55 protein-coding genes (2 of these 55 only partly in view) are annotated in these 56,847 nt (G+C 69.2%); 40 read left to right on the top strand and 15 right to left on the bottom strand.

Annotated elements, in window-relative coordinates; translation table 11 throughout:
- The 15 genes from FFS52_RS07680 to FFS52_RS07750 all read left to right on the top strand — a co-directional run.
- A protein-coding gene (locus FFS52_RS07680) for a [protein-PII] uridylyltransferase (protein ID WP_068972341.1) crosses the window boundary here: on the top strand, positions 1 to 1,874 show its 3' portion. The gene continues 667 nt to the left of window position 1, outside the view; only the last 1,874 of its 2,541 coding nucleotides appear in the window; its start codon lies beyond the left edge, outside the window; it ends in the stop codon at positions 1,872 to 1,874.
- A gap of 38 nt (positions 1,875 to 1,912) precedes the next feature.
- Positions 1,913 to 3,478, top strand: a complete 1,566-nt coding sequence (gene ffh, locus FFS52_RS07685) for a signal recognition particle protein (protein ID WP_068972354.1) — start codon at positions 1,913 to 1,915, stop codon at positions 3,476 to 3,478.
- Positions 3,479 to 3,504: 26 nt separating this feature from the next.
- Positions 3,505 to 4,575 carry an amidohydrolase family protein gene (locus FFS52_RS07690; RefSeq protein WP_137809371.1) on the top strand — a complete coding sequence of 357 codons (1,071 nt, stop codon included), beginning with the start codon at positions 3,505 to 3,507 and terminating at the stop codon, positions 4,573 to 4,575.
- Between the two features lie 457 nt (positions 4,576 to 5,032).
- Positions 5,033 to 5,470: a 30S ribosomal protein S16 gene (rpsP, locus tag FFS52_RS07695; RefSeq protein ID WP_058250078.1), complete on the top strand. Its 438-nt coding sequence runs from the start codon at positions 5,033 to 5,035 to the stop codon at positions 5,468 to 5,470.
- Positions 5,467 to 5,709 carry an RNA-binding protein gene (locus FFS52_RS07700; protein ID WP_004572301.1) on the top strand — a complete coding sequence of 81 codons (243 nt, stop codon included), beginning with the start codon at positions 5,467 to 5,469 and terminating at the stop codon, positions 5,707 to 5,709. The genes rpsP and FFS52_RS07700 overlap by 4 nt, the downstream gene beginning before the upstream one ends.
- Before the next feature lie 26 nt (positions 5,710 to 5,735).
- A complete protein-coding gene (gene rimM / locus FFS52_RS07705; RefSeq protein WP_137809338.1) occupies positions 5,736 to 6,269 on the top strand; it encodes a ribosome maturation factor RimM in 534 nt (177 codons plus the stop codon).
- The gene (gene trmD / locus FFS52_RS07710; RefSeq protein WP_137809339.1) at positions 6,269 to 6,988 is read left to right on the top strand and encodes a tRNA (guanosine(37)-N1)-methyltransferase TrmD; all 720 of its coding nucleotides are present in this window, start codon (positions 6,269 to 6,271) and stop codon (positions 6,986 to 6,988) included. The genes rimM and trmD overlap by 1 nt, the downstream gene beginning before the upstream one ends.
- A 41-nt stretch (positions 6,989 to 7,029) precedes the next feature.
- A complete protein-coding gene (locus FFS52_RS07715) occupies positions 7,030 to 7,374 on the top strand; it encodes a YbaB/EbfC family nucleoid-associated protein (RefSeq protein ID WP_065628989.1) in 345 nt (114 codons plus the stop codon).
- A complete protein-coding gene (locus FFS52_RS07720; protein WP_137809340.1) occupies positions 7,361 to 7,711 on the top strand; it encodes a hypothetical protein in 351 nt (116 codons plus the stop codon). The genes FFS52_RS07715 and FFS52_RS07720 overlap by 14 nt, the downstream gene beginning before the upstream one ends.
- The gene (locus FFS52_RS07725) at positions 7,708 to 8,682 is read left to right on the top strand and encodes a hypothetical protein (RefSeq protein ID WP_137809341.1); all 975 of its coding nucleotides are present in this window, start codon (positions 7,708 to 7,710) and stop codon (positions 8,680 to 8,682) included. Before FFS52_RS07720 ends, FFS52_RS07725 begins: the two co-directional genes overlap by 4 nt.
- Before the next feature lie 195 nt (positions 8,683 to 8,877).
- Positions 8,878 to 9,219, top strand: coding sequence for a 50S ribosomal protein L19 (gene rplS, locus FFS52_RS07730; RefSeq protein WP_004572295.1), 342 nt, complete (start codon positions 8,878 to 8,880; stop codon positions 9,217 to 9,219).
- 18 nt (positions 9,220 to 9,237) lie between these two features.
- Complete coding sequence (gene lepB, locus FFS52_RS07735) at positions 9,238 to 10,098, top strand: signal peptidase I (RefSeq protein WP_137809342.1); 861 nt, start codon at positions 9,238 to 9,240, stop codon at positions 10,096 to 10,098.
- 7 nt (positions 10,099 to 10,105) lie between these two features.
- Positions 10,106 to 10,795 carry a ribonuclease HII gene (locus FFS52_RS07740; protein WP_137809343.1) on the top strand — a complete coding sequence of 230 codons (690 nt, stop codon included), beginning with the start codon at positions 10,106 to 10,108 and terminating at the stop codon, positions 10,793 to 10,795.
- On the top strand, positions 10,792 to 11,103 hold the full coding sequence (locus FFS52_RS07745; protein ID WP_004572292.1) for a DUF2469 domain-containing protein: 312 nt from the start codon (positions 10,792 to 10,794) through the stop codon (positions 11,101 to 11,103). The genes FFS52_RS07740 and FFS52_RS07745 overlap by 4 nt, the downstream gene beginning before the upstream one ends.
- Positions 11,104 to 11,203: 100 nt before the next feature.
- Positions 11,204 to 11,608, top strand: coding sequence for a YraN family protein (locus FFS52_RS07750; RefSeq protein WP_068972338.1), 405 nt, complete (start codon positions 11,204 to 11,206; stop codon positions 11,606 to 11,608).
- A gap of 9 nt (positions 11,609 to 11,617) precedes the next feature.
- On the opposite strand, the gene FFS52_RS07755 is transcribed toward FFS52_RS07750, so the two are convergent.
- Both FFS52_RS07755 and bluB read right to left on the bottom strand, forming a co-directional pair.
- Positions 11,618 to 12,967, bottom strand: coding sequence for a DUF4185 domain-containing protein (locus FFS52_RS07755; RefSeq protein WP_137809344.1), 1,350 nt, complete (start codon positions 12,965 to 12,967; stop codon positions 11,618 to 11,620).
- Positions 12,968 to 13,066: 99 nt separating this feature from the next.
- Positions 13,067 to 13,705, bottom strand: coding sequence for a 5,6-dimethylbenzimidazole synthase (gene bluB / locus FFS52_RS07760; RefSeq protein WP_137809345.1), 639 nt, complete (start codon positions 13,703 to 13,705; stop codon positions 13,067 to 13,069).
- A gap of 122 nt (positions 13,706 to 13,827) precedes the next feature.
- On the opposite strand from bluB, the gene FFS52_RS07765 reads away from it, so the two are divergent.
- Together FFS52_RS07765 and dprA are read left to right on the top strand one after the other, a co-directional pair.
- The gene (locus FFS52_RS07765) at positions 13,828 to 15,336 is read left to right on the top strand and encodes a YifB family Mg chelatase-like AAA ATPase (protein ID WP_137809346.1); all 1,509 of its coding nucleotides are present in this window, start codon (positions 13,828 to 13,830) and stop codon (positions 15,334 to 15,336) included.
- A complete protein-coding gene (gene dprA / locus FFS52_RS07770; RefSeq protein ID WP_137809372.1) occupies positions 15,336 to 16,478 on the top strand; it encodes a DNA-processing protein DprA in 1,143 nt (380 codons plus the stop codon). The genes FFS52_RS07765 and dprA overlap by 1 nt, the downstream gene beginning before the upstream one ends.
- 2 nt (positions 16,479 to 16,480) lie before the next feature.
- Here the strand turns inward: dprA and FFS52_RS07775 are convergent, their stop codons facing one another.
- On the bottom strand, positions 16,481 to 17,059 hold the full coding sequence (locus FFS52_RS07775; protein WP_065628982.1) for a TetR/AcrR family transcriptional regulator: 579 nt from the start codon (positions 17,057 to 17,059) through the stop codon (positions 16,481 to 16,483).
- A 172-nt stretch (positions 17,060 to 17,231) separates the two neighbouring features.
- Here FFS52_RS07775 and FFS52_RS07780 point away from each other — a divergent pair, with 172 nt between their 5' ends.
- Complete coding sequence (locus tag FFS52_RS07780) at positions 17,232 to 18,098, top strand: siderophore-interacting protein (protein ID WP_137809347.1); 867 nt, start codon at positions 17,232 to 17,234, stop codon at positions 18,096 to 18,098.
- 86 nt (positions 18,099 to 18,184) lie between these two features.
- A complete protein-coding gene (locus tag FFS52_RS07785; protein WP_058250297.1) occupies positions 18,185 to 19,069 on the top strand; it encodes a tyrosine recombinase XerC in 885 nt (294 codons plus the stop codon).
- Positions 19,070 to 19,075: 6 nt separating this feature from the next.
- Here the strand turns inward: FFS52_RS07785 and FFS52_RS07790 are convergent, their stop codons facing one another.
- On the bottom strand, positions 19,076 to 19,543 hold the full coding sequence (locus FFS52_RS07790) for a M23 family metallopeptidase (protein WP_249356200.1): 468 nt from the start codon (positions 19,541 to 19,543) through the stop codon (positions 19,076 to 19,078).
- Between the two features lie 379 nt (positions 19,544 to 19,922).
- On the opposite strand from FFS52_RS07790, the gene rpsB reads away from it, so the two are divergent.
- Entirely contained in the window at positions 19,923 to 20,744 is an 822-nt protein-coding gene (gene rpsB / locus FFS52_RS07795) for a 30S ribosomal protein S2 (protein WP_058250093.1), read from the top strand.
- A gap of 55 nt (positions 20,745 to 20,799) precedes the next feature.
- Positions 20,800 to 21,624, top strand: coding sequence for a translation elongation factor Ts (gene tsf / locus FFS52_RS07800; protein ID WP_058250094.1), 825 nt, complete (start codon positions 20,800 to 20,802; stop codon positions 21,622 to 21,624).
- Positions 21,625 to 21,678: 54 nt separating this feature from the next.
- On the opposite strand, the gene FFS52_RS07805 is transcribed toward tsf, so the two are convergent.
- Complete coding sequence (locus FFS52_RS07805) at positions 21,679 to 23,256, bottom strand: MFS transporter (protein ID WP_137809374.1); 1,578 nt, start codon at positions 23,254 to 23,256, stop codon at positions 21,679 to 21,681.
- 95 nt (positions 23,257 to 23,351) lie between these two features.
- Positions 23,352 to 24,773, bottom strand: coding sequence for a condensation domain-containing protein (locus FFS52_RS07810; protein ID WP_065628979.1), 1,422 nt, complete (start codon positions 24,771 to 24,773; stop codon positions 23,352 to 23,354).
- A gap of 302 nt (positions 24,774 to 25,075) precedes the next feature.
- Here FFS52_RS07810 and FFS52_RS07815 point away from each other — a divergent pair, with 302 nt between their 5' ends.
- The 4 genes from FFS52_RS07815 (at position 25,076) to FFS52_RS07830 (ending at position 28,403) form a co-directional block, all read left to right on the top strand.
- Positions 25,076 to 26,107, top strand: a complete 1,032-nt coding sequence (locus FFS52_RS07815) for an alpha/beta hydrolase family protein (RefSeq protein WP_137809348.1) — start codon at positions 25,076 to 25,078, stop codon at positions 26,105 to 26,107.
- A gap of 99 nt (positions 26,108 to 26,206) precedes the next feature.
- Positions 26,207 to 26,941, top strand: a complete 735-nt coding sequence (pyrH, locus tag FFS52_RS07820; RefSeq protein ID WP_058250098.1) for a UMP kinase — start codon at positions 26,207 to 26,209, stop codon at positions 26,939 to 26,941.
- Positions 26,942 to 26,997: 56 nt separating this feature from the next.
- Positions 26,998 to 27,555 (top strand): ribosome recycling factor, encoded by a 558-nt coding sequence (gene frr / locus FFS52_RS07825; protein WP_058250099.1) that lies wholly within the window; start codon positions 26,998 to 27,000, stop codon positions 27,553 to 27,555.
- Positions 27,552 to 28,403 carry a phosphatidate cytidylyltransferase gene (locus tag FFS52_RS07830; RefSeq protein WP_137809349.1) on the top strand — a complete coding sequence of 284 codons (852 nt, stop codon included), beginning with the start codon at positions 27,552 to 27,554 and terminating at the stop codon, positions 28,401 to 28,403. The genes frr and FFS52_RS07830 overlap by 4 nt, the downstream gene beginning before the upstream one ends.
- A gap of 25 nt (positions 28,404 to 28,428) precedes the next feature.
- On the opposite strand, the gene FFS52_RS07835 is transcribed toward FFS52_RS07830, so the two are convergent.
- The gene (locus tag FFS52_RS07835) at positions 28,429 to 28,836 is read right to left on the bottom strand and encodes a lipopolysaccharide assembly protein LapA domain-containing protein (protein WP_058250101.1); all 408 of its coding nucleotides are present in this window, start codon (positions 28,834 to 28,836) and stop codon (positions 28,429 to 28,431) included.
- Between the two features lie 30 nt (positions 28,837 to 28,866).
- Between FFS52_RS07835 and rlmN the strand changes: the two genes are divergently transcribed.
- Positions 28,867 to 29,973: a 23S rRNA (adenine(2503)-C(2))-methyltransferase RlmN gene (gene rlmN, locus FFS52_RS07840; RefSeq protein WP_065628976.1), complete on the top strand. Its 1,107-nt coding sequence runs from the start codon at positions 28,867 to 28,869 to the stop codon at positions 29,971 to 29,973.
- Positions 29,974 to 30,074: 101 nt separating this feature from the next.
- Here the strand turns inward: rlmN and FFS52_RS07845 are convergent, their stop codons facing one another.
- A complete protein-coding gene (locus FFS52_RS07845) occupies positions 30,075 to 30,377 on the bottom strand; it encodes a DUF2631 domain-containing protein (protein WP_065628975.1) in 303 nt (100 codons plus the stop codon).
- Between the two features lie 140 nt (positions 30,378 to 30,517).
- Here FFS52_RS07845 and dxr point away from each other — a divergent pair, with 140 nt between their 5' ends.
- The 5 genes from dxr (at position 30,518) to FFS52_RS07870 (ending at position 37,001) form a co-directional block, all read left to right on the top strand.
- On the top strand, positions 30,518 to 31,693 hold the full coding sequence (dxr, locus tag FFS52_RS07850) for a 1-deoxy-D-xylulose-5-phosphate reductoisomerase (protein WP_137809350.1): 1,176 nt from the start codon (positions 30,518 to 30,520) through the stop codon (positions 31,691 to 31,693).
- Positions 31,694 to 31,744: 51 nt separating this feature from the next.
- Positions 31,745 to 32,974: a M50 family metallopeptidase gene (locus FFS52_RS07855; RefSeq protein ID WP_065628973.1), complete on the top strand. Its 1,230-nt coding sequence runs from the start codon at positions 31,745 to 31,747 to the stop codon at positions 32,972 to 32,974.
- Positions 32,975 to 33,044: 70 nt separating this feature from the next.
- A complete protein-coding gene (gene ispG / locus FFS52_RS07860; RefSeq protein ID WP_065629080.1) occupies positions 33,045 to 34,232 on the top strand; it encodes a flavodoxin-dependent (E)-4-hydroxy-3-methylbut-2-enyl-diphosphate synthase in 1,188 nt (395 codons plus the stop codon).
- A 32-nt stretch (positions 34,233 to 34,264) separates the two neighbouring features.
- Positions 34,265 to 35,101, top strand: coding sequence for a GNAT family N-acetyltransferase (locus FFS52_RS07865; RefSeq protein ID WP_065628972.1), 837 nt, complete (start codon positions 34,265 to 34,267; stop codon positions 35,099 to 35,101).
- Between the two features lie 58 nt (positions 35,102 to 35,159).
- A complete protein-coding gene (locus FFS52_RS07870; RefSeq protein WP_137809351.1) occupies positions 35,160 to 37,001 on the top strand; it encodes a penicillin-binding transpeptidase domain-containing protein in 1,842 nt (613 codons plus the stop codon).
- A 27-nt stretch (positions 37,002 to 37,028) separates the two neighbouring features.
- Here the strand turns inward: FFS52_RS07870 and FFS52_RS07875 are convergent, their stop codons facing one another.
- From FFS52_RS07875 to FFS52_RS07885, 3 genes are read right to left on the bottom strand one after another with little or no spacing between them, the layout of a single operon-like run.
- On the bottom strand, positions 37,029 to 37,832 hold the full coding sequence (locus tag FFS52_RS07875) for a heme ABC transporter ATP-binding protein (protein ID WP_137809352.1): 804 nt from the start codon (positions 37,830 to 37,832) through the stop codon (positions 37,029 to 37,031).
- Entirely contained in the window at positions 37,826 to 38,962 is a 1,137-nt protein-coding gene (locus FFS52_RS07880; RefSeq protein ID WP_058250109.1) for an iron ABC transporter permease, read from the bottom strand. The genes FFS52_RS07875 and FFS52_RS07880 overlap by 7 nt, the downstream gene beginning before the upstream one ends.
- A complete protein-coding gene (locus tag FFS52_RS07885) occupies positions 38,959 to 39,981 on the bottom strand; it encodes an ABC transporter substrate-binding protein (protein WP_137809353.1) in 1,023 nt (340 codons plus the stop codon). Before FFS52_RS07885 ends, FFS52_RS07880 begins: the two co-directional genes overlap by 4 nt.
- Before the next feature lie 120 nt (positions 39,982 to 40,101).
- On the opposite strand from FFS52_RS07885, the gene map reads away from it, so the two are divergent.
- Complete coding sequence (map, locus tag FFS52_RS07890) at positions 40,102 to 40,965, top strand: type I methionyl aminopeptidase (RefSeq protein WP_137809354.1); 864 nt, start codon at positions 40,102 to 40,104, stop codon at positions 40,963 to 40,965.
- Between the two features lie 42 nt (positions 40,966 to 41,007).
- Here map and FFS52_RS07895 read toward each other — a convergent pair whose 3' ends face one another.
- A complete protein-coding gene (locus FFS52_RS07895; protein WP_249356190.1) occupies positions 41,008 to 43,224 on the bottom strand; it encodes a protein kinase in 2,217 nt (738 codons plus the stop codon).
- A gap of 162 nt (positions 43,225 to 43,386) precedes the next feature.
- Here FFS52_RS07895 and FFS52_RS07900 point away from each other — a divergent pair, with 162 nt between their 5' ends.
- Positions 43,387 to 44,946 carry a cobyric acid synthase gene (locus FFS52_RS07900; RefSeq protein WP_137809375.1) on the top strand — a complete coding sequence of 520 codons (1,560 nt, stop codon included), beginning with the start codon at positions 43,387 to 43,389 and terminating at the stop codon, positions 44,944 to 44,946.
- A gap of 54 nt (positions 44,947 to 45,000) precedes the next feature.
- Positions 45,001 to 45,825, top strand: a complete 825-nt coding sequence (locus FFS52_RS07905; RefSeq protein WP_058250113.1) for an alpha/beta hydrolase — start codon at positions 45,001 to 45,003, stop codon at positions 45,823 to 45,825.
- A 22-nt stretch (positions 45,826 to 45,847) separates the two neighbouring features.
- On the opposite strand, the gene mtr is transcribed toward FFS52_RS07905, so the two are convergent.
- Positions 45,848 to 47,245 carry a mycothione reductase gene (gene mtr / locus FFS52_RS07910; RefSeq protein WP_137809356.1) on the bottom strand — a complete coding sequence of 466 codons (1,398 nt, stop codon included), beginning with the start codon at positions 47,243 to 47,245 and terminating at the stop codon, positions 45,848 to 45,850.
- Positions 47,242 to 48,270, bottom strand: coding sequence for an alpha/beta hydrolase (locus FFS52_RS07915; RefSeq protein ID WP_137809357.1), 1,029 nt, complete (start codon positions 48,268 to 48,270; stop codon positions 47,242 to 47,244). The genes mtr and FFS52_RS07915 overlap by 4 nt, the downstream gene beginning before the upstream one ends.
- 196 nt (positions 48,271 to 48,466) lie before the next feature.
- Between FFS52_RS07915 and mqo the strand changes: the two genes are divergently transcribed.
- From mqo to FFS52_RS07945, 6 genes are read left to right on the top strand one after another with little or no spacing between them, the layout of a single operon-like run.
- Entirely contained in the window at positions 48,467 to 49,993 is a 1,527-nt protein-coding gene (gene mqo, locus FFS52_RS07920) for a malate dehydrogenase (quinone) (RefSeq protein WP_137809358.1), read from the top strand.
- 46 nt (positions 49,994 to 50,039) lie between these two features.
- A complete protein-coding gene (locus tag FFS52_RS07925) occupies positions 50,040 to 50,543 on the top strand; it encodes a GNAT family N-acetyltransferase (protein WP_137809359.1) in 504 nt (167 codons plus the stop codon).
- Entirely contained in the window at positions 50,540 to 52,519 is a 1,980-nt protein-coding gene (locus FFS52_RS07930; protein WP_137809360.1) for a VWA domain-containing protein, read from the top strand. Before FFS52_RS07925 ends, FFS52_RS07930 begins: the two co-directional genes overlap by 4 nt.
- Positions 52,520 to 52,560: 41 nt before the next feature.
- Positions 52,561 to 53,178 carry a cob(I)yrinic acid a,c-diamide adenosyltransferase gene (cobO, locus tag FFS52_RS07935; RefSeq protein ID WP_065628962.1) on the top strand — a complete coding sequence of 206 codons (618 nt, stop codon included), beginning with the start codon at positions 52,561 to 52,563 and terminating at the stop codon, positions 53,176 to 53,178.
- Positions 53,172 to 54,653 (top strand): cobyrinate a,c-diamide synthase, encoded by a 1,482-nt coding sequence (locus tag FFS52_RS07940; RefSeq protein ID WP_137809361.1) that lies wholly within the window; start codon positions 53,172 to 53,174, stop codon positions 54,651 to 54,653. Before cobO ends, FFS52_RS07940 begins: the two co-directional genes overlap by 7 nt.
- Positions 54,653 to 56,311, top strand: coding sequence for a GAF domain-containing protein (locus tag FFS52_RS07945; RefSeq protein ID WP_137809362.1), 1,659 nt, complete (start codon positions 54,653 to 54,655; stop codon positions 56,309 to 56,311). Before FFS52_RS07940 ends, FFS52_RS07945 begins: the two co-directional genes overlap by 1 nt.
- A 1-nt stretch (position 56,312) precedes the next feature.
- Here FFS52_RS07945 and FFS52_RS07950 read toward each other — a convergent pair whose 3' ends face one another.
- Positions 56,313 to 56,847, bottom strand: the 3' portion of a protein-coding gene (locus FFS52_RS07950; protein ID WP_137809363.1) for a response regulator transcription factor. Its footprint extends 161 nt past the window's final position; only the last 535 of its 696 coding nucleotides appear in the window; the start codon falls outside the window, past its right edge; it ends in the stop codon at positions 56,313 to 56,315.

Here is a 56,847-nt window from a genome sequence, read left to right on the forward strand (position 1 = left end):
CCGGTGCCGGACCGCAGGTCGCCTACACGCGGCTCCTCGACATCCGTACCGAACTGCACCGCATCGCCGGGCGTCCCCGCGAGCACGTGCAGGCCCAGGACGCCGACGAGATCGGGGCGGCCCTCCGGATCGGGGACCGGTTCGATCTCGCCCGCGTCATCAGCGACTCGGCCCGCACCATCAGCTACTCCATCGACGTCGGCCTGCGGACCGCGGGCAACGCCCTGCCGCGTCGCGGACTGGCCAAGCTGCGGCGCTCGCCGCTGCGCCGTCCGCTCGACGAAGGCGTCGTCGAGCACAGCGGAGAGATCGTGTTGGCGCGCAACGCGATTCCGAGCAAAGACCCGGGACTCATCCTGCGGGTCGCCGCCGCGTCGGCCCGAACCGGCCTCCCGATCAGCGCGTCGACGCTGAGCCGGCTGGCCGACTACGCGCCGGAACTGCGTGAGCCGTGGCCGGCCGAAGCACTCAGCGACCTGCTGGTCCTGCTCAGTTCGGGACATCACATGGTCGACCCGATCGAGGCACTCGACCGCACCGGCCTGTGGGGCCGGCTCCTGCCGGAATGGGGTGCGGTGCGCGACCTCCCGCCGCGCGATGCCATCCACACCTGGACCGTCGACCGGCATCTCGTGGAAACCGCGGCGTACGCGAGTGCGATGACCACCCGGGTGTCCCGGCCCGACCTGCTCGTCCTCGGTGCGTTGATCCACGACCTCGGCAAGGGTCGGGGTGCCGACCACAGCATCGTCGGCGCTGATCTGGCGGTTCAGGTCGGCAACCGGTTCGGTCTCTGGCCGCAGGATGTGGCGATCCTCGCCGACATGGTGCGACACCACCTGCTGCTGCCGCAGGTCGCCACCCGCCGGGACCTCGACGACCCGGCCACCGCCGAGTCGGTCGCCGACACCCTGGGACACAACCGGGTGCTGTTGGAACTGCTTGCCGCACTTGCCGAAGCGGATTCGCTGGCCACCGGCCCGGGGGTGTGGGGGGAGTGGAAGGCCTCGCTCATCCACGACCTCGTCCGCCGGTCGATGCGACTCATCGACGGCGAAGAGCCGAGCGCGCCCGAGCCGCTGACGGCCGAGGACCTGGCCACGGCGGCGGAAGGGGACTACGCGGTCCGGCTCGTCCGGGCCGACGGGCAACACACGTACCGCGTCACCATGGTGGCGCCTGATCAACCCGGCCTGCTGTCGAAGATGGCCGGGGTCCTCGCCCTGGGCGGGTTGCGGTCCCACTCGGCGTGTGCCCAGAGCGCCGACGGGAAGGCGATCAACTCGTTCCTGGTCGTCCCGATGTTCGGCAGTCCGCCCGATGCCGGCCTGTTGCGCCAGCAGCTGATAGCGGCCGTCGACGGCAAGATCGACGTCCTCGCGCGGCTCGACGCGCGCGAGCGGGACTCGCCGATCCCGACGATCGGCACCGTCACCACGATTCCCGGCACCGTGGTGACCATCGGCGCCAGCGCCGGGAGCACCGATCCCGAGGTCGACGGGGCCGGGCATCCGAAGAACGCGGTACCCGCGCTCTTCGCCGTGGCGCCACCGCGGGTGACGTGGCTGGACGCCCCGGAGGGGGAAGCGGTGCTGGAGGTCCGTTCCGACGACCGGATCGGCCTGCTCAGCCGGGTCAGTGCCATCCTGGAACGCCACGGCGCCGACATCCGGTGGGCCAAGGTGGCGACCCTGGGCGCCACCGGGGTCGACATCTTCGGCCTGCGGCTGGCGACCGACACCGAGGACGCACGGGCAAAGCTGGCCGAGGCCGTCGTCGCGGTCTGCCCGCCGCCGCAGCCGGCGCGCGAGGAGGACGGCGACGGACCGCAGTCCTACGGCGGGACGGGACGGTCCGGAGTGCCGATCTCCTAGATGTTTCGTCTCGGGACCCGCATGGAAGGATGGGACCCATGTTCGATTCCCTCTCCGACCGGTTGACCGGTGCCCTGAAGGATCTGCGTGGCAAGGGGCGGCTGTCCGACGCCGACATCGACCGCACCTGCCGCGAGATCCGGCTCGCCCTGCTCGAGGCGGACGTCTCGCTCGCGGTGGTCCGGTCCTTCATCGCCCGGATCAAGGAGCGCGCCAAGGGTGCCGAGGTCTCCGCGGCACTCAACCCGGCGCAGACGGTCGTCAAGATCGTCAACGAGGAACTCATCGGAATCCTCGGCGGGGAGACGCGGCGGGTGCGGTTCGCCAAGAACCCCCCGACCGTCATCATGTTGGCCGGTCTCCAGGGTGCCGGTAAGACGACACTCGCCGGAAAGCTGGGCAACTGGCTCAAGCAGCAGGGTCACACCCCGCTGCTCGTCGCCTGTGACCTGCAGCGTCCGGGCGCGGTCTCACAGCTGCAGATCGTCGGCGAGCGCGCCGGCGTACCGGTCTTCGCGCCGCATCCGGGCACGAGCGTCGGCGGCGAGGGTGTGCTCGGTGTGACCTCGGGCGATCCGGTCTCGGTCGCGCAGGCCGGTGTCGACGAGGCGCGGAGCAAGCACTACGACGTGGTGGTCATCGACACCGCCGGCCGGCTCGGCATCGACGCCGAACTGATGAAGCAGGCCTCCGACATCCGCGACGCCACCTCGCCCGACGAGGTGCTGTTCGTCGTCGACGCGATGATCGGTCAGGACGCCGTCACCACCGCCGAGGCCTTCCAGGAGGGTGTGGGCTTCACCGGCGTCGTGCTGACCAAGCTCGACGGCGATGCGCGCGGCGGTGCGGCGTTGTCGGTACGCGAGGTGACCGGCCAACCGATCATGTTCGCGTCCTCGGGCGAGAAGCTCGAGGACTTCGACGTCTTCCATCCCGACCGCATGGCCAGCCGCATCCTCGGCATGGGCGACGTGTTGTCGCTCATCGAGCAGGCCGAACAGCACTGGGATGCGCAGCAAGCCGAGGCCGCGGCCGCCAAGATCACCCAGGGCGAGCTGACCCTCGAGGACTTCCTCGAGCAGATGCTGATGATCCGCAAGATGGGCCCCATCGGCAACATCCTGGGGATGTTGCCCGGCGCCGGCCAGATGAAGGACGTGCTGTCGCAGGTCGACGACAAGCAGCTCGACCGCGTGCAGGCGATCATCCGCGGCATGACCCCCGCCGAGCGCGACAACCCGAAGATCATCAACGCCTCACGCCGGATCCGGATCGCCAACGGGTCGGGTGTGACCGTCAGCGAGGTCAACCAGCTCGTCGACCGGTTCTTCGAGGCCCGCAAGATGATGGCGCAGATGTCGGGTCGCATGGGCATGGGCGCGATGAACCGCAAGTCCAACCGCAAGGGCAAGAAGGGCAAGAAGGGCAAGAGCCGCGGCCCCACCCCGCCGAAGGCGGCGCGCGGCGGCTTCCCTGGTATGCCCGGAGGCATGCCGGCCGGGTTCCCGGACCTGTCGAACATGCCGGCCGGTCTCGATCAGCTGCCCCCGGGTCTCGAGGGCATCGACGTGTCGCAGTTCCAGCAGCCCAAGAAGAAGAAATGACGGTGGGTGGCCCGGAACAGGGTGCAATGGCCCGCCACTACCGGGGCACCGATCCGCTCACGTCCGAACCGGTCGAGTTCTGGGTGTCCGACGACACCATCAGCCTCACCGCGGTTCCCGACGCCGAGACGGCAGTCGACGGTGGCTGGATTCTGCCGGGCCTCGTCGACGCCCACAATCATGTGGGGATCGCGCCGGGCCTCGGGGTCGACATCGAGCAGGCCCGTGGGTACGCCTACGCCGATGCGCGCGCAGGCACCCTGCTGATCCGCGAGGTCGGGTCGCCGCTCGACACGCACCCACTCGACGACGACCCCGCTTGCCCGCGCTTCATCCGCTCGGGCAAGCACATCGCCCGGCCCAAGCGGTATCTGCGCGACTACGGCGTCGACCTCGACGATCCGGACGAACTCGCGGCCGAGGTGGCCCGGCAGGCGCAGGCCGGCGACGGCTGGGTGAAGATCGTGGGCGACTGGATCGACCGCGAGGTCGGCGACCTGGCCCCGTTGTGGACCCGTGCACAGATAGAGGCGGCGGTGGCGGTGGCGCACGAGCACGGCGCCCGGATCACCGCCCATGTCTTCGGAACCGATGCTCTCGTCGACCTGATCGGGGCCGGTGTCGATTGCATCGAGCATGGCACCGGGCTGACTCCCGATCTCGTCGACCAGCTCGTCGACCGCTCGATCGCGTTGGTGCCCACCATGATCCAGGTCGAGAACTTTCCCGGGATCGCCGACGGAGCCGAACGCTTCCCGACCTACGCCGCGCACATGCGCGCCCTGCATGCGGGCGCCCCGGCGGTGTTCGCCGCCGCGCGTGAGGCCGGTGTCCAGATCTTCGCCGGGACCGACGCGGGCGGATTCGTCGAGCACGGACGCATCGTCGACGAGATCGAGGCGCTCTCGGACGTGGGCCTGGGCCCGGCGGGTGCGATCGCGGCGGCGTCGACGAATGCGCGCGCCTGGCTGGGCGCCGACCTCCTGGAGGACGGGCACCGCGCCGACTTCGTCGTGTACGCGGACAACCCGTGCGACGACCTGGGCACGTTGCGACACCCGGTAGCAGTGGTCTCGTCTGGTCGCCACCTCGTGTGAGCAAAGCCACACGGTAGTGGCTGGTTGCCTTCCTTACCGCCGCGTAACGTAGCAACGGCGTTGCAACGGTTCGGCCAGGACGAACCGGATCAGTCCACCTCGGATCCGCGGCCCGGATCCGAGAGCGCGGGCCCGTCGGAGCCGGGGGTCGAGGGAGGCTCCGGCGGTGTCGCGCATCAGGACACGGATGAGCCGACACCGACAGAGTGACGGAAGTGACGTTCGGCATGTGGTCGTCCTCGCGGGGTGGGTGACCACATGCCGGTCCATCGGCTGTTCCTTCTGCAGGCCGATCACCGGATTCGGTACTCACCGCCCGGTCTGGCACAATGATTCGCTGGTTCGTCGGATCCGGTCACGGCCGCCCGACGGTCACACCACTACAGACGCAAAACCGGGTCCGCCACTCCGGGCGGATTGCTGAATTGCGCAGTGACCACACGAAAGAGATGTAGACATGGCTGTCAAGATCAAGCTCACGCGGCTCGGCAAGATCCGCAACCCGCAGTACCGCATCGTCGTCGCCGACGCCCGCACCCGCCGCAACGGCCGGGTCATCGAGACCATCGGCAAGTACCACCCCAAGGAAGAGCCCTCGCTGATCGAGGTCGACTCCGAGCGCGCGCAGTACTGGCTGGGCGTCGGTGCGCAGCCGACCGAGCCCGTGGCCGCGATCCTCAAGGTGACCGGTGACTGGCAGAAGTTCAAGGGCCTGCCGGGCGCCGAGGGCACCCTGAAGACCGCCGAGCCCAAGCCGTCGAAGCTCGACCTGTTCAACGCCGCGCTCGCCGCCGCCGACAACGAGCCGGTCGCCGCCGCGACCACCCCCAAGAAGAAGGCCGCCAAGAAGGACGACGAGGCTGCCGAGGCTCCCGCCGCCGAGGGTGACGCGTGAGCGCAGTCGTCGCCGACGCGGTCGAGCACCTGGTCCGCGGAATCGTCTCCAACCCCGATGACGTCCGGGTCGACCTCGTCACCGGCCGTCGCGGCCGGCTCGTCGAGGTTCACGTGAACCCCGACGACCTCGGCAAGGTGATCGGTCGCAACGGTCGTACCGCCACCGCGCTGCGCACCCTGGTCTCCGGGATCGGCGGCCGCGGGATGCGCGTCGACATCGTCGACACCGACCGCTGACCGCGAACCCGAACACCGAGCGCATCGTGGATCTCGTCGTAGGCCGTGTGGTCAAGTCACACGGAATCCGTGGTGAGGTCGTCGTGGACGTCCGCACCGACGAGCCCGAGATGCGTTTCGCCCCGAACTCGGTGCTGCGTGGCCGTCTGCCGCGCGGTGCCGGGGAACGGGATTTCACCGTCACAGCCGCCCGGGATCATTCCGGGCGGCTGTTGGTGTCCCTGGCCGGCGTCGCGGACCGGGATTCCGCAGACGCCCTGCGCGGCACCCTGTTCCTCATCGACAGTTCGCAGGTGGAGCCCTCCGACGACCCGGACGAGTTCTACGACCACGAACTCGAGGGCGTGCCCGTTCAACTCACCGACGGCTCCGCGGTCGGCGTCGTCGAATCGGTCCTGCATCTGCCCGGCGGCGAGTTGCTGTCGGTACGCACCACCGACGACCGTGAGGTGCTGGTGCCGTTCGTGCGCGAGATCGTGCCGAGCGTCGGTCGCGAGCTGATCGTGATCGACCCCCCGGAGGGGCTGCTGGATCCGGATTCGCTCGACGAGGCGCCGTGATGCGTCTCGACGTCGTGTCGATCTTCCCCGAGTACCTCGATCCGCTCCGAGTTGCTTTGCTGGGCAAGGCGATCGACGCCGGACGGATCACCGTGGCGGTCCACGACCTACGCAACTGGACGCACGACGTCCATCGCAGCGTGGACGACTCGCCGTACGGCGGCGGGCCCGGCATGGTGATGAAACCCGACGTCTGGGGGCCGTGCCTGGACGAGGTGTGCCCCGACGACGCGCTGCTGATCGTGCCGACCCCTGCCGGTGTGCCGTTCACCCAGGAGACCGCGCGTCGCTGGAGCACCGAGCCGCATCTGGTGTTCGCCTGCGGCCGGTATGAGGGTATCGACCAGCGTGTCTTCGACGACGCGGCCCGACGGGTGCGCGTCGAAGAGGTCTCCCTCGGCGACTTCGTCCTCATCGGGGGAGAGGTCGCGGTCATGGCCATGATCGAGGCGACCGTCCGGCTGCTCGACGGCGTACTCGGCAATCCCCGCTCGCATCAGGAGGATTCGTTCTCCGACGGGCTGCTCGAAGGTCCGAGTTACACGCGGCCGGTGTCCTGGCGCGGTCTGGACGTCCCGCCCGTACTGCTCAGTGGCGACCATGCGAAGGTGGCACGCTGGCGTACCGAACAGGCCCTCGAGCGGACGCGCGCGCGCCGGCCTGATCTCCTCCCGGACCCTGTGGACTCCTCCGCGGACCATCCGGGCGATACCGACTAGGATTCGGCAGAGGTTCGACTCGGACGGGGGTCCAGCAGACGATGCAGGGGTATTCGGCCATGGTCGAGGAACTCGACCGGCAGCGCACCGAACTCGAACGGGTCCGGAAGTCGTTGTCGCAGCTGACCTCCCGGGCGACCAGTCACGACCGGCTCGTCGCGGTGACGGTCGACGCGCGCGGCCGTGCGGTGGACATCACGATCGAACCCTCCGCAATGCGTCGATACCGCGCGGATCAACTGTCCGCCCTGCTGACCACGCTGATCGCCGAGGCGGACACCGCGCTGCGCACCAGATCCGCCGACATCCTCTCCGGCGCACCGGATCTGCCGATCGACTACGCCGACGCCCGCCTCGACAGTGTGGTCGCCGATGACCGACCCTGACCTCTCGCCGGCGGCCGACGCCGGTCCCCGGGTCGCCGCCGACCCCGGTGCCGCCGCCGTCGTGGCGACGCGACTGCAGGCAGCGGCGGCGGAACTCACGGCGATACAGACCGAGCTCGCCGCCCTGCTCATCGACGTCGACATGGCAGTAGGCACCGGGAAATCGGCGGGTGCGTTCCGGGCGGGGTTCTCGCCGGCGGCCGCGGCGTCGACGGATCGTCTGCACGACGTCGAGAACCGTCTCGGACAACGCCGCCGCGCCCTCGTCGCCGGCATCGACGACCTCCTCAACCGAGATGCCGAGGCGTCGGCGCGTATCGGCCGGGCCGACGCATGACGGCGCGTGGCGAGGCCGAGCGGATCGCCGAGGAACTGGCCCCGGGGGTGTGGCCGACCGCCGACGCGGCGGCACTGAGCGACTCGGCCCAGCGCGTGCGGGCACTCGCCGAGAGGGTGGCCGGCCTCGCCGAGGCGGTGGCGTCGGTGACCGACTCGTACGCGACGGGGGACTCGACCGCGGGCGGGTTCCACGATGCCGTCGTCGACGGGCTCGGGCAGATCGCCCGTGCCGATCTGCCCGGAGCGGCGGAACGGCTGCGCGCGCTCGGGACGTCGCTGGACGCGTATGCCCGGACGGTGATCGATACGCAGCAGCAGATGTCGGTGGTCGCACTGATCGCCGACCGCGATATCCGGCGTGCCGAGGTGAACGCCGCGATCGGTGACGACACGTGGCGGGTCGAGGCCGCGAGCACCGGCCGGCTGGCCCTCACCGCGGCGGGGGACGACCACACCGAACGGTCGGGTGAGGCCGGGCAGAGCGCCGCTGCACCCGCGGCGACGAGCGGGATGATGCCGATGATGCCGCTCGGGGCACTGGGTGCGGCGGGTGCGGTGGCCGCCGGTCTCGGGGGTCTGGCCGGCGCGCGGGCTCGCGTCGACCGCGACGGGATCGGCGCGAACGACCTGACCTGGTTGCGGGGGCGAGCCGAGCGACTGCAGACCACGGTTCCGGCATCGATCGCCGGCTGGTTCCGGACGGCAGTGGGCGTCGGGATCGGCCCGCGGGGAGCCCGGGTGGTCGTCGTCGGGACCAACGACCCGCAGCCCTATCAGCGAGCGGGGGTGGAACTCGCCGACGACGAGGCACTCACCGCCAACGGCCGGGCGCCCGAACTCGCGATCCTCGACCACATGGTGCATGCCGGTGTGACGCCGAGAGCGATCGCCGCGGCGACGCCGATGGAGCCCGCCACCATCTCGGCATTGCAGGCCGACGACGTCGTGATCGTGGCGCCACGGACGTAGTGGCTCGGCGATTTCGTCGGCCCGGGGTGTCTCTGGCACAATAGTCGGGTTGCCTGCCGACGATGCCCCGTGTCCGGGGCTGTCTCTCCGAGACCGCCGGTTGCGACGCCAACGACTCGGAGCACGAACCGGTCGAGCCCACGGGCCGCCAGGTTCCTCTGCTCAACGTTCTCCGCCAGACAAGGACCACGACACATGAACACGCTCGACTTCCTCGACAAGCAGTCCCTCCGCGACGACGTGCCGGACTTCGGCCCCGGTGACACCCTCGACGTCCACGTCAAGGTCATCGAGGGCAGCAAGGAGCGCGTGCAGGTGTTCAAGGGCGTCGTCATCCGTCGTCAGGGCGGCGGCGTGCGCGAGACCTTCACCGTCCGCAAGGTGTCCTTCGGCGTCGGCGTCGAGCGCACCTTCCCGGTGCACAGCCCGAACATCGCCAAGATCGACGTCCTCACCCGCGGTGACGTCCGTCGCGCCAAGCTCTACTACCTGCGCGATCTGCGCGGCAAGGCAGCCAAGATCAAGGAAAAGCGCTGACGCGTCTAACCTGACGAGGTGGCCGACACACAGCGACCCCACGATGCCCCCGACGACGACCGCGCCGACGACGCCAAGCGTCCGTGGAGGTTGAAGACCGACCCGGCCGAATCCGATGCCGACGATCGCGGCAAGCGCAAGTCCGGCTCGGGTTCTCTCCTGCGCGAAGTCGTCATCATCGTGGGGTGCGTCCTTCTCCTCACCTGGATGCTGCAGACCTTCATCGGTCGGCAGTACGTCATCCCGTCGGAGTCGATGGAGTCCACCCTCATCGGGTGCGACGGCTGCACCAACGACCGCATCGTGATCGACAAGCTCACGTACCGGTTCGGTGATCCGCAACCCGGCGACGTCGTCGTCTTCAAGGGCCCGTCGGAGTCGTGGAACGGCGCCTGGGTGTCGCCCCGATCGACGAACCCGATGATGCACAAGGCGCAGGATGCGCTGTCGTGGTTCGGGTTCGCGCCGCCGGACGAGAACAACCTCGTGAAGCGGGTCATCGCGACCGGCGGTCAGACGGTCGAATGTCGCAACGACGAGGGCGTCGGTGTGAAGGTCAACGGTCGCCCGTTGCGCGAGCCCTACATCGACATGAAGCTCCAGGAGGAGACGGTCGCGTCGTTCGGGCCCGGTGTCGCCGGGCCGGGCGACCAGGTGCCTCCGTGTCTCGGGCCGGATTTCGGTCCGATCACCGTGCCCGAGGGCAACGTGTGGGTCATGGGTGACAATCGACTGAACTCGCAGGACTCGCGCTACCACGTCGAGGACCAGTACCAGGGCACCGTCCCGGTCAGCGACATCCGCGGCAAGGTCCGGTTCATCATCTACCCCTTCTCGCGGATCGGTGGTGTCGGTTCGTTCAATCCGCAGCAGGGGTGAGACAGCTGTGACGACTCGATGGCCACCCCGCTCACCCGTCCGCCGTGCCGCGGGCCTGCGGACGTTCGAATTCGCCTTGCACCGGCAGGGTCTGGGGCCCGTGGCGGGGGTCGACGAAGCCGGCCGCGGAGCGTGCGCGGGCCCGCTGGTCGTGGCGGCCTGCGTCTTGAAGCCGACGCAGCTCGTCTCCCTCGCCGACCTCGACGACTCGAAACGTTTGACCGAGCGCACCCGCGAGGAGCTGTACTGCTCGGTGACGCGCTACGCGCAGAGCTGGAGTGCGGTGATCATCGAAGCCGCCGAGATCGATCGCATCGGCATCCACGTCGCGAACATCGAGGGCATGCGCCGGGCGGTGGCCGCCCTCGACGTGAAACCGGGGTACGTGCTGTCCGACGGTTTCGCGGTGCCGGGACTGACGGCCCCGTCTCTGCCGGTGATCGGGGGAGACGGGGCGGCCGCGTGCATCGCCGCCGCCAGCATCATCGCCAAGGTCACCCGAGATCGCATCATGGTCGCCATGGACGACGTCCTGCCCGGGTACGACTTCGCCATCCACAAGGGGTACAGCACGGCGTTGCACATGTCGCGCATCGACGCCGCCGGCCCCTCACCACAACACCGCATGTCGTACCGTAATGTCGCGGCACGTGTGTTCACCAGCGCAAACGACAACAGGGATAGGCTGACAGGATGAGTGCTGAGGATCTCGAGAAGTACGAAACCGAGATGGAACTCTCTCTGTACCGCGAGTACAAGGACATCGTCGGGCAGTTCACCTACGTGGTGGAGACGGAGCGGCGCTTCTACCTCGCCAACGCGGTCGAGATGATCCCGCGCAACACCGACGGCGAGGTCTACTTCGAACTCCGCATGAGCGATGCCTGGGTGTGGGACATGTACCGCCCGGCGCGGTTCGTCAAGCAGGTCCGCGTGATCACGTTCAAGGACGTCAACATCGAGGAACTCGAGAAGTCGGAACTCCGCCTGCCCGACGAGCCCTGACCACGCGCAACCTGTTGACAACGCCCTGATCGTTCACAGATCAGGGCGTTGCTCGCTTTCGGAAGGTCGACAAAATCGATTCTGCGCGAATCTGATCGGCATGAGTGCACAAGCGCGCGACCATCCTCGCCCCGATCGCCGCGGTCATATCGGCAGGCTCGGTGAAGACGTGGCCGCAGACTACGCGATATCCCTCGGCTGGACTGTCCTGGAGCGCAATTGGCGTACCCGCTATGGCGAACTGGATCTGGTGGCCGCGGATGGGTCGGTCCTGGTGATCGTCGAGGTCAAGACCCGCGCGAGCCGCACGTACGACGATCCGGTCATGGCGGTCACGCCGACGAAGCTCGCCCGGATGCGCCGACTCGCGGGGATGTGGCTGGCGGCGCAGGATCGGCGATGGACGCAGATCCGGTTCGACGTCCTCAGCGTGCGCCTCGACCAGGCCGCTCCCGACGATCTGGCTCGTGCGCAGGTGCGGCATCACCAGGGTGTGCACGTGTGAACCCGGGTGTCAGAGCTTGCTCAGATCGGTCCGGATCAGCATCACGTTGTAGTCGCTCCACCGCGATGCGTTGAAGTAGAGCTCCTTCGAATCTCCCTGCAGCGCGGGGGAGTTGGGGAGCATCATCGGTCCGTAGACGACGAGCGCACCACGGGGCACGATGGTCTTCGGTGCACTCCATGGGCCTTCGGGATGATCGGCGGTGCGCAGCGTGATGTCGTTGTCGCCATCGAGCATGACGTATTTCTCGAGGTACGGGCTCCAGGCGACCGAGAGTTCGGTGACCGGTTGTCTGACGACGACCGCCGAGCCGTCGTCGGGGATCGCGGCGATGTCGTCCACCCAACCGCGACTCTTGCCGGCCCAGTACTCGTACGCGTCGAGGTCGAGGATGTCCGTGGGTTTGAACCGCGCGAGAAAGGCGGCGCCGAATCGTCCGTTCGGGGTGCCGTATTGGTAGACGTACTCGGCTTCGGGTGTCCCGGGCCGGCCGCGGACGTACGCGTTCTGCTGGAACTTGCCGTTGTTGAACTCGATCGGACGGAACTCGCCGGGCAGTCGGAGCGAGACCGGAGCATTGATGAGGATGGTGTCCTGATCGGTGACCCAGGTCTGGCCGTTGTCGTCGGAATGGGCGATCGCCGAGAAATTGGTGACCCAGTTGCCCGGCGAACCCCAGGAGCGCACCGACATGTAGTTGATGTACTGGCGGAAGCCGTCGCCGTGCGGGAGGGAGATGGCCGCCGTCGGGATGGTGGTGACCTCGACATTGGAGATGCCCAGCGTCGGGATCAGTTCCTGCGCGTAGTTCGGTTGGCCGGGCGCGATCACCGAACCCGACGTCACGTCGCCGGCGCGGCCGGCCGGGACGGAGAGTCCGTTGGCGAGGTTGTCGTCGTCGGTGCGGAGCAGCACGTTGTGCCGCCACTGCTGTCCCGGCGCGTTGCAATTGCCGAAGGTGTCTCCGAAGGCCATCAGCGTCTGGCCGCGGCCGTTGTCCCAGGAGACGCCGAGATCGGTGCCGCCGATACCGAACCGGCTGAATGTGCGGTTGGCGCTGAGCGGTCCCGTCACCCACCCGACGGTGCGGGATTTGGAACCGACATAGGGGATCAACGGCCGCTGCGGTCCCGGGTTCGGGATGCTCGAGCTGCCCGACGAGCCCTCCGACCCGCTGGAGCCACTCGAGCCGCTGGAACCGCTGGACCCGAAGCCCAGGAAGCTCGAGCCCGTGCTCGCGTTGCCGCATGGCGCGGCGTGCGCGACACCGGCACCGGTCGTCAGCGCGACCGCGGTGCCGCTGAATGCGATGACCCCGGCGAGGGCCAGTCGGACACTCGTGGTGAGACGGCTCGACACGCGCGTCCTCCAGTTACTCTTGCGATAGAAGTGATTGACGTGACTATTGTTACTGGAGTTACATGCGGATCGCGCGGTCCGCGGGGTCACGATCTGGTGTCAGCGCACGAAGAAGCGTTCCCCGGCGGACGTCCGTGACTGCCAGCCGACACGTTCGAGTTCCGGTGTCTCCGAGTCGTGCGCGGGGTAGCCGATACACAGGTAGGCGACCAGCTTCCAGGACGACGGTACGTCGAGTGCCGCGGTCACCCGATCGGGTTCGATGATGGACACCCACCCCACCCCGACGCCTCGGGCCCGCGCCGCCAGCCAGAGTGTGGAGATCGCGGTGACGACCGAATACTCCAGCGTCTCGGGCACTGTCTGTCGGCCGAGTCCCCGGCCCTGCTCGACACCGGGCTCGCAGAATACGGCGAGGTGGACGGGAGCGTCGTCGAGACCGGCGAGCTTGAGCGACGAATACAGCTGTGCGCGTTCGCCCGTATAACCGTCCAGTGCGTCGGCGTTGCAGCGAGTGAAGCTGTCGCGCACTGTTTGCCGGGCTTCGGTGGACCGGACCTCGACCCAGCGCCACGGTTGGCTGTTGCCCACGGACGGAGCCAGTTCGGCTGCGTCGAGGATGTCGGGGAGCACGTGGGGTTCGAGTGGTTCGCGGCGGAAGCAACGGACGTCGCGTCGCCATCGGAGTAGTCGGTCGAGATCGCCGACGAACGCATCGTCGAATGTTCCGTCGTCCATCGGTTGTCGAGCCTAGTCGGGCTGCTGTGAACGGTGGTGCACAACCGCGAGGTCATCCACAGATCGGCTGTGTGAGTGGTTCGGCGCCGCGCGCCACGCGTGTTCCCGGCGAGACTGTGCCCATGTTGGGGCAAACACAGGCGGTGGGGCTCAATGCCTTTGTCGCGCAGGTCGTCGACGTGCAGGCGAGTGTGAGTTCGGGTCTGCCGGGGTTCGCGGTGACGGGTAATCCGGATTCGTCGGTTCGGGAGGCGCGGGATCGGGTGCGGGCTGCGATCAAGAACTCCGGGTTCAGTTTTCCCGAGTTGAAGGTGACGGTGGCGTTGTCGCCGGCGGACATGCCGAAGATCGGTCCGGGGTTCGATCTGTCGATGGCCGTGTCCATTCTGGCTGCCACGCAACAGGTGTCGGCGGAGAAGTTGTCGTCGACGGTTTTTCTGGGCGAGCTCGGTCTGGATGGCACCGTGCGGCCGATCCGCGGGGTGTTGCCGGCGGTGATCGCGGCGCGGCAGGAGGGGTATCGACGGGCGGTGGTGCCGATCGAGACCGTCGCCGAGGCGGCGCTCGTCGAGGGGATGGACGTCGGTGGAGCGAGCAGTCTGAAAGAGGTGACGCAGTGGCTGGCGGGTGACCACGTGCTCGACACGGTGCATGCGGCGGCGACGACGCACGCGCCGCCGGTTCCCGACATGGCCGACGTGGTCGGGCAGCACGAGGCCCGGCACGCGCTGGAGATCGCCGCCGCGGGAGCTCATCACGTCCTGATGACCGGATCGCCGGGGATCGGCAAGACGATGCTCGCGCGGCGGCTGCCGGGCATTCTGCCGTCGCTGGGTCTGGAGGACTCGTTGGAGGTGACGGCGATCCATTCCCTGGTGGGGGAGTTGTCGCCCGGACGTCCGCTGATCACCGAACCGCCGTTCGTCGCCCCGCACCACAGCTCATCGATCACAGCCCTGCTCGGTGGCGGTACCGGTTTCGCCCGGCCGGGCGCGGCGTCCAAGGCGCATCGAGGAGTGCTGTTCCTCGACGAGTGCGCCGAGATGAGTGTCAAGTCGCTCGAATCCCTGCGGGAACCCCTCGAGGACGGCGAGGTCCGGGTGCCCCGGCGTGACGGCATGGCGGTCTATCCCGCGCGCTTTCAGCTGATCCTCGCGGCGAACCCGTGTCCGTGCGCGCCCGCCCACGACGTCGACTGCGTCTGCACGGCCGTCGTGCGGCGGCGCTATCTGGGCAAGCTGTCCGGACCGCTGCTGGACCGCGTGGACATCCGCGTGCGGATGGACCCACCGGGCAACACCGCGCTGATGAGCGGTGCCGGGGAGTCGAGTGCCGACGTCCGCGCCCGCGTCACCGCCGCACGCGCCACCGCGATCGAGCGGTGGTCGGAATTCGGGTGGCGCACCAATGCCGAGGTTCCCGGGTCCGCGCTGCGGCAGCGGTTCCGGCTGCCGCCCGACGTGCTGCGGCCCATCGAACTGTTCCTCCGAGACGGCCGCGTGACCGCCCGCGGTGCCGATCGCGCTCTGCGGCTGGCATGGACCCTCAGCGATCTGAGCGGGTCCGGGCGTCCCGTCGAAGACGATGTCGCACAAGCACTTCTGTACCGAGACCGAGGAGCGACCTGGTGATCTCCGCCCATCCGTCGGAACCCCGGTCGCCGGAATCCATCGCCTGGGCCTATCTGGCGCGGGTCGCCGAACCGCCGTGCGCCGCGGTCATCGCGCTCGTCGACGACATCGGTCCGGTCGAGGCGGCCGCGGCGATCCGCCGACGCACCGTGCCCGGCGGCCACGAGGCGGTGCTCGCCGCCACTGATGCCCGGAGCGAATCCGACTGTGCGATCGATGATCTGGACACCGCCGAGCGGATCGGTGCGCGCCTGGTGACCCGTGCCGATCCGGAGTGGCCGGCCTGGTCGCTGCTGGCGCTGGGGCAGGCCGACACGGCCGCTCGTGGAGGTGAACCGCTCGCCCTGTGGGTGCGCGGTCCGGCCCGGCTCGACGACCTCGCCGCTGCGTCGGTCGCGTTGATCGGGTCCCGTGCCGCGTCGTCGTACGGCGAACACGTCACGCAGACGCTCGCGTCGGGGTTGTCGGCCCAGGGTTTCGCGGTGCTGTCCGGCGGGGCGTTCGGCATCGACGGCGCCGCTCACCGCGCGGTCGTCGCGGCGGGCGGGGTGACCGCGGCGGTGATGGCGTGTGGGATCGACCGCGACTATCCGGCGTCACACTCGTCGCTGCTGACCGCGATCGCGCGTACGGGCGCGGTGATCAGCGAGTACCCGCCCGGGACGACAGCGGCGAAACATCGATTTCTCACCCGGAACCGACTGGTCGCCGCGATGAGCGGCGCGACCGTGGTCATCGAGGCCGGGCGACGGTCCGGCGCGGCGAACACTGCGGCATGGGCGCGCAAGCTCGGCCGGCCGCTGGGAGCCGTTCCCGGTCCCGTCACCTCGGCGACCTCGGTGGGATGCCACCGGATGATCGCCGACGAGCTCGCCGTGCTGGTGTCCGACGTCGCGTCGGTGGTCAACCTGGTACGACCCGACGGTGGGGGCGACATCGGCCGCGGCCGCGCGAAACCGACCGACGCGCTCGACGCCGAGCAACTACGGGTCCACGACGCCATTCCCGGCCGGGGTGGAGTGGGGATCGACGAGATCGCGTTCGCCGCCGGCCTCGACATCGGAACCGTCCGCGCGGCGCTCGCGCACCTCGACATCAAGGGGTATGTGGAGAACGTGGACGGACGATGGCGGCTGGCGTGACCTCAGCGGCGGGTGAGGACGTCGATGATGACATGCAGATCCTCGACCGTCGCCTCGTTCAGACGGCCATGAGCATGGACGTAACCGATTCCCGCGTACAGAAGCGTCGTCGCGCGAGCGTGTGCCTCGGCCTCCGAGAACCCGAGTTCGCGCATGGCCGAGATCGCGATCGAGAAGATCCGGCAGTCGAGTGCATCGACCGAGTTCGCGATCGACTCGTCCGTCTGGGCCCAGCGGCGCAGGGCGGACTCCATCGCCCAGCGGCGAGGATCCGACAGCAGGCGCGCCATCCCTTCGACCCGTTCGACCGGTGGTAGGGCTTCCAGTGCCTCGATCCGGTCGGCCGCCGCCGACTGTGCCCGTCGGCAGTGTTCGGCGAGCGCGGTCTTCAGCGCCCCGATGTCGGTGAAGTGCCAGTAGAAGCTGCCCTTGGTCACACCGAGGCGCGCACTGAGGCGCGAGATCTTGAGGGTGTCGATCCCGTCGTCGACCAGGATCTGGGTCGCGGCCTCCAGCCAGTCGTCCACACTGAGCCGCGAGCCGCGGCGCGGGGTGGACTGGTCCACGGGCTGATCCGGCATGGAGTCACCTCTGGTCGGGTCTCGCGACGTCTGACTTTAGGAATGGCAAAGTCTCGAATTCACATCGCTTGATCGATAGAAAACCTTACAACCGCGGATGGGTGGTTCGCCGCTCTAAAGCTAAGGGTGGCCTAATCTCGTAGGCGTAGGGTTGACCCGAAAGGGAGGTTCGATGGCGAAACGCGTGAACACGATGACGGTGCTACGGAGAGAGCGGATCAGCCCGCATTTCGTACGCCTGTACCTGGGCGGGGAGGGGTTCGACGACTTCCTACCGGCGCTGGGCAAGTCCGGGGAACCCGACACCGACATGTATGTGAAGTTCGTCTTCGCCCCGCCGGGTGTCAGCTATCCCGAACCGTTCGATCTCCAGGAGATCCGTACGAACGAGGCGCCCGAGCGGCAACCCGTGTTGCGTACCTACACGGTGCGCCGGATCGACGCGGAGGCCCGCGAGCTCGTCGTCGACTTCGTCGTGCACGGCACCGAGGGCATCGCCGGCCCCTGGGCGGCCTCGGTGGAGCCGGGCGAGACGATCCGCTTCATCGGGCCGGGCAGTGGCTACCGTCCGCGATCCGATGCCCCCTGGCATCTCATGGCGTGCGACGAGGCGGGTCTCCCCGCGGTGGCCGCCGCACTCGAAGCCCTTCCCGCCGACGCCGTCGCCAAGGTCTTCATCGAGGTCGCCGGCCCCGACGACGAACTCGACCTCGACGCACCCGCCGGGGCGCAGGTCTCCTGGGTGCACCGCGGCGGACCCGCGGCGGACGTCGACGATTCGCTCGCCGGTGACAACGGCCCGCTGATCGCGGCCGTGCGCGCGACGGAATGGCTCGACGGCGAACCGCACGTGTTCATCCACGGAGAGGCGCAGGCGGTCATGCACAACCTGCGTGCCTACATCCGCAAGGAACGCGGCGTGAGTGCGGCCAACGCCTCGATCTCCGGGTACTGGCGGCGCGGCCGGACCGAGGAGGGGTTCCGGCAATGGAAGGCCGACCTGCGGGCCGAGGAGGAGGCCGTCGGCGCCCAGGGCTGAGGCCCACAGGCCGGACAGGCACCGATTCGGCCACGACGCCGCGTGTGCGGTTGCACTCGGGTGCCCGACGGGGTGAGGTCGTGACCATGCTCGACGACTTCGCCGATCACCTGCGCCTGGAGAAAGGGCGCAGCGAGCACACGATCCGCGCCTATGTCGGTGGGGCTCGCGCCCTCGTCTCGTTCGCCGGTGCCCGCGGAATCGCGGTGGCCGACATCGATCTCCCGCTGCTGCGGGCCTGGCTCGCGGAACTGACCCGGCGCGGCGCCGCGCGCACGACCGTGGCCCGGCAGGTCTCCGCGGCGAAGACGTTCTGCGCGTGGGCGGTCCGCGAGGGCTACCTGGCGGCCGACCCGTCACAGCGGTTGAAGGCTCCCAAGGCGCACCGGACCCTGCCCGCCGTACTGGCCCCCGCCCAGGCAGAAGCCGCGATCGCGGCCACCGGAGTGGATCGTGCCCCCGACGACCCGATCGCCCTGCGGGACCGGGTCATCCTGGAGTTGTTGTACGCCAGCGGAGTTCGAGTGGGGGAGTTGTGCGGGCTGGACGTCGGCGACGTCGACGCCGGGCGACGGGTGGTGCGGGTGATCGGCAAAGGCGACAAGGAACGGTCGGTCCCCTACGGAGAGCCCGCCGCACGCGCGATCGACGCCTGGCTGCGTTCCGGACGCCCGGCCCTGGTGACCGACGCGTCCGGACCAGCCTTGCTGCTGGGTGCCCGCGGGGGACGGCTCGACCAGCGGATGGCGCGCTCGGTCGTGTCACGCGCGGTCGAGGCGAGCGGAGGCCCGGCGACCGGGCCACACGGACTCCGGCACAGCGCCGCCACTCATCTGCTCGAGGGTGGTGCCGACCTGCGCGTCGTCCAGGAACTGCTCGGACACTCGTCGCTCGCCACGACGCAGATCTACACGCATGTGAGCGTCGAACGTCTGCGTGCCGTCCATCGACAGGCGCACCCGCGAGCGTGACCGCCGTCAGTCGACCGGTTTGAGCCGGACGCGCACGGCCCCGAGCAGACCCAGCGGGTCCAGGTAGTCCGCCGCACGTCCGCTGCCGCGTCGGGCGCCCCAGTGCAGGCAGGCGGGCACCGGGCATCCCGGATGACCGGTCGTCACGGTCCCGATGACCTCACCCCGCGAGACGTGATCACCCGCGTCGACACTCGCCTCCACCGGCTCGTACGTCGTGGTCACGCCGTCCGGATGGGACACCGAGACCACCGGCCGGCCGGCGACCGTTCCCGCGAAGCGCACGCGACCGGCGCCCGCCGCGCGGACGGTCTGGCCGGGCCCGGCCGCGAGGTCGACGCCCCGGTGGCCGGGTTGCCATCGCTTCTCGGGCTCGTCGTAGGCGGTCACCACGGTGGGCCGGGGCGACAACGGCGCCGCGTACCCACCGACGGACGCAGCGGCGGGGACCGGACCGACGACGCAGAGGACAATCGGCAGGAACGCGGCGAGGACACGCGGTGATCGGGATGGCACGCTGATTGGACGCAGCGGAAGCCGGATGGGATCCGCCCACAACCGTCTCCGACTGCATCACCACAACCGTCTCCGACGTGGTCGAAGGCGTTTTGGTGTTCCATCCGTCGCGGCGTAAACTCTCCCACGCACCTCATCGCCCGTTGATGAGGTGACTTCGCGCGCCTGCACTCAGGTCTGTGACGCTCCGGGCTTTGACGCCCTGACCAGCGCAGTCGAGAAACACACGCCAAGTGAGCAGTCCCGGAACGGCCCATGCCGTCTCGGGTGGCACTCGGCCGCAGGCGCCAGGGTCGGTACCGACGGTACCGACGACAACTGCGAGAAAAGGACGATCATGGCTGTCGTGACCATGAAGCAGCTGCTGGACAGCGGCGCACACTTCGGGCACCAGACCCGCCGTTGGAACCCGAAGATGAAGCGATTCATCTTCACCGACCGCAACGGCATCTACATCATCGATTTGCAGCAGACGCTGACCTACATCGACAAGGCGTACGAGTTCGTCAAGGAGACCGTCGCCCACGGCGGCACCATCCTCTTCGTCGGCACCAAGAAGCAGGCACAGGAATCGATCGCGGCGGAGGCGACCCGTGTCGGCATGCCGTACGTCAACCAGCGCTGGCTCGGTGGCATGCTCACCAACTTCTCGACCGTCCACAAGCGCCTGCAGCGCCTGAAGGAGCTCGAGACCATGGAGCAGACCGGCGGTTTCGAGGGACGCACCAAGAAGGAAATCCTCATGCTCACGCGTGAGAAGAACAAGCTCGAGCGCACCCTCGGCGGTATCCGCGACATGGCCAAGGTTCCGTCGGCCGTGTGGGTCGTCGACACCAACAAGGAGCACATCGCCGTCGGCGAGGCGCGCAAGCTGAACATCCCGGTCATCGCGATCCTGGACACCAACTGCGATCCCGACCTCGTCGACTACCCGATCCCGGGCAACGACGACGCCATCCGCAGCGCAGCACTGCTCACCCGCGTCGTGGCCTCGGCCGTGGCCGAGGGTGTCCAGGCCCGTGCCGGCGCCGCCAGTGGCGACGCCAAGCCCGAGGCCGGCAGTGGCGAACCGCTGGCAGAGTGGGAGCAGGAACTGCTGACCCAGGCTGCGGCACCGGCCGGCGACGCCGCCGCGACCGACGCCCCGGCTGCTCAGTAGTCCCGACTGCTCGCAGTCCGGTCCCCAACACTTTCTCTAAGGAGGCTCGCCGACGATGGCGAACTACACCGCAGCTGATGTGAAGCGTCTCCGTGAGCTCACCGGCTCTGGAATGCTCGACTGCAAGAACGCGCTGGCCAACAACGACGGCGATTTCGACAAGGCCGTCGAAGAGCTGCGTATCAAGGGCGCCAAGGACGTGGGCAAGCGCGCCGAGCGCTCCACGGCCGAGGGCCTGGTCGCGGCCAAGGGCGGCGCGCTCATCGAGATCAACTCCGAGACCGACTTCGTCGCGAAGAACGGTGAGTTCCAGCAGCTCGCCGATGACATCGTGAACGCGGCGGCCGCGGCGAAGACCAACGACCTCGACGAGCTGAAGAAGGCTCCGCTCGGCGACGGCACCGTGGACGAGGCCGTGGCGGCTCTCTCGGCCAAGATCGGCGAGAAGCTCGAACTCCGTCGCGTGGCCTACTACGACGGCCCGGTGGCCGTGTACCTGCACAAGCGTGCCTCTGATCTGCCTCCGGGCGTCGGCGTGCTGGTGTCCTACACCGGTGAGGGCGAGGCCGCCGAGGAGGCCGCTCGCGGCGCCGCGATGCAGGTCGCCGCGCTCAAGGCGCGCTACGCCACCCGCGACGAGGTCCCCGCGGACGTCGTCGAGAACGAGCGTCGTATCGCCGAGCAGACGGCCAAGGAGGAGGGCAAGCCCGAGCAGGCCCTGCCCAAGATCGTCGAAGGTCGCGTCAACGGCTTCTACAAGGACGTCGTGCTGCTCGACCAGGCCTCGGTCCAGGACTCGAAGAAGTCCGTCAAGGCCCTGCTCGACGACGCCGGTGTGACCGTCAAGGCCTTCACCCGGTTCGAGGTCGGCCAGGCCTGATCGAACGCGTTCCACATCGCCCCGTCTCCGTCCAGGAGACGGGGCGATGTGCGTTCACGGGGTCCGTCGCGTCCGCAGAGCGGCGGCGAGTGCCCCGATCGCCACGGCGACGAGACCCAGCATCATCAAGGTCGTCTTCAGCGCGGCCAGGAAAGTCCGAGCGGTCACCGACCGGGCCGCATCCTGAGTCCAGGGCCGTGCCTGCGCGGCGACCGCAGGCGACGTCGGTCCGCCCGCGCAGGCGGGCGCCGGTCGCTCCGGATGTGCGGACCGCAGCTGATCGCTCGCGCAGGATGCGAAACGATCGGCGACCGCCCCGTGCAGCACCGGGCGAACCGGTGACTCCGACAGCGACGCAACGAGTTCGGCTCTCACCGCCGGAACCGTCTCGCTCGTCTGGCCGGCGACCTGACCGAAGAAGAAGAGGGTGACGACCGCCAGCCCGATCGAGGCGCCGATCTGCTGAACAGTGGGGATCGTCCCGGTTGCCGTGCCCACCGTGGCTTCGGTCGTGTCGGACAGGATCACGGCCTGCAGCGGTGCGATGAACACACCCGTCCCCAGACCGCCGAGTACGAGGGGACCGAGGATGCCGGGCACCGGCAGGGTCTCCGCAGCCGGTTCGATGATCATCGCGAGCCAGACGAATCCGGCTCCGACGGCGACGGATCCGGCCATCAGGGTGTGCGGTGCGGTGACGCGGGCGACCACGCGTGGTGAGGCGAGTGAGCCGACCGCGGCGCCGATCGCGAAGGGCAGGGCCAGCATCCCGGTCCGGAATGCCGAGTAGCCGAGTCCGAACTGAGCCGAGATCGACACGGTGAAGAAGAACCCGGCGAACACGCTGAAGAACAGGAGCGACAGGAGAAGCCCGACCGCGAAGCGGCGCGAGGCGAACAGCCGTGGTCGTAACAGGGGAGTGCCACCGCGGGCGTCGACGCGCACCTCGTGAAGAGCGAACAGCGTCAACAGGATTCCGGCCGTCCCGATCATCGCCCACAGGATCGGGGGCCACCCCAACTCGCGTCCGAGGGCCAGCGGGTACAGCAGCAGGAACAGCGCCGTCGCCGACAGCACCACACCCGGGACGTCCACGCGTCCCGGCGTCGGCTCGCGCGCGTCGGGTAGGCGGCGGTGGGCGAGCAGGCACGAGAGCAGGCCGAGCGGGACGTTGACGAAGAAGATCGCGCGCCAGCCCCATCCGAGAACGTCGGCGTCGACGAGGAAGCCGCCGATCACCGGACCGAGGATGGCGGCGATACCGGCGACGGCCCCGTAGACGCCGAAGACCAGTCCGTGGCGCCTCTTGTCGAACAGGGCCGCGATGAGAGCCAGGGTCTGCGCGGACATGAGCGCCGCACTCACGCCTTGTATTCCGCGACAGGCGATGAGTTCAGCAGGACCGGTCGCCACACCGCACAGCACCGACGTCACGGTGAAGGCCACCATCCCGACCACGAACATCCGCCGGCGTCCGACACGCGCCCCCAGTGTCGCTGCGGTCAGCAGGGTGCACGCGAACGACAGGGTGTACACCGTCAGCACGAGGAGTTGCTGCGACGTCGACGCGCCGAGATCCCGCGCGAGATCGGGCAGAGCGATGTTGACGATGGTGGTGTCCAGCATCTGCATGAACACCCCGAGCAGGCATCCCGCGAGAGCCGCCCAGGCCCCCGGACGATCGCGCAGAGCGCCCGTCGCCTCCCGGCCCGCCGCGGGGCCGGCGGTCACGGTGCGAGTGCCGGCAGCGAGGGTCGGTAGTCGCCCAGGTCGGCAACCGCGGACATCACCGCGACGAATCGTTCGACATACTGCGTGACGGACTCGCGCGCGATCTCGGTGTCGGGGTACAGCAACGTGATCGAGGTCTGGCCGGAGAACCGATTGACCCACATGTACACCTCTTCGCTGCTACCGCGATTGCCGAAGAGGCACCCGTTCCCGGCTTCGAAGATCTCGACACCGGGTAGTTTGCGGACGTCGATGTAGGACACCATCGGCACCGCCCAGCCGGACCGGACCGCGATCTCGTCGGCGGGTTCCACGAGTTCGAGAACCCGGTGAAACGAGATGTCGGTCAGTTCTTTTCCGGACTCGTAGCTGCGCGCAGCCTCCGGCGCCAGGGAGCGGAACGTGGTGTCGTCGTCGACGGTGAGAGGAACGGGGATCAGGCTCGTGAACCAGCCCACCGACTTCAACTCCGCGGCGCCCGATCTCGTGCTCTTCGGCGTCATCCCGAAATACTCACTTCGACCGGTGAATTCGGCGTACACGAGGGCGGCCGCCGTCATGATCCCGGCAATCATGTTGGCGCCCAGATCGCGACAGATCTGCTCGAAGCGCGCGGCGGTCGGCTCGTCGAACAGGGTCGAGTTCACGATCGCGCTGCGCGTGTAGGTCTGCGCGCCGGTGCCGAGCGGCAACGGGAAACCGGGTAGTCGTCCGCCGTTGGCCTGCACCAGGTCGATCCAGCGCTGGACATGCGGTGAACGACGGGTCAACTGACGCGACACGGCGCGTTCGCGCGCGCAGTAGTCGAGATAGCTGCCGACCGGGGGCAGCTCGGCGTCGCCGCCGAAGGCCGCATTCATGTAGAGGGTCAGCAGGTCCACGCAGGTGATGGCCTGGGAGATCCCGTCGGTGTTGAGATGGTCGGCCGCGGCGTAGAGGGTGAACCCGCCTTCCCACTCGATGGCGCCGAAGGTGAAGCAGTCCCAGTTGAACGGCCCCGAGGTCTCGTCCTGCACGTGCGTCCGCAGCTGCGGGGCGTCGCGGTCTCCGTATACGACCGGAATGAGTTCGACGGCCTCCGGGGGCACGAGATGGCGGAGGACCGAACCGTCGTCCTCCATCGAGAACCACGACCGGAAACTGTCGTGGCGCCGCACGAACTCGTTGACCGCGCTCGTCATGGCGGACACGTCGAGTGGGGCCGAGACGTCGAACGCCATCAGGCAGAGCCGCGCGAAACGGAACCCCGCGGACTCGTTGCGCCACGCCACACGCAGGTACTCCTCCTGCTGGTGGGACGGTGGGGAGGGATGCACAGGAGCCCGATCGGCATTTGTCACCGAAGCGAGGGAGGCCACCCAGCTGGTCAGGTGACCGGGACGGGGCTCCCATTCCTCGATGAGGCCGAACTTCATCATGTGTGCTCCTCGATTCGCCTGCGGGAAAGTGGATCCGGCGACCGACGCACGAAAGATGTCCGAGGTGTCCCCGACGGTGGAGCGGCCGACCGGGACGCACCCTACCGCACGGTAACCTCGACGGCCGGGGAAACGGGACAACCGTGGTGCGATGAGACGTTGTATCAGTCCCTGTCTCTCTGTCTCATCGAATGCCGTTGCGGTGCTGGACGATTGACCCATGTGGACATCGGGCGGCGCGTCGGGCACACTGCCGGGGTTACGCGTGTGACGCCGGTCGCACCCGAATGAAGGCGAGGGGTATGGACGACGGGTCTGCCAACAGGGACCGACCGGGGAACCTGCACATGACGGTGCGGACCGCGACCGTCGTGATCGCGCTGCTCGCTGCGACACTCGGGCTGGCGGCGCCCGCCGCCGCGACACCCGCGCCCGCTCGCATCGTCGGCGAGACGGTACAGCGCGGGGGTGAGATCGAGGTCGCCGTCCGGTCGGTGGCGATGCGTCGGGTGGTCCCGGTCAAGGTGTGGCCGGCCCGCGGACAGGGGCCCGCCCCGACGCTCTACCTCCTCAACGGCGCGGCCGGCGGGGAAGGTGGGAGCAGTTGGTTCGACCGGACCGACATCCGGACCTTCTTCGCCGAAGAGAACGTCAACGTCGTCGTCCCGATGGGCGGCGCGGCGAGCTACTTCACCGACTGGCAGCGGTCCGACCCCGTGCTGGGGCGGCAGAAGTGGGCGACCTTCCTCACCGAGGAGTTGCCGGCAACGATCGACCAGCGCTTCGACGGCACCGGACGCAATGCGATCGCCGGGATCTCGATGGCGGGCACGTCGGTGTTCCAGCTGGCCCTGCATGCGCCGTCGGTCTATCAGGCGATCGGCTCGTTCAGTGGCTGCGCCCAGACCAGCGATCCACTCGGACAGGCCGTCGTCCGGATGGTCGTCGAGGGCCGCGGCGGTGCGAACACCCTGAACATGTGGGGACCGCCCGATGACCCCGCGTGGCGTGCCAACGATCCGTACCTGCATGCCGAGGCGTTCCGGGGTATGTCGATCTACGTCTCGAACGGATCCGGGATGCCGGGCCGGTACGACACCCTCGACGGCCCCGGCATCGAGGGTAACGGCTCCAAGCTGTTCGACCAGATCGCGGTCGGGGCGGTGATCGAGACCGCCACGGCGCAGTGCACGAGGAACCTCCAGCGGCGGATGCGCGACATCGGTGTGCCGGCGACGTTCCACCTCTACGAGGGCGGGACCCATGCGTGGCCGTACTGGCAGGACGAACTGCATCGTGCCTGGCCGCAGTTCGAGGCGGCCCTACGCGGCTGAATCCCCAGGGCACCCTCGCGCGGCGCGCACGACGCGTATCGCGGGTCGGTTCCGGTGACGACGTACGATAGTTCACCGAACCGACGAGTGAGGAAGCCGATGAGTGAAGCGTCCGACCCCATCCGGCGGGATGGATTCCGTAGGGTCTTGCTGAAGTTGGGCGGCGAGATGTTCGGTGGCGGCGAAGTCGGGCTCGACCCCGACGTCGTGGGTACCGTCGCCGACCAGATCGCCGACGTCGTCAATTCCGGTGTCCAGGTCGCCGTCGTGATCGGCGGCGGCAACTTCTTCCGCGGCGCCGAACTCCAGCAACGAGGGCTCGACCGAAGCCGCTCGGACTACATGGGCATGCTCGGCACGGTCATGAATTGCCTTGCGCTGCAAGATTTCCTGGAGAAGCGCGGGATCTCGACCCGGGTGCAGACCGCCATCACGATGGGGCAGGTCGCCGAGCCGTATCTCCCGTTGCGTGCCCAGCGGCACCTGGAGAAGGGCCGCGTCGTCATCTTCGGCGCCGGCATGGGGATGCCGTACTTCTCCACCGACACCACCGCGGCCCAGCGTGCGCTGGAGATCAAGGCCGAGGTGGTCCTGATGGCCAAGGCGGTCGACGGCGTGTACGACGCCGACCCGCGCACCAACCCCGACGCCACCCTCTTCACCGAGATCACTCACCGCGAGGTGCTCGACAAGGAGCTCAAGGTCGCCGACGCGACGGCCTTCAGCCTGTGTATGGACAACAAGATGCCGATCTTGGTGTTCAATTTGCTCCAGCAGGGCAATATCGCCCGTGCGGTCGCAGGCGACCGCATCGGCACCCTGGTCAGCACCTGACCCGGCGACTGACCCGAGATCGACGAGAACACCGACCGAACGGAACAAGGACGAAGATGATCGACGACGCGTTGCTCGACGCCGAGGAGAAGATGGAGAAGGCGGTCAACGTCGCCAAGGAGGACATGGGCTCCATCCGCACCGGGCGGGCGAACCCGGCCATGTTCAACAAGGTCAACATCGAGTACTACGGCTCGATGACCCCCGTGACCCAGGTCGCGAGCATCAACACGCCCGAACCGCGACTCGTCGTGATCAAGCCGTATGAGGCGTCGACGCTGCGCGACATCGAGACCGCGATCCGCAACTCCGACCTCGGGGTCAATCCGACCAACGACGGCACGATCATCCGGGTCGCCGTCCCGCAGCTCACCGAGGAGCGTCGCCGCGATCTGGTCAAGCAGGCCAAAGGCAAGGGTGAGGACGCGAAGGTGGCGATCCGCAACGTGCGCCGCAAGGCCGCCGACGAGCTCAAGCGCATCCAGAAGGACGGCGAGGCCGGCGAGGACGAGGTGTCGCGCGCCGAGAAGGAACTGGACAAGACCACGGCGACCTACGTGCACCAGATCGACGACTTGGTCAAGCACAAAGAAGACGAATTGCTCGAGGTGTGAACGGGGTTCCGCAACGGGGCGATGAGAAGAAGTCGCGCGCCGGCCGCGACCTGCCGGCCGCGATCGCGGTCGGCGGCACACTCGGTATCAGCATCATCGCGATCCTGATCTTCGTCCCGAAGGTCTGGTACGGCCTCGTGGCGGTCGCGTTCGCGGTCGCCACCTGGGAGGTCATCAAACGTCTCCGCACCGGTGGCTACGACGTCGCCCTCTGGCCGCTGCTCATCGGTGGCCAGGCCATCATCTGGGCGAGCTGGCCCTGGGGTCCGACCGGAGCCCTCGTCGCCTTCGTGGCGACGGCCCTGGTGTCGATGGTGTGGAAGCTCCTCGGGCAGGGCATCGACAAGGCGCCGGTCAACTACCTCCGCGACCTCGCCGTCACCGTGTTCGTGCTGGCGTGGTTGCCACTGCTCGCGTCGTTCGGCGCCCACCTGGTGGTACAGGACGACGGGGCTGCCAGAGTGGCCACGCTGATGGTCGTGGTGGTGTGCTCCGACGTCGGCGGCTATGCCGCGGGCGTGATGTTCGGCAAGCACCCGATGGCGCCGGCGATCAGTCCGAAGAAGTCCTGGGAAGGCATGGTGGGCTCGCTCGTCGTCGGCACTGTCGGTGCCGTCGGCTGCGTGGTGTTCCTGCTCGAGAGCCACTGGTGGATCGGCATCATCCTGGGGCCGGTCCTGGTGGTTTGCGCGACCCTCGGCGATCTCGTCGAATCCCAGGTGAAGCGCGATCTCGGGATCAAGGACATGGGCACGCTGCTGCCCGGCCACGGTGGCATCATGGATCGGCTCGACAGCCTGCTGCCGTCGGCGTTCGTGGTGTGGGTCGTGCTCACCGCGCTGCTCTGAGCACGCGCCACCGCGCCGCCGGACGCTACTTGGCTGCCTTCTTCAGCGCGCGCCGCAGTTGCAGCATCCGCAGGCCGCCCACGAGCGCGACGACCAGTGCACCGGCGATGGCCGCGATCAGCAGGCTGACCCCGAGGGGCAGGTTGACCTCCCAGAACAGCAAGTCGATGGTCTGCGACTGGAGGTTCTGCACGATGAAGACGAGCAACAGGACCAGGATGATCGCGCCGATCACCACGCCGAACCAGGTGGCGCGCGTCCGCGTGTGCTCCACGTCGGCGACCGTGCGGCGGAGACGATCGCGATGGTCCGGGTCAGGGGCGTGCTGCTCCGGGGTGTGCGCGTGACCGGTCGCCGGTGGCGGTGACCCGGCGGGCTGTTCGCCCCACGCCGGTACCGAACCCGTGTGCCGTCGGTCCTCGGGTGTCGTCATCACTTCATCATGACATGCGACAATGGCGAAATGACCTCATTGCCACTTGTGTTCGACGCGCCCAAGCGTGGGCGGCCGCCGACACACTTCGCCGACCTCGACCCCGCCGGTCGCGTCGCGGCGCTGGCCGACCTGGGGCTGCCGAAGTTCCGGGCCGATCAACTGGCCCGCCAGTACTATGCGCGCCTCAACGGTGACGTCGACGAGATGACGGATCTGCCGGCGGCGTCGCGCGAATCGGTGCGGGACAAGCTCTTCCCGCAGCTGCTCACCCCGGTCCGGCACATCTCCTGCGACGACGACTCCACCCGCAAGACGCTCTGGCGCCTGCACGACGGCACGCTCCTCGAGAGCGTCCTCATGCGCTACACCGATCGCAACACGCTGTGCATCTCGAGCCAGGCGGGCTGCGGCATGGCCTGCCCGTTCTGTGCCACCGGGCAGGGCGGACTGGACCGCAACCTGTCGACCGCCGAGATCGTCGATCAGGTGCGGGCCGCGGCCCGCGCGCTGCGCGACGGGGAACTCGGCGAGCCCGGACGCCTTTCGAACGTCGTGTTCATGGGAATGGGTGAGCCGCTGGCCAACTACAAGCGCGTGGTCAGCGCCGTCCGGCAGATCACATCGCCGGCGCCGGAGGGCCTCGGGATCTCCGCCCGCTCGGTGACCGTGTCGACCGTCGGTCTCGCGCCGTCGATCCGCCGTCTCGCTGACGAGGGGCTCGCGGTGACGCTCGCCGTCTCGCTTCACACGCCCGACGACGAACTGCGCGACACCCTCGTCCCGGTCAACAACCGGTGGTCGGTCGCCGAGGTGCTCGAGGCGGCCCGCTACTACGCCGACACCACCGGACGGCGCGTCTCCATCGAGTACGCACTCATCCGGGACGTCAACGACCAGCCCTGGCGGGCCGACCTGCTGGGGGAGAAGCTGCACCGGGCCCTCGGGTCACTCGTTCATGTGAATCTCATCCCGCTGAACCCGACGCCGGGTTCGGAATGGGACGCCAGTCCCAAACCGGTCGAACGCGAGTTCGTCCGCCGGGTCCGCGAGCAGGGAGTCTCGTGCACCGTTCGCGACACGCGCGGGCAGGAGATCGCCGCCGCCTGTGGACAGCTGGCGGCCGAAGAGCGCTGAGACCTCGATGTGCCGGACAGGGACCGGCTCAGACGGCGCAGACGACAAACGCCGAGCGGATCACCGCTCGGCGTTTGTCGTAGATGTGGCGAGGTGGCCGGTCAGGACCACTTTCCGCGGTTCATCCACCATCCGCGCACGGCGAAGAACAGGGTGCCCGCGGCGAAGGCGATGAGATACAGGTCCTCGATGCGTCCGGTGTGGTTGCCGATGATCATCGCGAGTAGGAACAGTGCGAAGAAGATGGCCGCACCGTAGAAGGTCTTGGTTGCCGCTCCGTGCCAGCCGAACCGGGCGGACGGGGCATCGGCGGGCTCGCGACGCCAGCCGGTGTCGATGACCTCGACTTCGCCATGCCCTCCATCGCCGTGCCCCACAGTGTGCTCAACATCGGTGCTTGCCACAGCCACTCCTCACAGCGCGGACGTCAGATGTCTGACGATCGGTAGTAGTTCTCCGAGCAGCATAGCGGTACCCCCCGCCCGCAGGTCGGTCCGGTGTCACCGGCGGCGGTTCGTCGACGAGGATGGTCCAGAATGGGTGCGTGCCCACACGCGTGCTGATTCTCGGCTCCACCGGTTCCATCGGCGTCCAGGCTCTCGAGGTGATCGCCGAGCACCCGGATCGCTTCGAGGTCGCCGGTCTGGGTGCCGGCGGGTCGAATCCCGATCTGCTCGCCGATCAGGCCGCCGCTTTCGGCGTGCCGGCCTCGCGAATCGCCGTCGCGGACGCCACGCGGGCGGACGAGCTCACCGAACGCCTCGGCGACCGGGTCCTCGGCGGTGCCGACGCGATGTGCGACCTGATCGACGCCGTCGCCGCGGACACCGGGGTGGATGTGATCCTCAACGCCGTCGTCGGCTCGATCGGCCTGGCGCCCAGTCTCGCCGCACTCCGATCGGGTGCCCGGCTCGCGCTGGCCAACAAGGAATCACTCGTCGCGGGCGGGGCACTGGTCCTCGACGCCGCTGCGCCCGGGCAGATCGTCCCGGTCGACTCCGAGCATTCCGCGATCGCACAGTGTCTGCGCGCGGGGACGGCCGCCGAGGTGGACCGACTGGTCCTCACCGCGTCGGGTGGCCCGTTCCGCGGATGGACCCGTGCGCAACTCGAGGACGTCACGCCCGAGCAGGCCGGCCGACATCCCACGTGGTCGATGGGCCCGATGATCACGCTCAACTCCGCGACCCTGGTCAACAAGGCCCTCGAGGTCATCGAGGCGCACCTGCTGTTCGACGTGGACTACGACCACATCGACGTCACCGTCCACCCGCAGTCGATCGTGCACTCGATGGTGACCTTCGTCGACGGGGCGACGGTGGCGAAGGCCTCACCGCCGTCGATGAAGTTGCCCATCGCCCTGGCCCTGGGATGGCCGGACCGGGTGCCCGGATCGTCGACGGCCTGCGACTTCTCGACTGCGTCGTCGTGGACATTCGAGCCTGTCGACGACGCGGTGTTCCCGGCGATCGAGCTGGCTCGACGCGCCGGTGCGTCGGGAGGCAGCCTGACGGCCGTGTACAACGCCGCCAACGAGGCCGCCGCAGCCGGGTTCTTCGCAGGTGCGATCCGGTTCCCACGCATCGTCGAGGTCATCGAGGAGGTGCTCGGCGAGGCAGATCAGTGGCACCGAACGCCAGGTACTGTGGAAGAGGTCTTCGCCGCCGATCGGTGGGCCCGGGATCGCGCTGCGCAGCTGGTCGCGGCCGCATCCGTCTGATCGGCGGCCCTCGTGAGCGGGTACGCCCCGTGATCCGGATGGAGTAGGTACGTGAGTTTCGCGATCGGCGTCACGCTGTTCGCCGTGGCGCTGTTGCTGTCGGTCGCCTGGCATGAGTGCGGCCACATGTGGGCCGCGCAGGCGACGGGCATGAAGGTCCGGCGGTACTTCGTCGGCTTCGGTCCCACGATCTGGTCCACCCGGCGCGGCGAGACCGAGTACGGGATCAAGGCGCTGCCGCTCGGCGGTTTCTGCGACATCGCCGGGATGACCCCCCACGAGGAACTCGCCTGGGACGAGAAGGACCGGGCGATGTACAAGCAGAAGGCCTGGAAACGCCTGGTCGTGCTGTTCGCCGGACCGGCCCAGAACTTCCTCCTCGGTTTCGTCCTCATCATCATCGTCGGACTGACGTTCGGCCTGCCCAATCTCAACCCCGGCCCGACTCCGGCAACCGTCGGCGAGACCCAGTGCGTCCCGTCGACGATCACCATCGAAGGCAACAAGCAGACCGACGCGCCCTGCACCGGCACCGGCCCGGCGGGCGCCGCCGGGCTGCTCCCCGGTGACGACATCGTGGCGATCAACGGTCAGCCGGTCGGGCAGGCGTCGGATCTGACCCCGGTGATCCGCGAGTCCAGCGGCCCGGTCGCGCTGACGGTCGACCGCGACGGTCAGCGACTCGACCTGACGATGACCCCCGAGCCCACCACTGTGACGGCGACGAACGCCGACGGCACCTCCGAGACCCAGACCTACAACATGGTCGGCATCGCCTACGACGTCCCGCCGAACGTCATCACCTACAGCGGCCTCGAGATCGTGCCCGGCGCGATCGGATTCACCGGCGAACTGGCGGTCGAGACCTGGAACGCGCTGCTGTCCCTGCCGTCGAAGATCGGTGCGCTGTGGACGGCGGTCACCGGCGGTGAGCGCGCCCTCGACACCCCGGTCAGCGTGTACGGCGCCTCGGTGCTCGGCGGTCAGGCCGTCGAGCGTGGTCTGTGGGACATGTTCTGGATGCTCCTGATCAGCATCAACTTCTTCCTGGGACTGTTCAACCTGGTCCCGCTCCTCCCGCTCGACGGCGGCCACATGGCGATCGTGGGCTACGAGAAGGGCCGCGACACCGTGCGGCGCTGGTTCGGCCGGGCACCGGGTGGGGCCGTCGACTACTACAAACTGCTCCCGATCACCTACGCCGCCGTGGTGATCATGGCCGGCTTCATGGTGCTCACGCTCACCGCCGACATCATCAACCCGATCAACCCGTGGCAGTGACCCGGACGATCCGGGTCGCCGTCTGGCGCCGAATACCACCAGAGAACCGAAACCCCCAGAGGTGAACGAGATGAACGCCCCGACTCCCGCGACCGCTGTGCCGATCGGACTCGGCATGCCCGCCGGACCACCGCCGGTGCTCGCCCCGCGTCGGAAGACCCGGCAGTTCTTCGTCGGCTCGGTCGGCGTCGGCAGCGACCACCCGATCTCGGTGCAGTCGATGACGACCACCAAGACCCACGACATCAATGCCACGCTGCAGCAGATCGCGGAGTTGACGGCCTCGGGGTGCGACATCGTGCGCGTCGCGTGCCCGCGTCCCGAAGACGCCGAGGCGCTGCCGATCATCGCCAAGAAGTCCAAGATCCCGGTGATCGCCGACATCCACTTCCAGCCGAAGTACATCTTCGCCGCGATCGACGCCGGCTGTGCCGCCGTGCGCGTCAACCCGGGCAACATCAAGGAGTTCGACGGCCGGGTCAAGGAGGTCGCCAAGGCAGCCGGTGACGCCGGGATCCCGATCCGGATCGGCGTCAACGCCGGGTCCCTCGACAAGCGGATCCTGCAGAAGTACGGCAAGGCGACCCCGGAGGCGCTCGTCGAGTCGGCGCTGTGGGAGGCCGGGCTGTTCGAGGAGCACGGCTTCGGCGACATCAAGATCTCGGTGAAACACAACGACCCGGTGATCATGGTGGAGGCCTACCGCCAGCTCGCCGCCGCCTGTGACTACCCGCTGCACCTCGGGGTCACCGAGGCCGGGCCCGCCTTCCAGGGCACGATCAAGTCCGCCGTCGCCTTCGGCGCGCTGCTCAGCGAGGGCATCGGCGACACCATCCGGGTGTCCCTGTCGGCCCCGCCGGCCGAGGAGATCAAGGTCGGCGACCAGATCCTGCAGTCGCTCAATCTCCGCCCGCGCAAACTCGAGATCGTCTCGTGCCCGTCGTGCGGCCGCGCCCAGGTCGACGTCTACAAGCTGGCCGACGAGGTCACCGCCGGACTCGAGGGCATGGAGGTCCCGCTGCGCGTGGCCGTGATGGGGTGCGTCGTCAACGGCCCCGGTGAGGCCCGCGAGGCCGACCTCGGCGTGGCCTCCGGGAACGGCAAGGGGCAGATCTTCGTCAAGGGCGAGGTCATCAAGACGGTTCCCGAGGCGCAGATCGTGGAGACCTTGATCGAAGAAGCGCTGCGAATCGCCGAGGAAACAGGAGAAACTGGAGACGGTACTCACGTGGGCCCGCCCGTGGTGACCGTTTCCTAGGTCGGCGGCAGGCTCGAGAGGGAGGAGCGGCGTTGCTGAAGCTACTGGGCGACAAGCCGCTCGGCGCTCGTGATGCGGCTGCTGTCGAACGTGTCCTCACCTCGGACCCGGTGGCGATGTGCATGGTCGCGGCCCGCTTCGAGACGCACGGGATCAACCCTCGGCTATTGGGCGGCGAGCTGTGGACCGCGCAGAATCCCGCGTCGTCCCTCTGCTTCTCCGGCGCCAACCTGATCCCGCTCACCGGTTCGCCCGAGGATCTCGACTACTTCTCCGACCGCGCCATCGCCGGACCGCGGGCATGCTCCTCCATTGTCGGCCGCGCCGACCTCGTGATGCAGATGTGGGAACAGATCGAGCCGGTGTGGGGTCCGGCGCGTGAGGTCCGGCCGGTGCAACCACTGCTCGCCCTCACGTGTTGTGCAGCGGTACCCGCTGACCCGCTCGTGCGGCTGGTGACCCTCGACGACCTCGACGCGTACATGCCCGCGGCCATCGACATGTTCATCGGCGAGGTCGGCGTCGATCCGACGGCCGGCGACGGCGGTCGTTCCTACCGTCGGCGCCTCGCCTCGCTCATCACCGCGCAGCGGGTGTTCGCTCGCTTCGACGGCCCCGACGTCGTGTTCAAGGCCGAGATCGGCTCGCTGTCCCGCCGGGTCGGCCAGATCCAGGGAGTCTGGGTGGATCCCGACCGGCGCGGTGAGGGACTGGGACTGGGTGGTACCGCGGCCGTCGCCGAGGCCGTCGCCGCTCACGGCCGCATTCCGAGTCTGTACGTCAACAGCTTCAACGTGACCGCGCGCGCGGTGTACGACCGCATCGGGTTCACCGAGGTCGGCACCTTCGCGACCGTCCTCGTCGACTGAGCGCCCGCCCCGCGTGGCGTCGCGGGATTCCGGCCGGGCCACCCTAGACTCGACTGCGATGTGGCGCATGCGAACTCGATGGACCCCGGCGGTGATCGTCGCGGTGTGTGCTGCCGTGACGGTGGCCACGGTCGGTTGTTCGGCTTCCGAGGACGACGGGCCGCGCCGCGCCGCGGAGCGCTTCCTGCAGGCCTACGCCGATCGTGAGGTCGCGTCCGCGGCGGCGCTGACCGACACACCCGCTGCCGCGGAGTCCGCGATGGAGTCGGCCTGGGCCGGACTGGGTGCCGAGGCGCTCGAGTCGCAGGCCGGGCGGGTCCGCGTCACCGGGGACACCGCCGAGGTGGACGTCGATTACACCTGGGCGCTGCCGCGGGGCCGCGACTGGGCCTACGACGCCACCCTGCGGATGGGCCGGTCCGACGACGGCTGGGCGGTGCGCTGGGCGTCGACGAACATCCATCCGAAACTCGGTGCCGATCAACGCCTTTCGCTCCAGATCGTCGAGGCGCCGCGCGCGACGGTCAACGAGTCCGACGGTTCGGAGGTGATGGTCAACGGCACCGTCGTGGGCGTCAACTTCGATGCGACCGCCGCCGCCGAACAGGGCGCGTCGGTCGCCGAGTCGGTGACCGGTGCGGTCGCGGTACTGCGCCGGTTCAGTCCCTCGCTCAACGAGCAGACGATCATCGAACAGGTCACCGCGAACCGGCAGCAGTACCCGCTCGCCCGGCTGTCCCACGACCAGTTCGACCGCTTGCGCGACCAACTGGCGATCCCCGGCGTCGTGACCAACGAACAGGCCGAACTGGTCCCCGAGGACCCGAGATTCGCGCCCGCCCTGCTGACCGAGGTCAAGAAGGTCGTCGACTCCGAGGTGTCGGGGCGGGCGGGCTGGCGGGTGGTGACGGTCAACCCCAACGGCCTCGACGCCGACGTCCTCGCCGACCACGACCCGGACCCCGCGCCGGCGGTCTCGTTGAGTCTGTCGCGGACGGTGCAGAACGCGGCCCAGCGAGCGGTCAACGCCACCAACCGGTTCCAGATCGCGCTGGTCGTCGTGCAGCCGTCCACCGGCCGCATCCTCGCGGTCGCCCAGAATCCCGCGGCCGACCGGTCGGGGCCCATCGCGACGACCGGTCTGTACCCACCCGGGTCGACCTTCAAGATGGTGACCGCCGCGGCCGCCATCAGCCATCGGATGGCCACCCCCGACACCCCCGTCGGATGTCCCGGCGCCATCCAGATCGGTCCGCGCCTGATCCCGAACTACGACGGGTTCTCGCTGGGGACGGTGTCGATGCTGCGGGCGTTCGCGCAGTCCTGTAACACCACGTTCGCCAAACTCGCCAGCGAGATGGGGCCGTCGGATCTCGCGCACGCCGCGGCCGCGATGGGCGTCGGACAACACTACGAGATCGCCGGCCTCGAGGCCGTGTCCGGCTCGGTGCCGATCGAGAACGAACTCGTCGCCCGCAGTGAGGACGGCTTCGGGCAGGGCAAGGTCCTCGTCTCGCCGCTGGGGCTGTCCCTGGTGGCCGCCACCGTTGCGAACGGTCGGAAGGCCCCGGTGCCGCAACTCATCCTGGACAAGCCCACGAAGGTCGAGGGACCGACGCCCACGATGGCACCCGAGGTCTACGCCCAGCTGCGCCCGATGATGCGTGAGGTCATCACGAGCGGTACGGCGTCGGTGATCGACGGCCAGGGTGCGGTGTTCGGCAAGACCGGTGAGGCGGAGTTCGCCGGCGGGTCACACGCCTGGTTCGCCGGCTACCGCGGCGACATCGCGTTCGCCACCCTCGTCGTGGGCGGCGGTGACTCGAACAACGCGGTGGCCGTCACCCGCGACTTCTTCGCCGGTCTCGGTCCGGGCTACGCGGTGCGCCCTCTCTCCTGAGACGCCCTCACCAGTGCGCACCATCTTCTAGGCGCTACCGGGTGTCCGGACGGGGAGAATCACCCGTCGCCCGGCATGCTCGATCACCTCGACGGGGTGGTCGTAGGTGTGGCTGAGCAGGTCGACCGTCATCACCTCCGACGTCGGCCCGATCGCGAGCAGCCGGCCGTCCTTCATCACGGCCACCCGGTCGGCGTAGGCGGCGGCGAGGGTGAGGTCGTGCACCACCAGCAGCACGGCGTTCCCGGCATCGCGGTGGACGCGCAGGATGTCGAGAACCTGCTCCTGATGGTGGATGTCGAGTGCCGCGGTCGGCTCGTCGAGCATCATGACGGGGGTGTCCTGGGCGAGGGCACGACCCAGGGAGACGCGTGCCTGCTGGCCGCCGGAGAGTTGTCCGAACGGGCGGTCGGCGATGTCGGCGAGCTCGCACAGTGCCATCGCGTCGGCGATCACGGCGGGGGAGTTCGCCGCGCGCGGTGTCCGCAGCCACGGGTAGCGGCCCATCGCGACGACCTGGGACACGGTGAAGGGGGTGTCCACCCGGTTCTGCTGGGTCACCAGCGAGCGGTGGCGGGCGAGTTCGCGCATCGAGGTCGTCGCGACGTCCCGGCCGTCGACCTCGATGTGGCCGCGCTGCGGTGTGCGGGTACCGGACAGCGCCGACAGCAGCGTGGACTTGCCACATCCGTTGGGACCGACGAGGGCGACGAGTTCACCACGGGAGACGTCGAGGGTCACCTCGCTCACCACCTCGCGTCCGCCGAGCACGACCGAGACGTCTCGTGCGTGGATGCCCGGGGTCGTCGTCACGGCGGTTTCGGTCACCATCCGGCACCCGCGTGACGGCTGCGACGCAACAGGATGAAGAAGACCGGGCCACCGATCAGGGACGTGAACATGCCGAGCGGGAGGTCGGCGTCACCGAGCATCGTCCGGGCGGCGAGGTCGGCACCGGTGATGACCAGCGCTCCACCGATCACGCTGGTGGGTAACAGGATCGCGTGGCGCGGTCCGACGATGAGGCGCATCACGTGCGGCACGATGAGGCCGACGAAGGCGATGATCCCGGCGAAGGCGACCGCCGCGGCGGTCAGCACCGCGGTGAGCACGATCGCCTGCCGGCGGACGGCCTCCACGTTCACGCCGAGGGAGGCGGCCTGGATGTCGCCCAGCGCGAGCAGATCGAGCTTCGAGACCAGGAACAGGCAGGCCGCGACACCCACGACGACGAGCGGTGCGACGACCCAGATCTCGCTCCAGGTGCGTCCGGCGAGCGAGCCGAGCTGCCAGAAGATGATCTGCTCGCGGGCGGCGGTGGTGGCCACGAAGGTGAGGAACGCGATGATCCCGGCCGCGAACGCGTTGACCGCGATACCGGTGAGCACCAGCATGATCGCCGACGACGACCCGTCGCGAAGGGACAACACGTACACCGCCGCCGCGGTGATGAGGCCGAACACGAAGGCGGCCCCGGCGAGAGCCCAATTGCCCGCCGCGCCACCGGCTCCGGCGGTCCCGCCGGCGAGCACGATCATCAGACAGGCGCCGACCGCGGCGCCGGAGGAGACGCCGATGATCCCCGGTTCGGCCAGCGGGTTCGCCAGCACTCCCTGCAGGAGGCAACCCGCGGCGCCGAGCGCGGCTCCGACGAACAGTCCGAGCACGATGCGCGGGAAGCGCACATTCCACAGCGCGCCTTCGCCGTTCGGGTGGGAGGGGAGCGGTCCGAGATCGAGGTGGAAATGGTGGGCGAGGCTGCCGAGCACCTCGAGCGGCGGCACCGACACCTTTCCGGTGCCCGCGGACACGATGACGAGCACGACCAAGGCGACCAGCATCACCGCCACCACCGTGAGGTCACGGACCCGATGCGACGTGCCGGCCGGGGGAGCGACGACGGCCGACGGGGTAGTCGGCTCGGTCGCCGGGTCCGTCGTGGTCCGCGCTGGGTCGGTCATGCGTAGATCGACCTCGCCAGCGCACCCAGCACCAGTCCGACCTCGGGGCCGAACGCCAGGATCTGACTCTCGTCCATCTGCACGACCCGTCCGTTGCGGCCGGCCTCGGTGTCGGCCACACCCGGCAGGGTCAGCACTCCCTCGGGTCCGCCGACGGTGGCCGCACCCTGGGTCATCACGAGGATCACGTCCGGGTCGGCCGTGATCATGGCCTCGGCGCTGATCGCGGTGAACGCGCCGGTGAGATCGGCTGCCGCGCCGGCATCCCGGCCGCCGAGCGCCTCGATGAGGTCGTCGGCACCCGATCCGGGCCCGGCCAGCAGCAGCAGGTTGCGTCCGCGGATGTAGAGGAACGCCATGGTGGGATCTCCGGACGGATCCGGGACCAGCGCGCGCGCCTCCTCGATCTGGGCGTCGGTCCGGGCGACGAGCTTCTCGCCGGCATCGGCGACACCAAGTGCGGCTGCGACCGAGCGGATCAGGGTGTCGTTCGACTCCAGATTGCGGGCGGCCGGGAACACGACGACCGCGACGCCGGAGTCGCGGATCTGGTCGACGGCGGCGGTGGGCACAGTGGACTCGCTGACGAGCAGGACGCTCGGGTCAAGGGCGAGAACGGATTCGGCGTTGAGGCTGTGTCCGCGGTTGGTCACCACCGGCAGCGATCTCGCCGACGGGAAGGCGGTGGACGTGTCGCGCCCCACCACGTGGGACCCGAGTCCGAGGGCGTACACGATGTTGCCGAGGGTTCCGTTGATGTCCACGGCGATGATCCGATCGGCGTCGTCGACGGTCACGTCCCCGTACCGGAGCGAGTCGACGGTGGCGGGGAGTCGCGGGGTGGGGTTCTCGACGACGGGTGCGACGTCGGACTCCGCGAGCGTCGCGGTCTGCGGACCGTCGCGCAGATGGGCGCCCGGCGAGTGCCGCTCCTGCTCGATCGGGGTGACGAAGCACGCCGACAGGCTCAGCACGGTCAGCACCATCACCAGCGCCGCCCGTAACCCCCTGGTCCGCACCGCACACCTCCATCGTCGACTCCGATGCCCGCCCATCGGCTCCTCCCGGCGAGCTTAGTGACGTTCGCCGCGGTGTCCGCCCACGGGCCTCGCCGCGACGGGCCGGGATAGTCTGGTCGCATGCCAGTTCGCAGTGCCCTCACGCCGGGGATCGTGTCGCCCATCCGGTCCGTGCCCGACTCCATCGAACGTCCCGAATACGCGTGGAAGCCGACGGTGAACGAGGGCCATGAGCCCTGGGTGCAGACCGCCGAGACGATCGAGAAGATGCGCATCGCGAGCAAGATCGCGGCCAACGCACTCGCCGAGGCGGGCAAGGCCGTCGCCCCGGGCGTGACCACCGACGAACTCGACGCGATCGCGCACGAGTACATGATCGACCACGGTGCCTACCCGTCGACCCTGGGCTACAAGGACTTTCCGAAGTCGTGCTGCACCTCGCTGAACGAGGTGATCTGCCACGGCATCCCGGATTCGACGGTGATCGAGGACGGGGACATCGTCAACATCGACGTCACCGCCTACATCCACGGCGTGCACGGCGACACCAACGCGACCTTCCTCGCCGGCGACGTGGACCAGGAGGCCGCCGATCTCGTCGAGCGGACGCGGATCGCGACCGAGCGGGCCATCAAGGCCGTGAAGCCGGGTCGCGAGCTGAATGTCATCGGTCGGGTCATCGAGTCCTACGCGAACAGGTTCGGCTATACGGTCGTGCGCGATTTCACCGGCCACGGCATCGGTGAGACCTTTCACAACGGACTGATCGTGCTGCATTACGACGAGCCGAATGTCGACACGGTCCTCGAACCCGGGATGGTCTTCACCATCGAGCCGATGATCAACCTCGGCGCACTGCCGTGGGAGATGTGGGACGACGGCTGGACCGTGGTGACCGCCGACCGCCGGTGGACCGCGCAGTTCGAGCACACCCTCGTCGTCACCGACGACGGCGCCGAGATCCTCACTGTGCCGGACAACTGACATCGGGCCCGACAACTGAGGTTCGGCCGACAGCCGAGACGTTCAGGCGGGGAAGCGGACGGGTTGCGGTTCGCTGCTCGTCGTGGTCGTCCCGTTGCCGAGCTGACCCTGGCCGTTGAGGCCCCAGCAGTACATCTCGTCGTCCGCGACCGCGCACACGTTCGCCGAACCGGTGGTGACCTCGGTGACCCCCGACAGTCCGTTGACGCGGTCGGGGCTCTTGTCCGGCTGGTCGCTGCGCGAACCCCAGCAGTAGGCGGAGCTGCCCGCGGCGGCGCATCCGCCATAGGCCGCCGTGGACACCTCGGTGGCCCCGCGGACGTCGATGCGGGTCGGGGTCCGCCGGTTCTGCTCCGTACCGTCGCCGAGTTGGCCGCTGGTGTTCTGGCCCCAGCAGAACACGCCGCCGGAGCCGGCGACCGCACACGTCGAGTACAGGCTCGTGCTGATCGACGTGGGCGAGTCGAGTCCGAGGACCCGGGTCGGGGTGAGGCGGTCGAGTGTGGTGCCGTCGCCGATCTGGCCTTCCCGGTTGTTGCCCCAGCAGTACGCCGAACCGCCGGCGATGGCGCAACTCGTGGTGTGCGACGTGGACACGGCGGTCACGTCCGAGAGACCGGCGACGCGGGTGGGCACGTCCACCGACCCGGTACTGCCGTTGCCGACCTGGCCGCTCGCGTTGTTGCGCCAGCAGTAGGCGTCGCCGTCGCTGATCGCGCAGATCGTCAGCCCGACCGACACCGCCGACACCCGGGACAGGCCGGACACCTTCGTCGGCAGCGGCACGTTCTGCGCGGGCGGTCCGATCCCGTAACCCCAGCAGTAGAGGTCTCCGGAACTGATCGCGCAGGTCGTGCCGAGGCCGCCCATGCTGACCGCCGAGACGTCGGAGATGCCGGTGACCGGGACCGGGCGCGGGCGGTCGGTGGTCGTACCGTCGCCCAGCGTGCCCCGTTCGTTGTCGCCCCAGCAGTACAGCTCGGCCTCGCGCACCGCACACGTGCTGTCGCCGCTGGAAGCGATGGACTCGAACTCATCGCTGCCGGTGGAGGATCCGCCGGAACTGCTCGGCGCCGTCGTCGATGACCCGGCGACCGGCGCCGTCCCGGGATCGGATCCCGATCCGCTGAGGGCGATCGCGGCGCCGACGACACCGACGACGAGGACGACGACGCCGAGTACCGCGGCGACGATCCACGCGGTGCGTGAGCCCGTTCCCCGTGATCCTGGGCCGGGGCCGTGGGGTCCGCCGGGCCCGGTCACATATCCGGGCGGTGGGCCCGGCGGCGGTCCGCCGGGACCGTACGCCGGGAACGGTGGGTGACCGCCGGGTGGCTGAGCGCGGTGGGCCACCGGGTGCACCGGCGCCTGCTGGGTGGGCGGCGGTGGTGGTGAGAACGGACGGCCGGGTGCCTGCGCCGCGACGACGGAGGGCGCTGTCGACCCGATCTCGACCGCCCGGGCGAGCGCCGCGGCGAACTCGGAGCAGGACGCGAACCGGTCGGCGGGGTTCTTGGCGAGGGCGCGCGCGAACACGGCATCGACGTGGACGAGGTCGGGGCGGCGCTCGGAGATCCGCGGTGCGGGCGTGTTGACGTGGCCGGCGATCAGGGCCATCGGGGTCTGCCCGGGGTAGGGCTGCGATCCGGTGAGCAGCTGGAACGTCGTGCATGCGAGCGCGTACTGGTCCGACGCCGGGATCGCCGGTTCGCCGGTGAGGATCTCGGGTGCGGCGTAGGCGAGGGTGCCGACGAACAGGTTGGTCGCGGTCATCTTCGCGCCGTCCATCAGGCGGGCGATGCCGAAGTCGAGCACGGTGACCCGGGTGATCCGGCCGTCGGGGCCGCGGGCGACCACGATGTTCGCGGGTTTGATGTCGCGGTGGATGACGCGCCGGGTATGGGCGTAGTCGAGCGCGTCGGCGACCTTGCCGACGACCGTCACCACGTCGTCGACCGGCAGGGCCGACGCGGCGGCGAGGTCCTCGCCTTCGAGGTAGGACATCGAGAACCACGGGCTGCCGTTCTCCACGCCGTGGGTGTAGACCGTGACGATGCCGGGGTGATCGAGGGCCGCGGCGGTGCGGGCCTCGTTGCGGAACCGCTCGGCGAAACTGGGATCGGCGGGGTTCGGCGAGATGATCTTGAGGGCCTCGCGGCGGCCCAGGGTGGGGTGTTCGACGAGCCAGACCTGTCCCATGCCGCCTCGCCCGAGCATCGAGAGGACGCGATATCCGGCGAACACGGACCCGGGCTTCACGACCTCCACGTCCGATGACCCCCTCGACTCTGAACGACCGGCTGTCGACCTGTTCGTCCGGGTCACTGTATCCAGACCCGCACGACCGCGAGCGCAACGGTGGGACTTGTGAACGACGCCACCGTGGTCGCGGCCTCGGGTTCGGCCTCTAGTCTGTTCCGGGTGGACGGACTCGGTGGCGCATTGCTCGTGGGCGGTACCAGCAGCGATGCCGGGAAGAGCCTGATCGTCGCCGGGCTGTGCCGTGCGCTGCGGCGCACCGGTGTGCGGGTCGCACCGTTCAAGGCGCAGAACATGTCCAACAACTCGGTGGTCACCCTCGACGGCGGCGAGATCGGTCGTGCCCAGGCGTTGCAGGCGTTCGCCTGTGGCCTCGAACCCTCCACCAGGTTCAACCCGGTGCTGCTGAAACCGGGCAGTGACCGTCGCTCGCACGTGATCCTCCGCGGTCGGCCCGCCGGAGACGTCGGGGCCGCCGACTACCTGCACTGGCGGGCGCGGCTGCGTGCCGTCGTCGCCGACGAGTTGGCCGGTCTCCAACGCGACTTCGACGTCGTCATCTGTGAAGGTGCGGGTTCGGTCGCGGAGATCAATCTGCGCGCCAACGACATCGCGAATCTCGGTCTCGCACAGGCGGCGGACCTCCCGGTGGTGCTGGTCGCCGACATCGACCGCGGCGGGTCGCTGGCCCATCTGTTCGGTACCACCGCGGTCCTCGACGACGCCGATCAGCGGCTGATCGCGGGGTTCGTGGTCAACAAGTTCCGTGGTGACCCGTCGATCCTCGAGCCGGGACTTCGGCAGGTCGAGGCGATCACGGGACGGCCGACGCTCGGGGTGGTGCCCTTCGCCGACGACCTGTGGCTCGACGCCGAGGACTCGCTCGCGGCGCCGGTCGGGCGGCGGGTCGGGCCACCGCGCTCGTTCACCGAATGCTCCACGACCGGAGGACCCCGATTGCGGGTCGCCGCCATCCGCCTGCCGCGGATCTCCAATTCGACCGATGTCGAGGCGCTGGCCTGCGAACCCGGTGTCGACGTCACCTGGGTCGACGATCCGGCCGGGGTGGCGGCCGCCGACCTCGTCGTACTGCCCGGCACCCGCGCCACCGTGACCGACCTCGAGTGGCTGCGGGCGCGCGGTCTGGGGGAGGCGCTCACCGAACGCGCAGCCCGCGGACGTCCGATCGTCGCCGTGTGCGGCGGATTCCAGATGCTGGGCCGCACCCTCGACGACCGGGTGGAGTCCGGTCGCGGGCGGGTGTCCGGGCTGGGGTTGTTCGACCTCGACATCGAGTTCCACGCCGAGAAAACCGTGCGGCAGGTGACCGGGACCGACGGCGAGGCGTCCGGCGTCGCGATCAGCGGCTACGAGATCCATCACGGCCGGGTGACCCGATCGGCCGAGAACTCGTGGATCGTCGACGACCGGCACGGTCCGGAGGGCGCGGTGCGGGGGGCGGTCCGGGGTACCCACTGGCACGGACTGCTGGCGTGCAACGACTTCCGGCGTCGACTTCTGGCCGACGTGGCGGCCGAGGCCGGGGTCCGTGGATTCCGCGTGGCGCCCGACACCGACGTCGACGCCGTACGTCGACGACAGGTCGACGCGATGGCCGACCTCGTCACCGAGCACCTCGACCTCGACGCCATCATGCGGCTGATCCGACAGGGGCCGCCGCGCCACCCCAAGGTCATCCGTCACCACCTCGAGGACTTGTAGACGCCGGGGTCGTGGAGACGGGTTATCGTGGGCGCCATGACTGAAGACCGCACCATGATCGACGACCGACGTCAGGTGACCGTGGGCGGCCTCACCTTCGACGTCCGGATCGGGGGACCGGAGACCGGTCCGTGGGTTCTGCTGCTGCACGGGTTCCCGGTGAACGGGAGCTGCTACGACGACGTACTGCCGCGCCTGCACGAGTCGGGGCTGCGGACGCTGGTCATCGATCAACGTGGGTACAGCCCCGGCGCGCGGCCGCCCGGGGTGGACGACTACCGGCTCACCCACCTCGTGTCCGATGTGATCGGGGTTCTCGACGCCCTCGGCATCGGCTACGCGATCCTCGTCGGGCACGACTGGGGCGGCATCGTCGCGTGGCATCTCGCCGGGAAGTACCCCGACCGGTTCACCGGTCTCGTCGTCGCCAGCACCGGGCATCCGTCGGCCATGCGCGACGCTCTCGTCGGTAGCGACCAGCGTGAACGTTCTTCGTACATCCTCGATTTCGTGGCCGACGGGGCCGAGGAGAGGCTGCTCGCCGACGACGCCGCCGAGCTGCGGGCGGTGGGGATCTCCGAGGACGAACTCGCCCCGCTGCGGGAACCGGGCGCCCTGACCGCGGCGCTGAACTGGTACCGCGCGAACTTCACCGGCGACATCAAGGCGACGATGGCGTGCCCGCCGGTCGAGATCCCGACCACGCTGCTGTGGAGCGACGCCGACACCGCCCTGGGTCGCGAACAGGCGCAGGGCAGCGGTCGGTACGTCTACGGCGACTTCCGCTACTGCGAACTCGCGGGCGTGGACCACTGGATCCCGCAGCGCGCGGCCCCGGCCCTCGCCAGCGAGATCGCCCTGCGCTCAACGATTTTCTGAGGTCGCGCGGAGGGCCTGGCCGTCAGATGTCCAGGCCGAGGATCGCGTTCTCCAGGACCTCGGGCATCGCCGGGTGGATCCAGTACTGGTCGCGGGCAAGTTCGTGTGCGGTCTGGCCGAAGTGCATCGCCTGGATGACCGGCTGGATGACCGTCGGTGCCTGCGGGCCGATGAGGTGTGCGCCCAGCAGCCGGCCGGTGCCGCGTTCGGCGATCAGCTTGCAGAATCCGGTGGTGTCCTCCATCGCCCAGCCGTAGGCGACATCGCCATAGGCCTGGACCTTGACGGCGAAGTCGTGGCCGGCCTCGCGAGCCTCGTCCTCGGTGAGGCCCACCGCGGCGATCTGCGGGTGGGTGAACACCGCCGCCGGGACGTACCGGTGGTCGAAGGCGTCCAGATCGGTTGCGTCCCAGCCTTTCAGGAGATTGGCCTGCACCACCCGCTGTTCGTGGTTGGCGACGTGCTTGAGCTGGTACGGCGAGCTGACGTCGCCCAGCGTCCACACTCCGCGGGCGGCGGTGCGACCGTGCTGATCACAGCGCACGCGACCTTCGTCGTCGAGCTCGATACCGACAGAGTCGAGGTTGAGCCGGTCGCCGTTCGGCTGCCGGCCGGTCGCGATCAGCAGGACGTCGGCCTCGAGTGTCGCGCCGTCGGAGAGCCCGACCCGCACACCGCCGTCGGGCAGGTCCTCCGCCTCGGTGATCGTGGTCTCCAGCCGCACGTCCCACTTCTCCCGGGCCACCTGGGTGAAGCGGTTGGAGATGTCGGCATCCTGCTTCCGGAGCAGAGCCGGGCCGCGCGCGATGATCGACACATGTGAGCCCAGCGCGCCGAAGACGTGTGCGAATTCCGCTGCGATGTAACCGCTCCCGACGATGATCAGGCGTTCGGGCAGCTCGGGAAGACGCATGACGTCGTTGTTGGTGTAGTAGGTGACCCCCGAGTCGGCGACGATCTGGGGGATGACCGCGCGCGATCCGGCGGCGAGCACGACCTCGTCGGCGAGGACCGTGTCGCCGTCTCGCGTGACCAACCGGTACCGGCCGTCGTCGTCGCGGCCGTCGAATTCGACATGGGAGTCGTACACGGTGATGTTCTCGCACCGGTCGACCCGGTACTCCTTGCCGCCCTGCGACAGCGGGTCGATGCGGCCGAACACGCGCTCGACGATGCCGGGCCAGTCGACCGAGTCCACCTTCGAGTGCACGCCCAGGCGCGCACCGTGCGTGGCGATCTCGGCCACCTCGGAGGCGTAGACGAACATCTTGGTCGGGATGCACCCCACGTTGAGGCAGGTGCCGCCGTAGACGCCCTCCTCGAAGATCGCGAGGGTCTTGTCCGCGAAGCGGTCATCGGGAATGGCGTTGCCGCTGCCGGAGCCGATGATGGCCAGGTCGACGACCTGCGTGGCGGTCATAGGGGATTCTCGCTTTCGGTTGAGAGGACGGCGGACAGCCAGTGGTCGACCTCGCGATAGGCGTGCTCGCGGGCGTGCGCGACGGAGAGGAAGACGTCGTGCCGGGCGTCGGGGATGGGTACCGCGGTCACGCGGCCGCCGAGGCACCCGCTCCAGCGGGCGATGTGGGTGACGTCGAGGACGGCATCGGCATGATCGGTGGACGCCGAGTAGGTCCTGGCGAAATGCGTTTTGTCCGAACGTAACACGAGTGCGGGAACCCCGACGTCGATGCCGCGGTGCAGGCGACGCTGACCACTGCGCACCGCGTCGAGGAAACCGAAGGTGACCGGGAATCCGCCCAGCGGTTTCGCCGCCAGGTCGTAGTTCCATTCGCCGTGCGCGCTGTCGTGCAGGCTCTCGCCGTAGGCCTGCGAGAGTTCCTTCGGTATCACCCTGGTCGGCGCGACGGCGGCAACCGCCTTGACGAGCAGCGTGACCGGGAGGGTGCGGAGCACCGCGTCGCCCTGCAGATCGAACCAGGGTGAGTTGAGCAGGAGTCCGTCAACTGCCGCGTGCAGCGCCGGCTCGCGCTGCCGCAACCGGTCGAGCCAGAGTGCGGTGATGAGGCCGCCCGTCGAATGCCCGGCCACCACGACCCGGCAGTCGGGTCCCAGCTCGTCGAGGATGATCCGCAGCGACGCGTTGAGCTCTTCGTCGTACATCGCGAGGTCGGTGGTGAAGTGCGGCGTGTGGTGCGATTGCCGCGATCGCCCGCATTTTCGCAGGTCGACGGCATAGAACGCGTACCCGCGGTCGACGAAGAAGTCGGCGAGCGGCTCGTGGAAGAAGTAGTCGGTGAACCCGTGGACGTAGAGCACGGCGCCGCGCGCGGGTGACGACTCGGCGCGTCGCACCAGGGTCGCGGTGATCGGCGATTCACCGTCGGGATCGGGGCCCAGGGGGAGGACGCGTTGCCGGTAGTCCTCGAGAAATCGGTCGGGCTGCCAGTCGGCGGCTGCGGATGCGCTCACGGCGACCAGCATAGTGACAGGTCAGGACAGCCCGGATGTCGTGCAGCACACAGTTGCGAAGGTCGATTCTCGTGCTGGACGTGCCATGCTGGACAATGACGATCGACAAGGACCGGGTGAGAAGTGCCCGGTCGAGAAGTTGCCATCCGGGACGACGTGCCGCGACGAACACCGGTCACAGTGTCCCTCCAGGTGAAGTGGAGTCCAGGTGTCGAAAACGGTGATCACGACCGACGTCGCGTTGGTGGGTGCGGGAATCATGAGTGCGACCCTCGGAGCGCTGCTCCGACAGCTTCAGCCCGACTGGTCGATCAGCCTGTTCGAGCAGCTCGACGCCGCCGCCGCCGAGAGCAGCGACCCGTGGAACAACGCCGGCACCGGACACTCGGCACTCTGCGAGCTGAACTACACGCCGAAGACCGCCGACGGCGACGTCAACATCGACAAGGCGCTCACCATCAACGAGCAGTTCCAGGTGTCGCGCCAGTTCTGGGCCCACTCGGTCGACAACGGCATCCTCGGTGACCCGTCGGAGTTCATCAACCCCATCCCGCACGTCGCCTTCACCCACGGCGCCGAAGGCCAGAAGTACCTCCGCAAGCGCTACGACAATCTCGCGACCCAGACCCTGTTCGAGGGCATGGAGTTCATCGACGACCCGGCCGAGTTCACCGCACGACTGCCGCTGATGTCGGAGGGACGCGACTTCGCGGATCCGGTCGCGCTGAACTGGTTCGACCAGGGCACCGACGTCGATTTCGGCGCGCTCACCCAGCAGCTCCTCAACTACGTCGCCCAGGGCGCCGACATCTACTTCGGCCATTCGGTGACCAACCTGTCCAAGCAGTCCGACGGCAGCTGGATCGTGAAGGTCCGCAACGGCCGGACCGGGGAGAAGCTGTCCGTGCACGCGAAGTTCGTGTTCGTCGGTGCCGGCGGCGGTGCGCTGCACCTGCTGCAGAAGTCGGGCATCAAAGAAGCCAAGGGGTTCGGCGGGTTCCCGGTGTCCGGTGAGTTCTTCCGCTGCACCAACCCCGATCTCGTCGCGGAGCATCACGCGAAGGTCTACGGGCAGGCCGCCGTCGGCGCCCCGCCGATGTCGGTGCCGCACCTCGACACCCGCGTCATCAACCACAAGCCGGGCCTGCTGTTCGGCCCGTACGCCGGATGGTCGCCGAAGTTCCTCAAGAGCGGCAAGATCACCGACCTGCCCGCCTCGATCAAGCCGGGCAACCTGCTCCCCATGGTGTCGATCGCTCCCAAGGAGTTCGGGCTGCTCAAGTACCTCATCAGCGAGCTCGCCGCCGGGCCGGCCGACCGGGTGAAGACGCTGTCGGAATTCGTCCCCCGCGCGCTCGGCGCCGACTGGGAGCTCATCACCGCCGGACAGCGCGTGCAGGTCATCCGCAAGACCGGGATGGGTGGTCAGCTGGAGTTCGGCACCGCGGTCGTCGCGGCCGGCGACGGCACCATCGCCGGGCTCCTCGGTGCGTCCCCCGGCGCCTCGACCGCCGTGCCGGCGATGATCTCGGTGCTCGAACAGTGCTTCCCGAAGGAGTACGCGGGCTGGTCGTCGAAGCTGACGGCGATCATCCCGTCCTTCGGTCAGAAGCTCAACGACAACCGCGACCTGTACCGCCAGGTGTGGGACTGGACGAACAAGACGCTGCAGCTGACCGACCGGAACGAGGTCCCGGCCGAGACCGGCCGGCTCGCGCCCGCCACCGCCGGCTGATTCGCGCGAGGTGAAGTCCGGTCGCCTTGTGTGCTAACCACGACACATGATCTCTGAACCGCGGGTGCACCGCGCCCTGGCCGACGACATGGACGCAGCCACGCTGTATCGGGTCCTCCGGCTGCGGGTCGAGGTATTCGTCGTCGAGCAGGCCTGTCCGTATCCCGAGCTCGACGGCCGAGACCTGGAACCGACAACGCGCCAGTTCTGGATCACCGAGGGTGGGGATCGGCCCGACGGAGGCGACGAGGACGGGCCGGACCCCGGGGCGGTACTGGCGACGCTGCGTCTGCTCGAGGAACCGGAGGCCGACGGCGGACAGGTCTTCCGGATCGGCCGCGTCTGCACCGAACGCAACCATCGGGGTCACGGTCTCGTGGCGACCCTCATGACGGCCGCGCTCGCCGAGGTCGGCGAACGTCCGTGCCGGATCGAGGCGCAGACCTACCTCACCGAGATGTACGGCAAGTTCGGCTTCGTCCGCGACGGCGACGACTACCTCGAGGACGGGATCCCCCACGTGTCGATGCTCCGCGCCGGGTCACGATGACGACCCTCGGTGAACTCCCCGCTTCGGTGGACCCGCACGCTGACGTGCGCTATCCGTTCAGCGCCGTCGTCGGGCAGGAGCAGCTCAAGCTCGCACTGATCCTGTCGGCCATCTCGCCGGGTATCGGGGGTGTCCTGATCCGCGGGGAGAAGGGCACCGCGAAATCGACCATCGTGCGCGGGCTCGGTCCGCTGCTCAGCGTCCCCGGTGCCACGGACGACACCGCCGGCCGCGTGGTCGAACTGCCCATCGGTGCGACCGAGGACCGTGTGATCGGCTCGCTCGACCTCACCTCGGTGCTGCGGGATGGCCGTGCCGAGTTCACTCCCGGTCTGCTCGCCCGGGCGCACCGCGGGGTGCTGTACATCGACGAGGTCAACCTGCTCGCCGACCACCTCGTCGACGTGCTGCTGGATGCGGCGGCCAGTGGACGGGTCACGATCGAACGCGATGGTGTGTCGCACACCATGGCGGCCGATTTCCTACTCGTCGGCACCATGAACCCGGAGGAGGGAGAGCTGCGCCCGCAGCTGCTCGACCGGTTCGGGCTCGCCGTCGACGTGGCCGCCGGCCGCGAGGTCGACGAACGCGTGGAGGTGGTGCGCCGCCGCATGGCGTACGACGCCGACCCGGCGTCGTTCGTCGCCGCCCACGCCGCCGCCGAACACGAACTGACACAACGAATCGCGAGCGCACGAGCCGCCGTGGGTGCGGTGGCCCTGCCGGACCGGGAGTTGCGCCGTATCGCCGGGATCTGCGCCCACCTCGACGTCGACGGACTCCGCGGCGACATCGTGGTGGCCCGGACCGCGCTCGCTCATGCCGCCTGGCGCGGGGCCACCGCCGTCGAGGACGTCGACGTCCGGGCGGCCGTCGAGCTCGCGCTGCCGCATCGGCGCCGCCGCAACCCCTTCGACGAGTCGGGGCTCAGCCGCGACCAGCTCGACGAGGCGATGTCGGCGGGCGAGGACGCGGCCGGACCCGACTCACCCGATGACGACCCGGAACCGCCCGAGACACCACCGCCCGGTGGCGGCGGCGAGGCCCCGGACTCCGCATCCGACACCGGCCCGGCGCCCGACACCGACCCCGACTCCCATGCGGCGCCCGAGACCGGCGACACCGACGCCCCGCAGCACGCGCCCGGACCGGCGTTCGGGTCCGTGCCGACCTCGACGGCTCGCCGTATGCCGACCCTGCGAGTCGACGGACTCGGCGACGGTGACCCGGGTCGCCGCTCGAAGGCGCGGAGCCGTCGCGGACACACCACCCATGCCGTGGACTTCGATGCCGGCCGACCGGTGCATCTGTTCGGCACGGTGCTCGCCGCCGCGGGCCGGGCCGGTCGCGGCGGGGACGGGTTCGAGCGCGGTGTGCGGATCACCGCCCCCGACCTGCGGTCGGCGCAACGGGTCGGCCAGGAGGCCAACCTCGTCGTCTTCGTGGTCGACCTCAGCGGGTCGATGACCGCCCGGCGTCGGCTGGCCGCGGTGTCCGAACTCTGCGTGGAGATGTTGCGCGACTCATATACCCGCCGCGACCGCGTCGCGGTGGTCGTGGCGCGGGGTTCCTCCGCGACGCTTGCGGTGCCGCCCACCAAATCGGTCGAGATCGCGGTGCGCCGCCTCGTGGAGATCCGTACCGGCGGCCGGACACCGCTCGGCGAGGGCCTGCAGCTCGCCGCCGATGTCGTGCAGCGGTGTCGCCGCGCCGAGCCCGACCGGCGGCCGCTGCTGGTGGTCCTCACCGACGGTCGTGCCACCTCAGGACGAGGCGCGATGGCACGGGCGCGGGAAGCCGCGGACGGTATCCGTCGTCGCGGCATCGGGTCCGTGGTCGTCGACTGCGAGCAGGGGATGGTCCGGCTCGGACTCGCCGGCGATCTCGCGGCCCACCTCGGCGCGAGCCTGATCCCGATGGACGAACTGTCCGCCACCGCGCTGACGGGACACGCACCCGCGCGGGGAGCGGCCTGACCGCCCCCGCCACCCCGAACTGAGACCAGAGGAGAAGTCGAGTGCCCCAGGGAGTTCCGGTCAGCATCCCCGATGACGGCTTGACGACGCGACAGCGCCGCAATCAGCCCGTCCTCGCGGTGCACACCGGCGACGGCAAGGGCAAGTCGACCGCCGCTTTCGGGATGGCGATGCGCGCGTGGAACGCGGGTATGCGGGTCGCGGTGTTCCAGTTCGTGAAGAGTGCGAAATGGAAGGTGGGGGAGGAGTCGACGATGCTCACCCTCGACCGGGTGCACGCGGAGACCGGCGCCGGAGGGCCGGTGGAATGGCACAAGATGGGTCAGGGCTGGTCCTGGTTGCGGGCCAACGACGACCAGGACGACGACCACGCCGCCGCCGCCCGGGCCGGGTGGTCGGAGATCGCACGCCGTCTCGATGCCGGCGAACACGACTTCTACGTCCTCGACGAGTTCACCTATCCGCTGCACTGGGGCTGGGTGGACACCGCTCAGGTGCTCGACACCCTCGCCCGCCGACCCGGACGCCAGCATGTGGTCATCACCGGCCGGCGCGCCCCGCAGGCCCTCGTCGACGCTGCCGATCTCGTGACCGAGATGCACAAGATCGCCCACCCGATGGACGCCGGACGCAAGGGGCAGAAGGGGATCGAATGGTGACCTCCGTGCGGGCGTCGACGCCCGCCGTCGTGATCGCCGCGCCGTCGTCGGGCAGCGGCAAGACCACCGTGACGACCGGCCTCATCGGCGCTCTGCGGGCGGCCGGACACCGGGTGGCGCCGTTCAAGGTCGGCCCCGATTACATCGATCCCGGATACCACGCCGTCGCGGCCGGACGACCCGGACGCAATCTCGACCCGAATCTCGTGGGCGCCGAACGCATTGCGCCGCTCTTCGCCCACGGCGCCGCGGGCGCCGACATCGCGGTCGTCGAGGGCGTGATGGGCCTCTTCGACGGCCGGATCGTGGATTCCGACAGCGGCAACGGCACGGGCGGCAGTCCAGGTGGCGATGCCGGTTCGCTCGGCGTCGGCTCCACCGCGCACGTCGCGTTGATCATCGGTGCGCCGGTGATCCTCGTCGTCGACGCCGCGGGCCACAGCCAGTCGCTGGCCGCCGTGCTGCACGGGTTCCTCTCCTACGACCCCTCGGTGTCGATCGCGGGCGTCATCCTCAACCGGGTCGGTTCGCCGCGCCACGAGATGGTGCTGCGACAGGCCGCCGCGCGGGTGGGACTGCCGGTTCTCGGTGTGCTGCGGCGCCACCCGTCGCTGACGGTGCCCTCCCGGCACCTGGGCCTGATCCCGGCCGCCGAACGCAACGCCGACGCGGTCGCCGCCGTGAACGCGATGACCGCGCACCTGCGCGGCGCCCTCGACCTGCCGGCGATCGTGGCCGCCGCCCGCGGACGTGCGGTCCCCGACGCCGCGGCCTGGTCGGCTGCGGAAGCCGTCGCGCCGTATCGTCCCGCCGCGTCGGCCGGTTCGCCGGTGATCGCGGTCGCCGGGGGCGCGGCGTTCACCTTCGGTTACGCCGAGCACGCCGAGATGCTGACCGCCGCCGGCGCGCGCGTCGTCGTCTTCGACCCGCTCGTGGACCGGTTGCCCGCGGAAGCGGCCGGCGTGGTGATCGGTGGCGGATTCCCGGAAGAACACGCCGAGGCGCTGGCCGCCAACGATCTCCTGCGCGCCGACCTCCGGGCGCACGCCGCGGCGGGTCGGCCGATCCACGCCGAGTGCGCGGGCCTGCTGTACCTGTGCACCGAACTCGACGGGCACCCGATGAGCGGCGTCCTCGACATCCCCGGCCACTTCGGCCCGACCCTGACGCTGGGATACCGCGATGCCGTGGCCGTGGGCGACTCGGCCCTGTTCCGGACCGGCGAACGCGTCACCGGTCACGAGTTCCACCGCAGCGGAGTCGGCGACGGCGCGCTCGCCCCGGCCTGGGCCTGGCGGGATTCGGCGGGCCGCGCGTCGATGCACGGGGTCGCGACGGCCGCAGTGCACGCCTCGTACCTGCATCTGCATCCGGCCGCGATCCCGGAAGCGTTGTGCCGCTTCGTGTCCCGATCCGCCGATAGTGGGCGGGTGCCGACGCCCCAGTCCGTCGGCGACGCCCCCGGGGCGTCCTGATGCTGGCGCACCGGCTCCGCGAGACGCTCGACGCGCTCGCCGATCACGGTGCCGACGATCCCGCCCTGCTCCGGGAACTGCTGGAGGCGGTGCTGGTGGTCGGGCAGGGGGTCGAACTCGACCGCGCGCTGCAGCGCATCGTCGAGGTCGCGGCGGGACTCGTGGATGCCCAGTACGGTGCCCTCGGCGTGCGCGGACCGGACGGCGGGCTGAGTGAATTCGTGCACATCGGCATCACCGACGCGCAACGCGCCACCATGGGACATCTGCCGGTCGGCCGCGGGGTCCTCGGCCTGCTCATCGACGACCCCCGCCTGCACCGCATCCACGACCTCGGCGCTCATCCGACGTCGGTCGGGTTCCCGCCCAACCACCCGCCGATGCACACCTTCCTCGGTGCTCCGATCATGGTGCGCGGCGAGGTGTTCGGCAGTCTCTACCTGACCGAGAAGCGGTCCGCGGAGGACTTCTCCGAGGTCGACGAGACCGTCGTAGCGGTGCTGGCGGTGGCCGCCGGGATCGCCGTCGACAACGCGGGTCTCTTCGAACGGGCCCGCACCCGCCACCGCTGGATGCAGGTCCTGGCCCGGCGTGGGTCGGAGCCGCTGGCCGGAATCGCGCTGTCGGACACCATGTCCCGGATGTGCGCCGATGTCGCCGATCTCGTCGGCGCGGTCGATGTCTACCTGCTCACCGAGATGGCGGGGGAGGTGGAACTGCGCGGGCACACCGGCGATCCGGTGGAGATCGAGAACTTCATCCCGCCGGACGCCACGGCGCTGCGGGTGCAGCGTTCCGGTCAGATCGCCGAGTCGCTGATCCGGCGCGGCGCCCGCTGGACCTCGGTGCAACCCCTCCAGCGCGCATCGGGGGCGTTCGGCTGGATGCTCATCACCCACCGCAACCGCCCCTACTGGGACGACGAGGAGATCGCCGGGCTCGCCGGTGTCGCCGAGGTCGCCTCGCTGGCGGTCGTCTACGCCGAGCAGCAACAGATCGCCCGCGATCTCGAGGTCCTCGAAGACCGGCACCGCATCGCCCGCGACCTGCACGATCATGTGATCCAGCGACTCTTCGCGGTCGGGATGTCGGTACAGACGCTGCTGGCCGGGACCACCGATCCGGCCGCCGCGGCCGCGCGCCTGGAGCAGATCATGACCGACCTCGACCGCACGATCGCGCAGATCCGCACCTCGATCTTCGACCTGCAGACGCCCTACGGAACCGACGTCGGCCCGACGCTGCGGCGGCGGGTGCTCGACATCGTCTCCGAACTGTCCGGGCACGCGTCGATCTCGCCGAGCGTGGAGTTCGACGGCCCCGTCGACACGGTGGTCCCGGACTCCCTCGGACCACACATCGACGCCGTCCTGCGAGAAGGCTTGAGCAACGCGCTCCGGCACGCGCGGGCCGATCACATCGCGGTGTCGGTGACCGCCGACGACGTCCTGACCGTCGAGATCAGCGACGACGGGGTCGGCATCGGCGCCGATGTCACCTATCGCGGTCTCGAGAACCTGACGCGTCGGGCCGAGGACTGCGACGGGACGTTCAGCATCGTCACCCGCCCGCGGGGGACGAGCGGGGGCGGGACGAGCGAGGGCCGGACCAGCGGCGGCGGGACGACGCTCACCTGGTCGGTGCCGCTGGTGGGTTGACTCACTCCTTGCCGTCGCGGAGTCTGGTCGCCATCACGGCGACCTGGGTGCGCCGCTGCATGTCCAGCTTGCCCAGGATGCGGGACACGTAGTTCTTGATCGTCTTCTCCGCCAGGAACATCCGGCCGGCGATCTGCCGATTGGTCAGGCCCTCGCCGATGAGGGCGAACACCTCGCGCTCCTGATGGGTGAGCTCGGCGAGCGGATCCTTCTCGGTCTGCTTCTCGTTGCGCAGCCTGGCGAGCAGGGCCGCCGTGGACCGATCGTCGAGCAGTGAACCGCCCCGGCCGACGGTCCGGACCGCGGCGACCAGGTTGTGCCCCAGGATCTGTTTGAGCACGAAACCCGAGGCGCCGGCGAGGACCGCGGCGAGCAGTGCGTCGTCGTCGGCGTAGCTGGTGAGCATCAGGCACTTGATCCCCGGTTCGGCGGCGCGGACGTCCCGGCACAGCTCGACCCCGTTGCCGTCGGGCAACCGGACGTCGAGCACGGCGACATCGGGCTTGGTCGCCAGGATGCCGACGAGGGCCTCGCCG

The sequence above is a fragment of the Gordonia sp. ALPHA1B1 genome (assembly GCF_005502615.1).
Classification (GTDB): Bacteria; Actinomycetota; Actinomycetes; order Mycobacteriales; family Mycobacteriaceae; genus Gordonia; species Gordonia hongkongensis.

What these genes read in the sequence shown, in the direction of transcription:
- FFS52_RS07810 (WP_065628979.1), bottom strand. Translation starts at nt 24,773, where the DNA reads ATGATGAAGTTCGGCCTCATCGAGGAATGGGAGCCCCGTCCCGGTCAC.
- FFS52_RS07905 (WP_058250113.1), top strand. Translation starts at nt 45,001, where the DNA reads ATGATCGACGACCGACGTCAGGTGACCGTGGGCGGCCTCACCTTCGAC.
- mtr (WP_137809356.1), bottom strand. Translation starts at nt 47,245, where the DNA reads ATGACCGCCACGCAGGTCGTCGACCTGGCCATCATCGGCTCCGGCAGC.
- FFS52_RS07690 (WP_137809371.1), top strand. Translation starts at nt 3,505, where the DNA reads ATGGCCCGCCACTACCGGGGCACCGATCCGCTCACGTCCGAACCGGTC.
- FFS52_RS07745 (WP_004572292.1), top strand. Translation starts at nt 10,792, where the DNA reads ATGAGTGCTGAGGATCTCGAGAAGTACGAAACCGAGATGGAACTCTCT.
- rpsB (WP_058250093.1), top strand. Translation starts at nt 19,923, where the DNA reads ATGGCTGTCGTGACCATGAAGCAGCTGCTGGACAGCGGCGCACACTTC.
- FFS52_RS07780 (WP_137809347.1), top strand. Translation starts at nt 17,232, where the DNA reads ATGGCGAAACGCGTGAACACGATGACGGTGCTACGGAGAGAGCGGATC.
- rplS (WP_004572295.1), top strand. Translation starts at nt 8,878, where the DNA reads ATGAACACGCTCGACTTCCTCGACAAGCAGTCCCTCCGCGACGACGTG.
- map (WP_137809354.1), top strand. Translation starts at nt 40,102, where the DNA reads ATGCCAGTTCGCAGTGCCCTCACGCCGGGGATCGTGTCGCCCATCCGG.
- FFS52_RS07785 (WP_058250297.1), top strand. Translation starts at nt 18,185, where the DNA reads ATGCTCGACGACTTCGCCGATCACCTGCGCCTGGAGAAAGGGCGCAGC.
- FFS52_RS07805 (WP_137809374.1), bottom strand. Translation starts at nt 23,256, where the DNA reads ATGCAGATGCTGGACACCACCATCGTCAACATCGCTCTGCCCGATCTC.
- FFS52_RS07725 (WP_137809341.1), top strand. Translation starts at nt 7,708, where the DNA reads ATGACGGCGCGTGGCGAGGCCGAGCGGATCGCCGAGGAACTGGCCCCG.
- FFS52_RS07930 (WP_137809360.1), top strand. Translation starts at nt 50,540, where the DNA reads ATGACGACCCTCGGTGAACTCCCCGCTTCGGTGGACCCGCACGCTGAC.
- frr (WP_058250099.1), top strand. Translation starts at nt 26,998, where the DNA reads ATGATCGACGACGCGTTGCTCGACGCCGAGGAGAAGATGGAGAAGGCG.
- FFS52_RS07870 (WP_137809351.1), top strand. Translation starts at nt 35,160, where the DNA reads ATGTGGCGCATGCGAACTCGATGGACCCCGGCGGTGATCGTCGCGGTG.
- rpsP (WP_058250078.1), top strand. Translation starts at nt 5,033, where the DNA reads ATGGCTGTCAAGATCAAGCTCACGCGGCTCGGCAAGATCCGCAACCCG.
- FFS52_RS07715 (WP_065628989.1), top strand. Translation starts at nt 7,030, where the DNA reads ATGCAGGGGTATTCGGCCATGGTCGAGGAACTCGACCGGCAGCGCACC.
- tsf (WP_058250094.1), top strand. Translation starts at nt 20,800, where the DNA reads ATGGCGAACTACACCGCAGCTGATGTGAAGCGTCTCCGTGAGCTCACC.
- trmD (WP_137809339.1), top strand. Translation starts at nt 6,269, where the DNA reads ATGCGTCTCGACGTCGTGTCGATCTTCCCCGAGTACCTCGATCCGCTC.
- FFS52_RS07720 (WP_137809340.1), top strand. Translation starts at nt 7,361, where the DNA reads ATGACCGACCCTGACCTCTCGCCGGCGGCCGACGCCGGTCCCCGGGTC.
- bluB (WP_137809345.1), bottom strand. Translation starts at nt 13,705, where the DNA reads ATGGACGACGGAACATTCGACGATGCGTTCGTCGGCGATCTCGACCGA.
- FFS52_RS07750 (WP_068972338.1), top strand. Translation starts at nt 11,204, where the DNA reads ATGAGTGCACAAGCGCGCGACCATCCTCGCCCCGATCGCCGCGGTCAT.
- ispG (WP_065629080.1), top strand. Translation starts at nt 33,045, where the DNA reads ATGAACGCCCCGACTCCCGCGACCGCTGTGCCGATCGGACTCGGCATG.
- FFS52_RS07925 (WP_137809359.1), top strand. Translation starts at nt 50,040, where the DNA reads ATGATCTCTGAACCGCGGGTGCACCGCGCCCTGGCCGACGACATGGAC.
- rlmN (WP_065628976.1), top strand. Translation starts at nt 28,867, where the DNA reads ATGACCTCATTGCCACTTGTGTTCGACGCGCCCAAGCGTGGGCGGCCG.
- FFS52_RS07940 (WP_137809361.1), top strand. Translation starts at nt 53,172, where the DNA reads ATGGTGACCTCCGTGCGGGCGTCGACGCCCGCCGTCGTGATCGCCGCG.
- FFS52_RS07765 (WP_137809346.1), top strand. Translation starts at nt 13,828, where the DNA reads ATGTTGGGGCAAACACAGGCGGTGGGGCTCAATGCCTTTGTCGCGCAG.
- ffh (WP_068972354.1), top strand. Translation starts at nt 1,913, where the DNA reads ATGTTCGATTCCCTCTCCGACCGGTTGACCGGTGCCCTGAAGGATCTG.
- FFS52_RS07875 (WP_137809352.1), bottom strand. Translation starts at nt 37,832, where the DNA reads ATGGTGACCGAAACCGCCGTGACGACGACCCCGGGCATCCACGCACGA.
- FFS52_RS07815 (WP_137809348.1), top strand. Translation starts at nt 25,076, where the DNA reads ATGGACGACGGGTCTGCCAACAGGGACCGACCGGGGAACCTGCACATG.
- FFS52_RS07775 (WP_065628982.1), bottom strand. Translation starts at nt 17,059, where the DNA reads ATGCCGGATCAGCCCGTGGACCAGTCCACCCCGCGCCGCGGCTCGCGG.
- FFS52_RS07880 (WP_058250109.1), bottom strand. Translation starts at nt 38,962, where the DNA reads ATGACCGACCCAGCGCGGACCACGACGGACCCGGCGACCGAGCCGACT.
- pyrH (WP_058250098.1), top strand. Translation starts at nt 26,207, where the DNA reads ATGAGTGAAGCGTCCGACCCCATCCGGCGGGATGGATTCCGTAGGGTC.
- FFS52_RS07945 (WP_137809362.1), top strand. Translation starts at nt 54,653, where the DNA reads ATGCTGGCGCACCGGCTCCGCGAGACGCTCGACGCGCTCGCCGATCAC.
- FFS52_RS07835 (WP_058250101.1), bottom strand. Translation starts at nt 28,836, where the DNA reads ATGACGACACCCGAGGACCGACGGCACACGGGTTCGGTACCGGCGTGG.
- FFS52_RS07915 (WP_137809357.1), bottom strand. Translation starts at nt 48,270, where the DNA reads ATGCTGGTCGCCGTGAGCGCATCCGCAGCCGCCGACTGGCAGCCCGAC.